Annotated in this window: 51 protein-coding genes and 1 riboswitch (2 of these 52 cut by a window edge); of the genes, 22 read left to right on the forward strand and 29 right to left on the reverse strand. The window is 41.1% G+C overall.

The features are described from left to right. Positions 1-800, forward strand: the 3' portion of a protein-coding gene (gene aroG, locus AACQ83_RS02830) for a 3-deoxy-7-phosphoheptulonate synthase AroG (protein WP_112876172.1). Its footprint begins 253 nt before the window's first position; the window shows 800 of its 1,053 coding nt (coding positions 254-1,053); the start codon falls outside the window, past its left edge; the stop codon is at positions 798-800. A gap of 96 nt (positions 801-896) precedes the next feature. On the opposite strand, the gene gpmA is transcribed toward aroG, so the two are convergent. The 4 genes from gpmA to modE form a co-directional block, all read right to left on the reverse strand. Then, positions 897-1,649: a 2,3-diphosphoglycerate-dependent phosphoglycerate mutase gene (gene gpmA, locus AACQ83_RS02835; RefSeq protein WP_112876171.1), complete on the reverse strand. Its 753-nt coding sequence runs from the start codon at positions 1,647-1,649 to the stop codon at positions 897-899. 159 nt (positions 1,650-1,808) lie between these two features. Continuing rightward, positions 1,809-2,633 carry a CPBP family intramembrane glutamic endopeptidase gene (locus tag AACQ83_RS02840; protein ID WP_192880970.1) on the reverse strand — a complete coding sequence of 275 codons (825 nt, stop codon included), beginning with the start codon at positions 2,631-2,633 and terminating at the stop codon, positions 1,809-1,811. Positions 2,634-2,915: 282 nt separating this feature from the next. Further along, on the reverse strand, positions 2,916-4,391 hold the full coding sequence (gene modF / locus AACQ83_RS02845) for a molybdate ABC transporter ATP-binding protein ModF (RefSeq protein WP_112876169.1): 1,476 nt from the start codon (positions 4,389-4,391) through the stop codon (positions 2,916-2,918). Between the two features lie 176 nt (positions 4,392-4,567). Beyond that, positions 4,568-5,359 (reverse strand): molybdenum-dependent transcriptional regulator, encoded by a 792-nt coding sequence (gene modE, locus AACQ83_RS02850; RefSeq protein WP_112876168.1) that lies wholly within the window; start codon positions 5,357-5,359, stop codon positions 4,568-4,570. Positions 5,360-5,541: 182 nt separating this feature from the next. On the opposite strand from modE, the gene AACQ83_RS02855 reads away from it, so the two are divergent. From AACQ83_RS02855 to modC, 4 genes are all read left to right on the forward strand, one after another. Further along, positions 5,542-5,676 (forward strand): AcrZ family multidrug efflux pump-associated protein, encoded by a 135-nt coding sequence (locus tag AACQ83_RS02855; protein WP_112876254.1) that lies wholly within the window; start codon positions 5,542-5,544, stop codon positions 5,674-5,676. A 248-nt stretch (positions 5,677-5,924) separates the two neighbouring features. Beyond that, positions 5,925-6,695, forward strand: coding sequence for a molybdate ABC transporter substrate-binding protein (gene modA, locus AACQ83_RS02860; protein ID WP_112876167.1), 771 nt, complete (start codon positions 5,925-5,927; stop codon positions 6,693-6,695). A 17-nt stretch (positions 6,696-6,712) separates the two neighbouring features. Next, entirely contained in the window at positions 6,713-7,405 is a 693-nt protein-coding gene (gene modB / locus AACQ83_RS02865; RefSeq protein ID WP_041380749.1) for a molybdate ABC transporter permease subunit, read from the forward strand. Beyond that, complete coding sequence (modC, locus tag AACQ83_RS02870; RefSeq protein WP_192880965.1) at positions 7,399-8,463, forward strand: molybdenum ABC transporter ATP-binding protein ModC; 1,065 nt, start codon at positions 7,399-7,401, stop codon at positions 8,461-8,463. The genes modB and modC overlap by 7 nt, the downstream gene beginning before the upstream one ends. Positions 8,464-8,533: 70 nt before the next feature. Here the strand turns inward: modC and AACQ83_RS02875 are convergent, their stop codons facing one another. Beyond that, entirely contained in the window at positions 8,534-9,352 is an 819-nt protein-coding gene (locus AACQ83_RS02875; protein ID WP_112876165.1) for a pyridoxal phosphatase, read from the reverse strand. A 145-nt stretch (positions 9,353-9,497) separates the two neighbouring features. Here AACQ83_RS02875 and pgl point away from each other — a divergent pair, with 145 nt between their 5' ends. After that, positions 9,498-10,484: a 6-phosphogluconolactonase gene (gene pgl, locus AACQ83_RS02880; RefSeq protein WP_112876164.1), complete on the forward strand. Its 987-nt coding sequence runs from the start codon at positions 9,498-9,500 to the stop codon at positions 10,482-10,484. A gap of 1,017 nt (positions 10,485-11,501) precedes the next feature. On the opposite strand, the gene AACQ83_RS02885 is transcribed toward pgl, so the two are convergent. Both AACQ83_RS02885 and bioA read right to left on the reverse strand, forming a co-directional pair. Then, positions 11,502-12,830: an IS4 family transposase gene (locus tag AACQ83_RS02885; protein WP_112876163.1), complete on the reverse strand. Its 1,329-nt coding sequence runs from the start codon at positions 12,828-12,830 to the stop codon at positions 11,502-11,504. A gap of 175 nt (positions 12,831-13,005) precedes the next feature. Then, positions 13,006-14,277, reverse strand: coding sequence for an adenosylmethionine--8-amino-7-oxononanoate transaminase (gene bioA, locus AACQ83_RS02890; RefSeq protein ID WP_112876162.1), 1,272 nt, complete (start codon positions 14,275-14,277; stop codon positions 13,006-13,008). 95 nt (positions 14,278-14,372) lie between these two features. Between bioA and bioB the strand changes: the two genes are divergently transcribed. From bioB to bioD, 4 genes are read left to right on the forward strand one after another with little or no spacing between them, the layout of a single operon-like run. Then, entirely contained in the window at positions 14,373-15,410 is a 1,038-nt protein-coding gene (bioB, locus tag AACQ83_RS02895; RefSeq protein WP_112876161.1) for a biotin synthase BioB, read from the forward strand. Further along, positions 15,410-16,561: an 8-amino-7-oxononanoate synthase gene (bioF, locus tag AACQ83_RS02900; RefSeq protein ID WP_112876253.1), complete on the forward strand. Its 1,152-nt coding sequence runs from the start codon at positions 15,410-15,412 to the stop codon at positions 16,559-16,561. Before bioB ends, bioF begins: the two co-directional genes overlap by 1 nt. Next, positions 16,545-17,312, forward strand: coding sequence for a malonyl-ACP O-methyltransferase BioC (bioC, locus tag AACQ83_RS02905; protein WP_112876160.1), 768 nt, complete (start codon positions 16,545-16,547; stop codon positions 17,310-17,312). Before bioF ends, bioC begins: the two co-directional genes overlap by 17 nt. Continuing rightward, complete coding sequence (gene bioD, locus AACQ83_RS02910) at positions 17,305-17,985, forward strand: dethiobiotin synthase (RefSeq protein ID WP_192880964.1); 681 nt, start codon at positions 17,305-17,307, stop codon at positions 17,983-17,985. Before bioC ends, bioD begins: the two co-directional genes overlap by 8 nt. A gap of 407 nt (positions 17,986-18,392) precedes the next feature. On the opposite strand, the gene AACQ83_RS02915 is transcribed toward bioD, so the two are convergent. After that, a complete protein-coding gene (locus tag AACQ83_RS02915) occupies positions 18,393-19,286 on the reverse strand; it encodes a queuosine precursor transporter (RefSeq protein WP_112876158.1) in 894 nt (297 codons plus the stop codon). Beyond that, complete coding sequence (locus AACQ83_RS02920) at positions 19,287-19,901, reverse strand: helix-turn-helix domain-containing protein (RefSeq protein WP_112876157.1); 615 nt, start codon at positions 19,899-19,901, stop codon at positions 19,287-19,289. A gap of 1,637 nt (positions 19,902-21,538) precedes the next feature. On the opposite strand from AACQ83_RS02920, the gene uvrB reads away from it, so the two are divergent. Next, positions 21,539-23,548 (forward strand): excinuclease ABC subunit UvrB, encoded by a 2,010-nt coding sequence (uvrB, locus tag AACQ83_RS02925; protein WP_112876156.1) that lies wholly within the window; start codon positions 21,539-21,541, stop codon positions 23,546-23,548. Here uvrB and yvcK read toward each other — a convergent pair. Beyond that, the gene (gene yvcK / locus AACQ83_RS02930; RefSeq protein ID WP_112876155.1) at positions 23,545-24,453 is read right to left on the reverse strand and encodes a uridine diphosphate-N-acetylglucosamine-binding protein YvcK; all 909 of its coding nucleotides are present in this window, start codon (positions 24,451-24,453) and stop codon (positions 23,545-23,547) included. The genes uvrB and yvcK overlap by 4 nt on opposite strands. A 384-nt stretch (positions 24,454-24,837) precedes the next feature. Beyond that, a riboswitch (molybdenum cofactor riboswitch) is annotated at positions 24,838-24,982 on the forward strand. Here yvcK and moaA point away from each other — a divergent pair. The 5 genes from moaA to AACQ83_RS02955 all read left to right on the forward strand — a co-directional run bounded on the left by moaA (position 24,969) and on the right by AACQ83_RS02955 (position 28,063). Continuing rightward, on the forward strand, positions 24,969-25,952 hold the full coding sequence (moaA, locus tag AACQ83_RS02935) for a GTP 3',8-cyclase MoaA (RefSeq protein ID WP_192880969.1): 984 nt from the start codon (positions 24,969-24,971) through the stop codon (positions 25,950-25,952). It overlaps the preceding riboswitch by 14 nt. A 39-nt stretch (positions 25,953-25,991) precedes the next feature. Next, entirely contained in the window at positions 25,992-26,471 is a 480-nt protein-coding gene (gene moaC, locus AACQ83_RS02940) for a cyclic pyranopterin monophosphate synthase MoaC (protein WP_112876153.1), read from the forward strand. Next, on the forward strand, positions 26,468-26,713 hold the full coding sequence (gene moaD / locus AACQ83_RS02945) for a molybdopterin synthase sulfur carrier subunit (RefSeq protein WP_112876152.1): 246 nt from the start codon (positions 26,468-26,470) through the stop codon (positions 26,711-26,713). Before moaC ends, moaD begins: the two co-directional genes overlap by 4 nt. Positions 26,714-26,716: 3 nt before the next feature. Beyond that, complete coding sequence (gene moaE / locus AACQ83_RS02950) at positions 26,717-27,169, forward strand: molybdopterin synthase catalytic subunit MoaE (RefSeq protein ID WP_112876151.1); 453 nt, start codon at positions 26,717-26,719, stop codon at positions 27,167-27,169. Positions 27,170-27,352: 183 nt separating this feature from the next. Next, positions 27,353-28,063 (forward strand): Bax inhibitor-1/YccA family protein, encoded by a 711-nt coding sequence (locus AACQ83_RS02955; RefSeq protein WP_112876150.1) that lies wholly within the window; start codon positions 27,353-27,355, stop codon positions 28,061-28,063. Positions 28,064-28,131: 68 nt separating this feature from the next. On the opposite strand, the gene AACQ83_RS02960 is transcribed toward AACQ83_RS02955, so the two are convergent. From AACQ83_RS02960 to cecR, 5 genes are read right to left on the reverse strand one after another with little or no spacing between them, the layout of a single operon-like run. Next, the gene (locus tag AACQ83_RS02960) at positions 28,132-29,238 is read right to left on the reverse strand and encodes an ABC transporter permease (protein ID WP_112876149.1); all 1,107 of its coding nucleotides are present in this window, start codon (positions 29,236-29,238) and stop codon (positions 28,132-28,134) included. Positions 29,239-29,250: 12 nt separating this feature from the next. After that, positions 29,251-30,411 carry an ABC transporter permease gene (locus AACQ83_RS02965; protein WP_112876148.1) on the reverse strand — a complete coding sequence of 387 codons (1,161 nt, stop codon included), beginning with the start codon at positions 30,409-30,411 and terminating at the stop codon, positions 29,251-29,253. Further along, positions 30,411-32,147, reverse strand: a complete 1,737-nt coding sequence (locus tag AACQ83_RS02970) for an ATP-binding cassette domain-containing protein (protein WP_112876147.1) — start codon at positions 32,145-32,147, stop codon at positions 30,411-30,413. Before AACQ83_RS02970 ends, AACQ83_RS02965 begins: the two co-directional genes overlap by 1 nt. A gap of 9 nt (positions 32,148-32,156) precedes the next feature. Further along, on the reverse strand, positions 32,157-33,149 hold the full coding sequence (gene hlyD, locus AACQ83_RS02975; protein ID WP_112876146.1) for a secretion protein HlyD: 993 nt from the start codon (positions 33,147-33,149) through the stop codon (positions 32,157-32,159). A 16-nt stretch (positions 33,150-33,165) separates the two neighbouring features. Continuing rightward, positions 33,166-33,852 (reverse strand): transcriptional regulator CecR, encoded by a 687-nt coding sequence (gene cecR, locus AACQ83_RS02980; protein WP_112876145.1) that lies wholly within the window; start codon positions 33,850-33,852, stop codon positions 33,166-33,168. 302 nt (positions 33,853-34,154) lie between these two features. Between cecR and rhlE the strand changes: the two genes are divergently transcribed. Both rhlE and dusC read left to right on the forward strand, forming a co-directional pair. Further along, positions 34,155-35,441, forward strand: coding sequence for an ATP-dependent RNA helicase RhlE (gene rhlE / locus AACQ83_RS02985; protein ID WP_112876143.1), 1,287 nt, complete (start codon positions 34,155-34,157; stop codon positions 35,439-35,441). Positions 35,442-35,444: 3 nt separating this feature from the next. After that, the gene (gene dusC, locus AACQ83_RS02990) at positions 35,445-36,377 is read left to right on the forward strand and encodes a tRNA dihydrouridine(16) synthase DusC (protein ID WP_112876142.1); all 933 of its coding nucleotides are present in this window, start codon (positions 35,445-35,447) and stop codon (positions 36,375-36,377) included. A 124-nt stretch (positions 36,378-36,501) separates the two neighbouring features. Here dusC and AACQ83_RS02995 read toward each other — a convergent pair whose 3' ends face one another. The 7 genes from AACQ83_RS02995 to AACQ83_RS03025 all read right to left on the reverse strand — a co-directional run bounded on the left by AACQ83_RS02995 (position 36,502) and on the right by AACQ83_RS03025 (position 44,859). Next, the gene (locus AACQ83_RS02995; RefSeq protein ID WP_112876141.1) at positions 36,502-37,056 is read right to left on the reverse strand and encodes a GNAT family N-acetyltransferase; all 555 of its coding nucleotides are present in this window, start codon (positions 37,054-37,056) and stop codon (positions 36,502-36,504) included. Between the two features lie 235 nt (positions 37,057-37,291). Then, positions 37,292-38,398 carry a lipase family protein gene (locus AACQ83_RS03000; protein WP_112876140.1) on the reverse strand — a complete coding sequence of 369 codons (1,107 nt, stop codon included), beginning with the start codon at positions 38,396-38,398 and terminating at the stop codon, positions 37,292-37,294. A 591-nt stretch (positions 38,399-38,989) separates the two neighbouring features. Beyond that, positions 38,990-40,069 (reverse strand): lipase family protein, encoded by a 1,080-nt coding sequence (locus AACQ83_RS03005; protein ID WP_112876139.1) that lies wholly within the window; start codon positions 40,067-40,069, stop codon positions 38,990-38,992. Between the two features lie 357 nt (positions 40,070-40,426). Next, complete coding sequence (locus tag AACQ83_RS03010) at positions 40,427-41,545, reverse strand: lipase family protein (protein WP_112876138.1); 1,119 nt, start codon at positions 41,543-41,545, stop codon at positions 40,427-40,429. Between the two features lie 496 nt (positions 41,546-42,041). Then, positions 42,042-43,148: a lipase family protein gene (locus AACQ83_RS03015; RefSeq protein WP_192880963.1), complete on the reverse strand. Its 1,107-nt coding sequence runs from the start codon at positions 43,146-43,148 to the stop codon at positions 42,042-42,044. A 629-nt stretch (positions 43,149-43,777) separates the two neighbouring features. After that, a complete protein-coding gene (sseA, locus tag AACQ83_RS03020; protein WP_112876137.1) occupies positions 43,778-44,614 on the reverse strand; it encodes a 3-mercaptopyruvate sulfurtransferase in 837 nt (278 codons plus the stop codon). A gap of 83 nt (positions 44,615-44,697) precedes the next feature. Next, entirely contained in the window at positions 44,698-44,859 is a 162-nt protein-coding gene (locus AACQ83_RS03025; RefSeq protein WP_167405280.1) for a hypothetical protein, read from the reverse strand. A 156-nt stretch (positions 44,860-45,015) separates the two neighbouring features. On the opposite strand from AACQ83_RS03025, the gene dinG reads away from it, so the two are divergent. Further along, on the forward strand, positions 45,016-47,148 hold the full coding sequence (dinG, locus tag AACQ83_RS03030) for an ATP-dependent DNA helicase DinG (protein ID WP_112876136.1): 2,133 nt from the start codon (positions 45,016-45,018) through the stop codon (positions 47,146-47,148). A 131-nt stretch (positions 47,149-47,279) separates the two neighbouring features. Here the strand turns inward: dinG and AACQ83_RS03035 are convergent, their stop codons facing one another. The 3 genes from AACQ83_RS03035 to rhtA all read right to left on the reverse strand — a co-directional run bounded on the left by AACQ83_RS03035 (position 47,280) and on the right by rhtA (position 49,495). Further along, complete coding sequence (locus AACQ83_RS03035; RefSeq protein ID WP_112876135.1) at positions 47,280-47,501, reverse strand: alkylphosphonate utilization protein; 222 nt, start codon at positions 47,499-47,501, stop codon at positions 47,280-47,282. 188 nt (positions 47,502-47,689) lie between these two features. Continuing rightward, positions 47,690-48,196: a DNA starvation/stationary phase protection protein Dps gene (dps, locus tag AACQ83_RS03040; RefSeq protein WP_112876134.1), complete on the reverse strand. Its 507-nt coding sequence runs from the start codon at positions 48,194-48,196 to the stop codon at positions 47,690-47,692. A 405-nt stretch (positions 48,197-48,601) separates the two neighbouring features. After that, positions 48,602-49,495: a threonine/homoserine exporter RhtA gene (gene rhtA / locus AACQ83_RS03045; RefSeq protein ID WP_112876133.1), complete on the reverse strand. Its 894-nt coding sequence runs from the start codon at positions 49,493-49,495 to the stop codon at positions 48,602-48,604. A gap of 430 nt (positions 49,496-49,925) precedes the next feature. Between rhtA and AACQ83_RS03050 the strand changes: the two genes are divergently transcribed. Beyond that, positions 49,926-50,489 (forward strand): LOG family protein, encoded by a 564-nt coding sequence (locus AACQ83_RS03050; RefSeq protein WP_112876132.1) that lies wholly within the window; start codon positions 49,926-49,928, stop codon positions 50,487-50,489. Between the two features lie 189 nt (positions 50,490-50,678). Here AACQ83_RS03050 and AACQ83_RS03055 read toward each other — a convergent pair whose 3' ends face one another. Continuing rightward, positions 50,679-51,089, reverse strand: coding sequence for a toxin (locus AACQ83_RS03055; RefSeq protein ID WP_112876131.1), 411 nt, complete (start codon positions 51,087-51,089; stop codon positions 50,679-50,681). A 1,219-nt stretch (positions 51,090-52,308) separates the two neighbouring features. Between AACQ83_RS03055 and AACQ83_RS03060 the strand changes: the two genes are divergently transcribed. Next, positions 52,309-53,904, forward strand: coding sequence for an ABC-F family ATPase (locus tag AACQ83_RS03060; RefSeq protein ID WP_112876130.1), 1,596 nt, complete (start codon positions 52,309-52,311; stop codon positions 53,902-53,904). Positions 53,905-54,004: 100 nt separating this feature from the next. Here the strand turns inward: AACQ83_RS03060 and moeB are convergent, their stop codons facing one another. From moeB to AACQ83_RS03075, 3 genes are all read right to left on the reverse strand, one after another. Next, the gene (moeB, locus tag AACQ83_RS03065; RefSeq protein ID WP_112876129.1) at positions 54,005-54,757 is read right to left on the reverse strand and encodes a molybdopterin-synthase adenylyltransferase MoeB; all 753 of its coding nucleotides are present in this window, start codon (positions 54,755-54,757) and stop codon (positions 54,005-54,007) included. Beyond that, on the reverse strand, positions 54,757-55,998 hold the full coding sequence (gene moeA / locus AACQ83_RS03070; protein ID WP_112876128.1) for a molybdopterin molybdotransferase MoeA: 1,242 nt from the start codon (positions 55,996-55,998) through the stop codon (positions 54,757-54,759). Before moeA ends, moeB begins: the two co-directional genes overlap by 1 nt. A gap of 227 nt (positions 55,999-56,225) precedes the next feature. Then, complete coding sequence (locus AACQ83_RS03075; RefSeq protein WP_112876127.1) at positions 56,226-56,972, reverse strand: SDR family NAD(P)-dependent oxidoreductase; 747 nt, start codon at positions 56,970-56,972, stop codon at positions 56,226-56,228. 488 nt (positions 56,973-57,460) lie between these two features. On the opposite strand from AACQ83_RS03075, the gene AACQ83_RS03080 reads away from it, so the two are divergent. Continuing rightward, on the forward strand, positions 57,461-57,671 hold the 5' portion of the coding sequence (locus AACQ83_RS03080; RefSeq protein WP_370446034.1) for a YbfB/YjiJ family MFS transporter. The gene runs 977 nt beyond the window's last position; only the first 211 of its 1,188 coding nucleotides appear in the window; it begins with the start codon at positions 57,461-57,463; its stop codon lies off the right edge, out of view.

Raw genomic sequence — 57,671 nt, forward strand, 5'->3', positions numbered from 1 at the left:
AGGATCTGGAAGTTGTCATGCGAGTTTATTTTGAGAAACCGCGTACAACCATTGGCTGGAAAGGGTTAATTAATGATCCTCATATGAATCATAGTTTTGATATTAATGATGGTTTGCGTTTAGCTCGTCAGTTGTTACGAGATATTAATGACATGGGGCTACCGGCTGCGGGTGAATATCTGGATATGATTTCTCCACAGTATTTAGCCGATTTGATGAGTTGGGGAGCGATTGGCGCGCGTACAACGGAATCTCAAGTCCATCGTGAGTTGGCTTCTGGTCTTTCTTGTCCAGTTGGTTTTAAAAATGGTACCGATGGTGCGATAAAAGTTGCTATTGATGCGATTAATGCGGCGGGTTCCCCTCACAGTTTCCTTTCTGTCACTAAATGGGGACATTCCGCGATTGTGAATACCAGCGGAAACAACGATTGTCATATTATCTTGCGTGGTGGTAAAGAGCCAAATTACAGTTCTGAACATGTCGCTGCCGTAAAGCAAGATTTGGAAAAAGCCGGTTTGTCGGCAAGAATTATGATTGATTTTAGTCATGCCAATAGTTCCAAACAATTTAAGAAGCAGATGGATGTGTGTTCAGATGTAAGTCGGCAGATTATCGCAGGGGAGAAAGCGATTATCGGAGTGATGGTAGAAAGTCATTTGGAAGAAGGAAATCAGAACCCGGATAGTGGTCTGCCATTGGTATATGGCAAAAGTATTACTGATGCTTGCATTGGTTGGGCTGACACTGAAATTTTGTTACGTCAATTGTCGTCGGCAATAAAAGCGCGTCGTGGCTGATAACATTTTTCCAATGTAAAAAAACCGGAATCGACAACTCCGGTTTTTTATGTTTGCTGGAAAATAGGGTGTCAGCAGTTTGTTATAGGCAATGAATTATTTCGCCTTACCTTGGTTTGCTACAGCCGCGGCTTTTGCTGCGATTTCATCAGCGTTACCCAGATAGTAATGTTTGATTGGTTTCATGTTTTCGTCGAATTCATAAACCAGAGGTACTGCTGTTGGGATGTTTAGCTCAAGAATAGTTTCTTCGCTCATATTATCCAGATATTTAACCAAAGCACGCAAAGAATTACCGTGCGCTGCGATAATCACTTTTTCACCTTGAGCAACACGCGGTTTGATAACTTCTTCCCAGTAAGGGATCACGCGTTCAATAGTCGTCGCCAGGCTTTCAGTCACGGGTAACTCTTCTGGCTTCAGATTTGCATAACGTGGATCATGGCCTGGGAAACGTTCATCATCTTTAGTTAAATCTGGTGGGGTGATAGCAAAACCACGACGCCATAGTTTAACCTGATCATCGCCGTATTTAGCTGCGGTTTCTGATTTGTCCAAACCTTGCAGAGCACCATAATGACGTTCATTTAGTTTCCAGCTTTTTTCAACAGGTAACCACTGTTGATCAACCTGATCCAGAATGTTCCACAGCGTATGGATAGCGCGTTTTAGCACGGAGGTGTAGGCAAAATCAAAAACAAAACCTTCTTCTTTCAACAGTTGCCCTGCTTGTTGAGCTTCGGCGCGACCTTTTTCAGATAACGCGACGTCAGTCCAGCCAGTGAAACGGTTCTCTCTGTTCCACTCGCTTTCGCCATGTCTTACCAGAACCAGTTTAGTGACAGCCATAGCTTAAACTCCTTAAAAATCAAACTCAATGATAACTGAGCGCATTATATTGCCCTATGCACTAGAACAGCAATCAATAGTCTTGTTTCAAACTTTATTTGCTTGAAAAGCTGAATTTCTTGCAGATTGCTGAATAGATACCGGGCAAGTTTGACACGTTTATAGTGCGGTCACCAACTTGATTGGGTAAGTAAAGAACAGCAAATGAACTAAGTTGAGTGCGAAATGGAACCCAACAGCGACCCACAGACGGCCACTCCACATCCATGCTAGCCCATATATTAATCCGGCAAGTGTAGCAAACATCATCAGTAATGGGCCGCCGGCGAAGTGTGCGCCACCAAAAATCAAAGCGGTGATGATCAGGGCAAAATAGGGGTTAATCCACTGACTTAACCTCTGTTGGATATAGCCACGGAATAGCGCTTCTTCTGCCAGAGAAACGAAGAAAATATTGGCCAATATAAACATCGGTAACCATTGTGGCATGTGCAGTTCAACTGCGAGTCCTCCGAGAGCCGTTGCTATGCTTAACAATACAGGAATAACAATAGCTAAGATTATCCATGCATAAGGTCGAATTTTGGTCAGTGGCTTTGTTGTAAATAGGCTAGGCATGCAACATAACAGCAGGAAAGGAATGAGTGCTTTGTCAAAGTTGAAATACATTGAGAATGGGGCACTATGAGGGCCTACCTGAACTTTATCGAGATATTTCAGATTATTAAAACCTGGGAGCAGATGTAGGAGTAATGCCACTGCAAAGGCGAGTAATAGCAGTTCAGTTGTGATTTTAATGATGTTATTTTGTTGAAAATAGATACGTAGCGCACCTAACAAAAAAATAATTGCAATAGTGGCGATTGCCGGATAAATCATAGTTTGTGTGACAAATCCGGTAATAACTGCGGCCAGTAGAGCAATCAGTGCAGTAGTGCGGTGTATAGCTAATAATGCTAGTGATGTAGCAAGTAAACCCCAAATCATATAATTTCCCTTTATTTTTAACAAATTAAAAAAGGATCTGAAAAGCAGATCAAAAATTGGTGATGGATGTTATTTAGTGAGCGAAAATAATAATGCATGATAACTAAATTGCGATGTTTTTTCACTGGTCGAAGCTCTCATGCTGGTAATAATCGTTCCTTAATTCAGATTATTTGGTCAAGGATTAATCACCTTATTAAGGTACTAATAGAAATGGCTGTGATGGAGATTGGCTAGACTCATAAGTAAGATCCCCGCATAACGGGGAACTATTAGAAATCAATCAGAAACTTTCTCCGTTTTGTAGCGGTATAGATCACCATCAGGAATAAATATCAGTCGGTGAGTAATGCATTGCGGCGCATCTTCCTGATGATGAGAAACAAACAGTAGTTGAGTATCGCCATCAGTGATCATGACATCAATAAAACGTAATACTAACTGGCGGTTGAGTGGATCAAGCCCCTGGAGAGGTTCATCAAGGATTAATAAAGCCGGATGTTTAACCAGTGCGCGAGCTATCAGAACAAGTTGTTGTTGTCCCCATGAAAGGCTGTGAAACGGGCCGTTGGCAATCTGAACAGATAATCCCAATAAAGCCAGCCATTCATCAGCAAGTTGCTGCTGGCGATCTGATACTGTCTGATAAAGACCAATTGAATCGAAGAAACCGGACAGAATCACATTACGAACGCTGATGCTGACACGATATTCCAGATGAATGCTGTTGCTAATATAGCCAATATGGCGTTTGATATCCCAAATGGTTTCGCCGCTACCGCGTTGACGGCCAAACAGGATCAGCTCATTACTGTAGCCTTGAGGGTGATCTCCAGTAATCAGACTCAGAAGCGTTGATTTTCCGGCACCATTTGGGCCAATAATTTGCCAATGTTCACCTGGATTCACTTGCCAATCTAGCCCATGCAAAATTGGCTGATCATTATATTGAATGATACCGTTACGTAGGATAATCAGAGGCTGATCGGACGGTAGCTGATTATCGACAGGAAATTCATCTGTTTCAGGTAAATGAATACCGTCCAATTTTTCACTGTGCGCCAGTTGAGCCACCAATGAATCTGCCATCACTTTTTCTTTGGTGCCAACAGAGGTTAGCTGGCAATCCGCTAGTACGCCAATCTGATCAACAAAATCTGGGATTTCACTGAACCGGTTAAGGATAAGTGCCAAAACGATTCCTTTTGATGACAATTTTTCCAGTAATTCAGCGAGTTGACCACGGGAAAATAGATCAAGACCATTAAAAGGTTCATCCAGAATCAGCAAATCAGGTGAAGCCATCAGTGCCTGGCAAAGTAATGTCTTGTGGGTTTCACCAGTAGAAAGATATTTAAAACGACGGGAAAGTAGATCCATAATACCGAACTGTTTTGCCAGTTCCAGGCAAAGTTCATTATCTTTATGATAAAGCTGGATAATTTCTGCCGCAGTGCGGCCGGTATCATCTTCATCATCACTGAGCATATCAGTATTATTGCGTTGCCATTCTTCTTCCGTCAGTTTTTGTAATTGTTCTAGAGAGACGCGGGCGCACCTGCGAAATGAGCAATTTCGTTCGCCGGAAAGTAGGACTAATTCATTTGAAAGCGCACGGGCCAATGATGATTTTCCGCTACCATTAGCGCCAATAAAAGCCCAATTTTCGCCAGAGGCTATTTTTAGTGATGATAACTGCAAGGTACGAGTATCACTTAAACGGAAACAGCCTTGCGTTATTTGCAATTCAGACATCTTTTATTCCTTTTTAAGCAACGCAAATATCTTTCCACAAATAAGCGGAATGCCGAGGAATGTCAATATTAACTTTTAATTAACATTTAATATCGGACACTAGGGGATGTGTAAGGTACATAACACCATAATATTCCTGGATATTTCGAATTATTCAGTGATAATAGAGTCAATTCTTAACACAGAGTTGCAATAATTACTTGGTCAGCATTAAAAAGTGCAGTGATTTTATCTCCAGAATGTAGTTTCAGGTTATTTGCTTCTTGATTGGGCAGAGTAGAACAGAGGATTTCACCGCCATCAAGAACAATAATAATTTCTGTGTTCTCTTCGCTCGTTTCAATTTTACTGATAAGCCCTGTCAGGGTATTGTCGAAATGACCGATAGAGAACGGCTCTTTAGTGAGTTTTACCCAAGGTGCTTTAATGAGCGCCAATACCTCTTTACCTTTTACCAAGCCAAGACGGTTAGCGCTTTGTTCTGTTAATGCCGCATTCAGTGATGTTTGACCATCTGTCAGCAAGATGCGGATATGTTGCTGCACCTGATTATGGTCACGGTCAGTAATTGTGCCAAAGAATTGGTTACGGGCGCTGGTTTGCAGAGAAAAACGGGAAATGGCCGCTAACAGACTGTCGAGGGGAAGTTGGTCATCTTTTAGCACATCAAAGGCTTTTTGCTGAATTTGTGTCAGTAGATCGTAAAGTTGCAATAGACGTTCGCCATAATGGGTAAGATTTGTCCCGCCGCCTCCTTTACCACCGGTAGCACGGTCTACCAGTATTTCGTCTGCTAGCTGATTCATTTCGTTAATTGCGTCCCAAGCGCTTTTATAACTGATGCCGGCCAGTTTTGCTCCCTGACTGATAGAACCCGTTGTTTTAATCTGTTTTAGTAATAATATTCGCCGTGGATCTGCGAATAACCGTTGTTGTAATTTCAGTGTCAGTAGAATTTCGGCTTGCATGATAGTTTTTTTTAGTAAATATAATCGTAAATTTTGATAGGCTAACCCGAAAAACGCACGTTTAGCCGGTTACTGTTGTCTGTCTTTGTCTAGAATGGTACTAATTATAGCGGTATTACCCGCTATGGTTAAAAATGTGTTATGTTGCTGGCTCATTTAATGAGCCATTGTGTGAGGCTACCATGTTTGAGTTGATTAAAAGTATGGCTTTCGCCCTGGTCATGGTACCGGTAGTGACGGCCGGAATTTTAGGTTTAATTTATGGTCTTGGGGAACTGTTTAATATCGTTTCCCGTATTGGTCGTTCTGAAAAGTAAAACTAATATTTCTTTTACACCAGATGCTATTCTGATTACCCGGTGATTAACCGGGTAATTTGTCTTAATTAATCATAATCAATTCCATTTTATTCATTTGGTTTTCCTATTACAGTATTTTACTTCGAATTAAATTAGATAGTAAAAGTTGCTCACAGTTTGCCGATTAATATTGGAACACTCTTCCAATTGACGTTATATCTTGTTATACACGATGAACTAATAGGTAAGAAGCAGGTGGAAAACAAATGAAAAAGAGTTTTGGCAAACTGCTAGTCGGCGTTGTCGTTTCTTTTGCTTTAACGTGGCAAGCGTGGGCTACGGAAAAAGTCACGTTATTCGCTGCCGCCTCGTTGACTAATGCACTTGATGATATTGCGGCGCTGTATAAGCGAGAGAAAAAAGGTGAAGTGGTGGCTTCTTATGCCGCCTCTTCCATTTTGGCTCGCCAGATTGAGCAAGGTGCGCCGGCAGATATTTTTATTTCCGCTGATCAACAGTGGATGGATTATGTTGCCGGGAAGAAACTGATTATTGATGAAACTCGGTTGACTATGTTGGGCAATCAACTCGTTCTGATTGCACCGAAAGCGAGTAAACTCAATAAAGTTGATATTAATAAAGAAACCAAATGGAAATCCTTATTAGAGGATGGTCGTCTTGCTGTTGGTGATCCAGATCATGTTCCAGTGGGTATTTACGCTAAAGAGTCTCTGCAATATTTAGCAGCATGGGAGAAGGTTAATCCTCTGCTGGCGCGTACCAGCAATGTGCGCAGTGGTTTGGCGCTGGTGGAACGTGCTGAAGCCCCATTGGGCATTGTTTATGGTTCGGATGCCGTTGCCAGTGATAAAGTCAAAGTGGTGGGAATTTTCCCGGCAAAGAGCCACAAACCGATTGAATACCCAATGGCGATTATCAAAGATCATAGTAATCCCACCGTTCTCGATTTTTATGAATATTTGAAAACCCCTAAAGCCGTTGAAATTTTTAAACGTTATGGTTTTCACCCACTTTAGGAATAAATTTTTTGGCGATGTTGAGTGAATACGAATGGCAAGCCATCATCCTGAGCCTGAAAGTGTCCGGTATGGCAGTGTTACTTAGTCTGCCATTTGGGATCTTGATGGCATGGATTCTTGCTCGTTTCCAGTTTCCCGGTAAATCATTACTTGACAGCATTATCCATCTGCCGCTGGTGTTACCACCCGTGGTAGTGGGTTATTTGCTGCTGATCAGTATGGGACGTCGTGGATTTATCGGTGAATGGTTATATGACTGGTTTGGCATCAGCTTTGCGTTCAGTTGGCGTGGTGCTGCGCTGGCTTCTGCTATTGTTGCTTTTCCGTTGATGGTCAGGGCGATACGTCTGGCGCTGGAAGGTGTTGATCGGCGGTTGGAGCAGGCTGCTCGTACTTTGGGCGCGAATCCTTTTAAGGTATTTTTTACTATCACATTGCCGCTCTCTTTGCCTGGGGTTATTGTGGGTACTGTGTTGGCATTTGCCCGTTCATTGGGTGAATTTGGCGCAACTATCACTTTTGTATCCAATATTCCAGGCGAAACGCGGACGATCCCTCTGGCAATGTATACCTTGATTGAAACACCTGGAGCAGAAACGGCTGCGGCTCGTTTGTGCATCATTGCCATTATTCTAGCGTTGATGTCACTGATGGTTTCTGAATGGCTAACCCGTTGGGGAAGGAGACGTTTGGGAGCAACATGTTAGAGCTAGATTTTGAGCAACAACTTGGTGATCTTCATTTACAGGTCAATACACAGCTACCTACTGAGGGGATCACGGCTGTTTTTGGTCTTTCAGGCGCTGGGAAAACTTCACTGATAAATGTTATTGCCGGCTTGATACGCCCGCAGAAAGGGCGGATTGCCCTTAATGATCATGTGTTGGTAGATATTGGAAAAGGTATCTGCTTGCCATCAGAGCAGCGTCGTATAGGCTATGTTTTTCAGGATGCCCGGCTTTTTCCTCACTATCGAGTAAAAGGTAATCTCCAATACGGGATGTCTCCGGAGATGAAGCCAGAATTTGATAGCATTGTTAGTTTGCTAGGAATTGGGCACTTACTATCACGTTTTCCTCTTACCTTGTCCGGCGGTGAAAAGCAGCGGGTTGCTATTGGTCGTGCTTTATTGACGGCACCGGGTCTGTTGTTAATGGATGAACCGTTGGCATCGCTGGATCTCCCCCGTAAAAGAGAACTACTGCCTTATCTTGAAAAGCTTTCTGAAGAGGTCAACATCCCGATTTTATATGTCAGCCATAATCTGGATGAGATTCTTCGTCTGGCAGAAAATGTACTCGTCATGGATAACGGAAAAGTCAGGGCAACGGGAAAATTGGAAGAGGTTTGGTCCAGTAGTGCATTACGTCTTTGGTTACAAAAAGAGACGCTTAGCAGTATTCTGAATGTTTCAATGGTTGAACACCATAATCGTTATGAAATGACAGCGGTGGCATTAGCTGACCAGGCTTTATGGTTGCCGAAAATTGATGTTCAACCGGGAACCTATTTGCGTATCAGAATAGATGCTTCAGATGTTTCATTGGTACTGGAACCTCCTCGCGGCAGTAGTATCCGTAATATTTTAGCGGTGAAAGTGGTTGAGTTCTTTGATGATGATGGACACGTTGATGTCAAATTGGTGTTGAGTGGCCACTATTTATGGGCAAGGGTCACTCCATGGGCAAGGGATGAACTTAATTTGCGGTCTGGGCAGTGGCTTTATGCTCAGATAAAAAGTGTTTCTCTTAATCGGCAACTGTAGTCTCTGCTATAAATAACAACGGGGAGCTTATCGGAGGGTTCCCCGGACAGTCATTTTGTCAGACAAGCAATTAAAGGACATACTTGCGAATAACTTCGGCAATACCTGACTGAGTATTATCCAGTGTTACCAGATCGGCTTGTTCTTTAATCGCATCCACACTGTTACCCATAGCGACACCGAGTCCAGCGGCTTTCAGCATGCTCAGATCATTAAAGTTATCACCAAAAGCAATGACATCTTTCATCTTCATTCCCTGTGATTCAACCCACTGTTTCAAGCGCATACCTTTGCTGTTACCTTTCTTGGTAATATCCACTTGATCGAACCATGACCATTCACACGAAAGACCTGTGTCATTTGCGATTTGTGCAGTCACTTTCCTCAGTTTTGCCAAATCAGGAGAACAGGTTGCAAATTTCCAGATAGACTGTACTTCGTCAATAGCATGTTGAAAGCTATTAACATGTCGCATAGTTGGGCGTTGAGATTCAGGTAGGGTTTCAGACCATTTTATGGTACGGACAACTGTGTCATACGGTTCTTCATATAACATGGCATCATCTACATACATCAGACGGTGAATATCTGTGTTTTTTAAGTGGGTGAGAACTTTTGTAGCTTCCTGAGTTGACAGTGGGTCTGAGGCTAAAACTTTCTTTTCATGGTAATCATACAGATAAGTACCATTACAGCAGATGGCAGGAGTGTCGAGTTGCAAAGCCTGATAAAAAGGGTGGATAGCAACATGATGACGGCCAGTGGCAATTAGCACCTTAATACCAGCTTTACGTGCTTCATTTAGTACAATGAGTGATTCTGGCAGGATATTTTTTTGAGGATCAAGTAGTGTACCATCCAGATCCAGTACAATGATGCGATATGACATAAATTAGCCTCATAACTATATATAATGTAAGGATATTACATTAGAACTGAATAAAGCTACACCAATTGTGCGGTGAGTTTAACCGATAAAACCAATCGAGTCGTTACAGCACAATAAAATGGTAATGGATAATTAAGGAGTGAAGATGAAACAAGTGGTTTATACGGCGAGTCCAAACAGTTGTCAGATTCATGTTTGGAGCTTGAATAATGAAGGTGAGTTATCACTCATTCAGACAGTTGATGTACCGGGGGAAGTACAACCCATGGTGGTTAGCCCGGATCGTAAACATCTTTATGTTGGCATCCGACCACAATTCAGTATTGTCACTTACCAGATTGGCTCTAGTGGGGAACTGGTACAACAGGGGATTTCATCAATACCGGGTAGCCCGACTCATATCTCTACTGATAAACAGGGCCGTTTTCTATTCTCTGCCTCCTATAGTTATAACAATTTGAGTGTTAGCCTAATTGATGATCAAGGTATTGTGGGCGAACCTGTTCAGGTTATTGCAGGCTTGCAAGCACCGCATTCGGTTAATATTGACTGGGATAATAAACAACTATTGGTTCCTTGTCTGAAAGAAGATCGCATCCGTATTTTTGAGATGGCAGAAGAGGGCTATCTAACAGAAAAACGCGCTGAGGAAATCACTACGGCAATGGGTGCGGGTCCTCGTCATATGGCATTTCATCCAAATCAGCAGGTGATTTATTGTATTAATGAACTGGATTCTACGGTGGATGTTTATCGCAAGTGGGAAAAATACCGGCTTATTCAGACGATTGATTCATTGCCGGCGGATTTAGCGGGTGTTCGTTGGTCTGCTGATATTCATATTACACCGGATGGTCGTCACCTTTATACCAGTGAACGGACTTCAAGTTTGATCAGCCATTTTGTTATTTCACAAGATGGTTCTAATTTGACGCTGGCTGGGCACTATAAAACTGAAACTCAGCCGCGAGGTTTTGCTATCGATCATAGCGGAAAATACCTAATTGCATCAGGTCAAAAGTCTGACCATATTTCAGTTTCTTCTATAGATAAATATACCGGTGAATTAACTGAATTAGCGCGTTATTCGGTTGGCAAAGGTCCGATGTGGGTTACTGTGCTGGCCCTGTGAATCTGGTAGACATTTATGTAAATAACCAGTAATTGTTAGAGCAAATTTGCGTTAATGCAACCGGACAGGTGCAAAAATGGTTTTCTGTGCTTGCCCGGTTACACTAAACTTACTCGCAAAATTTTCTGGTTATGTGAGTTTTAAAGTTTTTTGTAAAAATTTTCTATAAGCTTTTGAGTATTAAAATTGCTATTTTTGTCGGGTTATATACACAGAAATAAACTGGCACACAATTTTTTACTATAATTTGTTGCGACCATTTATGATTAACCACGCTGACGAAATTAAGCACGTTCAACATTCTTCGCGTTAGGATACTGATTTGGGCTTGCTTCTGGGCTAAATCGTACTAGTGTCCCAGTGTTGTAGTTTTGAATGCCATATTTCATGTCTTTAGAGCTAGCAAAAAATATATACCCGTTATCTTTCAAGTTGCCTCTTTGTTGGCTGCACTCGCTCACCCCGGTCACATAGTTTGCTATGCTCCCGGGGATTCACTCCCTTGCCGTCGCGATGTATCTTGAAATCCATAGGGTATAGCTTTATCCTTTTGGCTTTTTATCAAAGAATATCGGGTGTCGACGATCTTTATTATTTCTCCTATATGAGTAACATCTAGTTTATTTTCATCACCCCATCCTGTTCTTATTGGTAAAGATGATAACTCCGCTGATAATTGTTTATTTTTCCAAAGAGAATGAGCACTGCATAACTCACTCATTTTGATGTTATTTTCAATAATGGATAACAGTTTTAAATTAGATGGATTGATCCACCTGATAACCTTCAAGCACTTATCATAACTTTCAATAACCTTATTAATTATATGTTCTATTTGGTATGCATCTTTAGAGCGCCACAAAGGTTCATGATGTGACAACCGATTTCGGATTTTGTTGATTTCTTTTAATTCATTACCAATTCTATTAATAGAAAGAGGGCGATGGGTCTCGCTATGAAGGTCGGAGTGTGAAGAAATTTTTCGAAAAAGGCTCCCGGTTGGGTAATGTCAGTCAGTTAAGCAACTGACTGGCTGTTTTTCTGGGCTTTTCTGTATTTGTAAGGTCTTTCCTTTACTACCCTCGGGAAGGCTCTTTTTCTCCTTACCGGGAGCTTCACTAACTGCGCCATACTCTCCAGATCTCGCATCAGTTCAGGGATTCGACCCGACGAGGCACCCTGTAACGTCATCAGCATCCTCATCACTAGCCCGCACGATTCTGAGAAGCTCAGTTGATTCGGCCAGTAACCTTTCAGGCTTCCTGCCATCTTTATCATCTGATATCTCACCAGATTGTAGGCCAGCAGCACGCCCCATAACTCCTGCTCTACCAGTTCCGGTTTTTTACTCCTCAGCGTCAGCCTGTTCAGCTGCATTGTCTGTTTGATTTCTCGATAACCCAGCTCAATTTCCCAACGGTGGCTGTAAAGGTCTGCCATTTCCCCTCCCGGGTAGCGCATGCCGTCTGTCATTGAGGTCAGGACATGACAGAGTTTTCCTTTCCGGGTAAACGTCAGCAACCGGGCCGTCATGTCTTCTCCCAGGCCCGGCCATTTTTTCCGCGACTGAGGGCTGGTTTTCAGCCTGACCAGGGAATCACCTTTACCCAGCCGCCGTATCTCCTCGTACTGAGCCCCTTTTTTCAACGGTATCATCCAGTGACGATGCTCTCCCGCTTGATGCCAGGCATTCAGCAACCCCAGCGAGTAGTAACCTTTATCAAACAGGGTCAGGGTGTAGTCACCGGTCTGGTCTATCAGCTGCTCCGCCAGCGTATATTCACTTTCTTTCATCGTACCGAAGGCGGCTGCGGTTAACAGATGGCTGGTCAGCTCCATCTGGCAGACCATTTTTACCTGGGGATAAAGTCCCGGTTGCCCGCAGTAGGTTTGACGCGGGAAGGCGGCATCATTCTCCGGGGTATCCTGCGTTCGCCAGACCACCCCATCCACGGCCAGTAATGTCAGACCGCACCAGTGGGGATGAGTCACAGAGTCATGCCACATTTTTGCTGTTTGCGTAAATACACGACGGACAGCATCGCTTCCCAGGCGCTGACGAGCCTGAATAACGGCGCTGGGGGCAACGAAGGGGCGGTTGCCAGGCAGCATAATATCCAGACGGTTGACGATTTGATGAAGGGGCTCTTTGCGTTCCAGCGCCATGCCGACAATACACCAGACCATCATTTCCAGGGGGAGACGACGTTTGCGCAGGGTGACAGTGCCGGATTCGGCGAGGCAGCGGACGATAAGGTCAGGGTTGAGAAAATCTCCGAGAGAGGTTAGTGGGTTGCGGGTGGTGTCATAACAGGAAACGAGGTCAAGAGCTTGAGCAATACGCATAAAAAAATCCGGAAATAAGGAACATTTCCGGATTCTTACACAACCACTGGATCGTTCAACTGATCCTTAACTGATCGGCATTACTCCCGGTTGGGGGCCTTTTTTGATCGAGTTGAAATTCAGCTTTACTAACTGTTCGCAATAAATTCAGAAAAATTTTTTCAATAACAAAAAATCACAAATTAATTGCACCAGAGACAGCCTTTGTCAGACGTGAAAGTTGCTCTGGTTGAATAATATAAGGCGGCATCAAATAAATCAGCTTGCCAAATGGTCTTATCCAGACACCTTGAGAAACAAAATAGTGTTGTAGCACCGCCATATTCACGGATTGCTTCATCTCCACGACGCCAATTGCACCTAATACCCGAACATCAGCTACTTTTTCATGATGTTTTAGTGGCATCAATTCAGTCTTTAACTGGTTTTCAATTGATTTAATACGTTGTTGCCAAGGGCTTTGTAATAACAAGTTCAAACTGGCTTCTGCTACGGCGCAAGCTAATGGATTGCCCATAAACGTTGGGCCGTGCATAAAACAGCCTGCTTCACCATTGCTAATCGTTTCGGCTATCTTACGGGTTGCCAGTGTTGCTGATAGTGTCATATAACCACCTGTCAGCGCTTTTCCTACACATAAAATATCTGGCTCAATTTCAGCATGTTCACAAGCAAACAATTTTCCTGTGCGGCCAAAACCGGTGGCAATTTCATCTGCAATTAATAGAATCCGGTGCTGATCACAAAGCATTCTGACCTGACGCAGATATTCAGGATGATAAATTCGCATTCCTCCAGCACCCTGTACGATAGGTTCAAGGATCACCGCGGCAATATCACGGGAATGCTGCTCCAGCAAAGTGCGAAATGGCATGATATCCCGCTCGTTCCATTGAGAATCAAACCCGCACTGAGGCGATTCAGCGAACAGATGGGGTGGCAGATAGCCTTTGTAGAGATTATGCATTGAATTGTCGGGATCACAGACGGACATAGCGCCGAATGTGTCGCCATGGTAACCGTGGCGTAATGTCAAAATACGCTGGCGTTTCTCACCTTTTGCCTGCCAGTATTGCAATGCCATTTTCAGAGCCACTTCCACTGCGACAGAGCCTGAATCAGCCAGAAAAACACATTCCAATGATGGCGGGGAGATTGCCACTAATTGCCTGCAAAGTGCGATTGCGGGTGGATGGGTAATTCCACCAAACATGATATGGGACATCTGATCAATCTGAATTTTAGCGGCTTGGTTCAGTACCGGATGGTTATATCCATGAATGGCGGCCCACCAAGAAGACATACCATCCACTAGCTTACGGCCATCAGCCAACTCGATTTCCATCCCAGAAGCGCCAACAACAGGGTAAACCGGAAGAGGGTTGGTCATGGAGGTATAGGGATGCCAAATATGGTGTAGATCAAATTCAATATCAGAAGAAGTCATAAGGCTATACTGTCAACCAATTTTATTAAAATTGGTTGACAGTATAGCGGCATTATTTAAACTGACTAGACTTTTTTTACACTGGAGATGTTATTGTGATTGAGCGTAAGCAATGGACAATTAAGCAGGCGCAAGAGCTGTTTGATAAACCTTTTTTCGAATTATTATTTCAAGCACAGCAGGTTCATCGTATTTACTTTGACCCACAGCAAGTACAGGTCAGTACACTACTTTCCATCAAAACCGGGGCTTGTCCGGAAGATTGCAAATATTGCCCGCAAAGCTCCCGTTACAAAACAGGTCTTGAAAAAGAGCGGTTGATGGAAGTGGAACAGGTGATTGATTCTGCTCGTAAGGCTAAAAATGCGGGTTCAACACGTTTTTGTATGGGTGCCGCGTGGAAAAATCCCCATGAGAGGGATATGCCTTATCTGGAGAAAATGGTTAAGGAAGTCAAAGCATTGGGAATGGAAACCTGCATGACACTGGGCATGCTCAATGGGTTACAAGCGCAGCGGCTGGCGGATGCAGGATTAGATTACTACAACCACAACCTTGATACCTCCCCGGAATTTTATGGCAACATCATTACGACTCGGACCTATCAGGACAGGTTGGATACCCTTGATAAAGTACGAGAGGCCGGAATAAAAGTGTGCTCTGGTGGTATTGTTGGTCTGGGTGAGGCGATACGTGATCGGGCCGCGTTATTGGTACAACTGGCAAATCTGCCAAAACCGCCAGAGAGTGTACCCATCAACATGTTGGTTAAGGTCAAAGGCACGCCATTGGCTGAGAACGAAGATGTAGACCCTTTCGATTTTATCCGCACGATTGCTGTTGCCAGGATCATGATGCCGTCTTCTCATGTTCGGTTATCCGCAGGTCGTGAACAGATGAATGAGCAGACACAGGCAATGTGTTTTATGGCTGGCGCTAATTCTATTTTTTATGGCTGTAAGTTGCTCACTACACCTAACCCTGCGGAAGATAAAGATTTACAACTATTTCGCAAGTTGGGCATTAATCCTCAGCAGACTCAGACAGCATTTGGTGATAATCAGCAACAGCAGCATTTGGCAGAAGCCATTATCAATGCGGATAACGAACAATTTTATAATGCGGCATTATGATGGACTGGTCATCTTATCTTTCCCGGCAATTGTCTGAGCGTCGGGACACTTCGCTATGGCGTCAGCGGCAGGTCAATCAGAAATCAGATGGGCGTTTCCTGTATGCCACTGATGGCAAATATCTTAATTTTTCCAGTAATGATTACCTTGGGTTAAGTGCAAATCCCGCAATCATTTCCGCATGGCAGCGGGGAGCTGAACAATATGGTGTTGGTAGTGGAGGTTCCGGTCATATTACGGGTTATACAAAGGCTCATCAGCTATTGGAACAACAATTGGCTGACTGGCTGGGTTATCCAAAAGCATTACTGTTTATTTCGGGGTATTCTGCTAATCAGGGGGTCATTGCCGCGTTAATGACGGAACAGGATCGGATTATTGCCGATCGCCTGAGTCATGCTTCATTAATGGAAGCGGCTATGCATTCCCCCGCTCAGCTACGGCGTTTTCTGCATAATCAACCTGAATCACTTGCAAATTTACTGGCAACGCCTTGTGTTGGAAAAACGCTGGTGGTAACCGAAGGTGTGTTCAGTATGGATGGTGACTGCGCACCGCTAGCCGATATTCATCAGCAAACCAGAATTTCTGGCAACTGGTTAATGGTGGATGATGCTCACGGTATTGGTGTCTGTGGTGAGCAGGGAAGGGGAAGCTGTTGGCAACAGGGAATCAAACCGGAAATTTTGATTGTCACTTTTGGCAAAGCATTTGGGTTGAGTGGCGCGGCGGTGCTTTGTGATGAGCAGACGGCAGAATATCTAATTCAGTATGCCCGTCATCTGATCTACAGCACTTCTATGCCTCCTGCACAGGCTCAGGCGCTTTCTGAAGCTGTTCGGCAGATACAATCTGGTGATGAATTGCGCCAACGATTACAGCAGAATATCAATTACTTCCGCCGGCAAGCTCAGAAACTGCCATTCAATCTGACAGATTCAATTACCGCAATTCAGCCATTGATTGTGAGTGATAATGAGCTGAGTGTGTCCTTGTCTCAGTATCTGCAACAAAAAGGGATTTGGGTTAAAGCCATCCGCCCACCAACAGTACCACCGGGCAGCGCCAGATTACGTATTACTTTGACGGCCAGTCATATGCCACAGGATATTGATATGTTGATGGAGGCGTTGCATGGGTTCCGTAGCTGAATTTGCCAATAAACAGGCGATTGCTGGAGCGTTTGGACGAGCGGCCGCCAATTATGATGTGGTAGCGAAATTACAGCAGCAAACCGGTGAATTCCTCATGCAACAAGCCGCTGGACATCCTGGTCAGTTAATATTGGATGCTGGTTGCGGTACGGGTTTTTTTAGTCACCGCTGGCGACAACAGGGGAAACAGGTTATTGGGTTGGATTTAGCATCAGGCATGTTAGTTCATGCCCGTAAGCAATTGGCGGCTGACTATTATTTACAAGCGGATATTGAACATTTAGGGCTTGCTGACAACAGTGTTGATATCTGTTTCAGTAATCTGGTTGTTCAGTGGTGTGATAATTTATCCAGCGCTTTAAGAGAACTTTATCGGGTAACCTGCCCTGGTGGATTAATTCTATTTTCCACCTTGGCCAAAGGTTCATTGCATGAATTGAAGCAAGCTTGGAGTGCGGTTGATAACTACCAGCATATTAATCAGTTCCTACCGCAACAGACAATTAAAGATGCCTGTCAAGGGTTCCGGCATTGTCTTATTAGTCAGGTTTATCGCCAGCAATATTCTCATATATTGCCGCTATTGGGTTCTCTGAAAGGGATTGGCGCGACTCACCTTCATTATGGGCGACAGCAAGGACTGATGACGCGTGGACGACTGACTGCTCTGGAACAGGCTTATCCACGAGAAAATGAACAGTTACCTCTTAGCTATCAGGTTGTTTTTGGAGTGATTCATCGTGACTAAGTGCTGGTTTTTGACAGGTACAGATACCGAAGTGGGTAAAACAGTTGTAAGTTGTGCTTTGTTACAAGCGGCAACTAAAGCAGGATATAAAACAGCAGGTTATAAACCCGTTGCTTCTGGTAGTGAAATAACACCGGCAGGTATTCGTAATTCCGATGCACTGGCATTGCTGGCAAATAGTTCTGTATCTTTGCAATATGAAGAAGTGAATCCGTTAGTATTTGTTGAAGCAACATCACCCCATATTGCCAGTGATGACTTGAATCAATCTATTGATTTTACTGTTATGTCTACGGGGTTACATCAGTTAGAAAAGAAAGCAGACTGGGTTTTAGTTGAGGGCGCTGGTGGTTGGTATACCCCTTTATCAGAATCGGTGACTTTTGCTGACTGGGTGGTTAAAGAGCAACTGCCGGTTATTTTGGCGGTGGGGGTGAAGTTGGGCTGTATTAATCATGCGCTACTTACCGTGGAAGCTATTATAGGTTCAGGGTTACATTTTGCAGGCTGGATAGCTAATGAGGTTGAACCCGCAGGCAAACGTCAGCAAGAATATTTGGCGACATTAGAGCGTATGTTACCGGCTCCTTTATTAGGTATGATTCCTCATTTAACGCAAGAATATTTTAATCATTTAGGGGAATATATAGATTTAAAATTACTGAATAATTAATTTGAAAATTTAATCTGGTGGAATGTTATTTCAATGTCATGATGAATGATTACACTACTCATATCTATACCCGTCATCTTTCAAGTTGCCTCTTTGTTGGCTGCACTCACTCACCCCGGTCACATAGTTATCTATGCTCCCGGGGATTCGCTCCCTTGCCGTCGCGATGCATCTTGAAATCCATAGGGTATATACCCGTTATCTTTCAAGTTGTCGCTTTGTTGGCTGCACTCACTCCGGTCACATAGTTCGCTATGTTCCCGGGGATTCACTCCCTTGCCGTCGCGATGCATCTTGAAATCCATAGGGTATAGGTTATTTTAGGATAATATGCCGGAATGACACTCCGGCATAAAAATGATATTTTTCAACGAGTTTACTCTATTTTGAAAAAACGTTATCTCTATTTATACTTCAGCGAGTTTTTTATTCACTGGCGCATCTGCTGGCCGATTTATATAATTCCTGAATATCTTCCTTACCAGATAAATAGGGCCTACACCCAAGATAGAATAAGCCACTTTAATGAGGAACTGGGCGATAATCATTTCTTTTATGATGTCTATGCCGAGAACACCATAGAAAGCGATTGAACAGAATATGATACTGTCGAATGCTGAAGCGATAACAGTACTGGTTATTACTCGCAGGAAAAGATACTTTGAGTTTGTGAGAGATTTTATTTTGCAGAGGAGATACGAGTTTATATTCTCAGAGATAAAATAAGCAAGAGATGATGCCAGTAATACAGATACGATACTATTCACTATTCCATTATAAGTCGCACCAAACTCCCATCCAGGAACACCTGGCATCAGTGCGGTTCCCCAAAGCCCTAGAACAAATAATAAGTTCGCTGTAAAAGAGATAATAATCGTTCTTCTTGCCAGACGTAATCCATAGAATTCGTTTAGAATATCGACCAGTAAGAAGGTTATAGGGTAAATAAAAACCCCAGGAGGCGTGACAATATTAAGGATCGGGATATGAATGGGCTTCACACCACATATGGTAGAGAAAATATAGATAACACTGAGTGCGATGCTAATGAGTAAATAGGCTTGCCATGAACGCTCATGACGATCCCCAAGTTCATAAGCTGTTACGATATTACTGTGGCTGTATAGTTTCCGGTATATCGTACTGAGTTCATGTCTGCTCAGATCTTCTGAAATATCACTGTCAGCGAGCTCTTTTAACCCCATAGTAATGGTCTTACCTGTCGCTAGCACCATGACATTTGCCGATAATTTACCATACCTTGAAAATCCCAGTAACTTAAACTTTTGATTTACCGTCATTTATAGTCTTTCTCCTACAATGTAGCCTAAAAAATAAGCATTTTTGTAGGGTTTCCTATCGAGGCTGTCATCATTTTTTTCTTGCCGGATAAAGAACCCAATTTCCTTAGAGTAATACAATAATGGCGTATTGGTGACTAATGCGGGGGGACGTTTTATAATGATCACCTCACCGGGTATGAATGTATCTTCTATTGCCGATTCGACTTTAAGAGCCAACATGTTTGATTCATCACCAAAGAAATAGGTAAGCGGATACTCGGTAACAAGCTGACCTATTTTTTTCTCAGAAACGGCTAGAAATTCAGATTGTGGAACGATAGGGATAGCCGAAGGATTTTTATTGCCTTCGGTTGAGAGTGTTTCATTGAGGCGTTCTAATTGCTCAAGGTCATAATATTCTATTTCTTCACAAGAAACGCCGAAAAAATCGGAGATCCGAAGAACCGTAGATTGTTGAACGTTATTGACTTGTCCTTCCAGAATTTTATAAATGGTGGTACGGGTTAATCCTGTTCGGTTGGAAAAAGAGCTCTTGGTTTCTCCACGGGTACGTATCAAATATTCTATATTTTTAATGATATTTGTTTTTCGCTGTGCATTAGACGTTTTCATGAGAATCCTTTATGTAAAGATAACAGCATTACTATATATTACTTGATGATATTGTCCAGTGTGAAAAAACCACTCATTGTGATAATTTATTGATTTTACTTTTAATATCTGATTTTTCTAGTTATCTATATTAGCACATCCTATATCAGAAAATGCTCATGGATTTACCTTTATATTCTAAAAATGAAAGTTAAATCATATAATTAAGTGAAATTCATTATAAAGTTTACACAAAACTGAACTTTATGTTTATTTTTGTGTTGACTTTATGGATTTTATTATAATAATGTTAAGTTGTGTTGATGTGTTTTTGGATCATTAGATAGCATCAAACGAAACATTATTCTTATTATAAATCTCTCGGGGAAGAGCTACTTTATCCTTTGAGTTTGAAAGTGGGTTATTTTTTTAGCACTAGGGAATTTCAAGAAAATAGAGGAAATTAAATAAACATTAGGACTGAAATTAGTAAATTAATAAAATGATAACGCAGTTAAAACACCAGGAAATGGCAGTATAAAGATGCTTTGGAACAGCAATCGATTGAAATTGTGAATGATAGATACAAAGTAAGTTTTTCGATCGAAAATAGCCAGCAGAATATTGGACGTTTTACGAGGGCTGTGTCGATTTGATATTTGTGTATCTATCATTTTTTTTGAGCAGTTACGATGGAGCTCGTTTTGTAAAATAGAGGATATGCTGATGTGAATTGGTTAATTTATCAATGACATATCTTAATATTCTAATTAAAAATTGGGTTTTGCTCATGCCAATTGAGTCAGTTGTTGTTTTTTGGTAAATGTTTATCGGCACTGTTTATATCGGCATAGTCAAAAATGCTATTGAACCTGCTATTGCTGAAAGCGTAGGAAACAGAGAATTTAGGTAAAACACGCCTCTCCTCTTGATTAACAGATTTCATATAGGAAACTGTTCACCGGTTATCTCTTATTGAATAAAAATCCCAATCTAACCCGTATTATTTGCTGTTGTTTGATGCAAAAAAGGCAGTTTTTTTCGCTCAGTCTACAGAAAAAATAGACAATTATCTACCTTTAATGCTGGTAATATTGAAAGAATATAATTTATTGATGTTTAATTTCCGTGAGAAAATTCTTACTTTTTCAGCAAATTTATTCATTTTTTTGAAAGGAAGAATTGAGATAAAGGTTAAAAAAATAGTAAAAATTTTTATCGGTAGAGGATACCTATTTTGTGGCATGATGTTGCAACCTCGTACAGTTAATAGGGTTTGTAGAGTTATCCACTATTCCTGTGGATAACCTTGTGTATTAGACTTAGAAAAGTTACGCGACGCAAGAAAATACGCGGCTTTCGTCAAGGTTGATGTTATTCTCGTCTTTGTTTTAATTTTATTAAATATCAATAAGATAACTAAAATCAAGCCCTGTCTGACCTGTGATGATGTCCCATGTTGTCACCTTTCAGCCAATCATATAAAAAATGGAAAAATCAAGATAATTTTGGGGATAAAATGGTATTTATTTTGATATCAACGGATGTTTAATTGATAGGGAAGTGACCTACTTGAGTCCGTTTTTATAAAATCAACTTGAAGCTGGTTTTATATCCAGTATTATAGGCTAACTTAATGTTAGGAAAGTGAGATACCGATGAGTAAGGTGTTCAAATTACATTCTGACTTCCAACCGGGGGGTGATCAACCAGAGGCCATCCGTCAATTACAAGAAGGCTTAGAAGACGGGCTTGCCCACCAGACTTTGTTAGGGGTAACTGGGTCGGGTAAGACATTTACTGTCGCTAATGTGATAGCCAATTTAAACCGACCAACGATGGTACTTGCTCCGAACAAGACACTAGCGGCTCAACTTTACAGCGAAATGAAGGACTTTTTCCCAGAAAATGCCGTAGAGTACTTTGTTTCCTATTACGATTATTACCAGCCGGAAGCTTATGTACCGAGTTCCGATACTTTTATCGAAAAAGATGCTTCCGTGAACGAACACATTGAACAAATGCGCCTGTCTGCCACAAAAGCTTTGCTGGAGCGGCGAGATGTGATTGTCGTTGCGTCTGTATCGGCTATTTATGGTTTAGGTGATCCTGATAGTTACCTGAAAATGATGCTCCACCTGACCAACGGTATGATGATTGATCAACGCTCCATTCTGAGACGTTTAGCTGAATTGCAATATACCCGTAATGATCAGGCATTCCAGCGAGGGACATTTAGGGTTCGTGGTGAAGTGATTGATATCTTTCCGGCTGAATCTGATGAGCATGCCCTGCGCGTTGAACTATTTGATGATGAAGTAGAACGGTTATCACTGTTTGATCCGCTAACGGGACAGATTCAATATCATGTTCCACGATATACCGTTTATCCGAAAACCCACTATGTTACTCCGCGTGAGCGTATTATTCAGGCAATGGAAGCGATTAAAATTGAGCTTGAGCAGCGGCGTAAGGTATTGCTGGCAAATGGTAAACTGCTGGAAGAACAGCGTATTACGCAGCGTACCCAATTTGATTTGGAAATGATGAATGAATTGGGTTATTGCTCCGGCATTGAAAACTATTCCCGTTATCTCTCTGGCCGTGCCGAAGGGGAGCCGCCGCCGACACTGTTTGATTATCTCCCGGCTGATGGTTTGCTGGTAGTGGATGAATCGCACGTTACCATCCCGCAAATTGGTGGGATGTATCGAGGGGATCGTTCCCGCAAAGAGACGCTGGTGGAATATGGTTTCCGTATGCCTTCTGCGCTGGATAATCGTCCACTTCGGTTTGAAGAATTTGAAGCACTGGCTCCACAGACCATTTATATTTCGGCTACGCCAGGCAAATATGAATTGGAAAAATCCAGTGGCGATGTGGTGGAACAGGTGGTGCGTCCTACGGGTTTGCTTGATCCGGAAGTGGAGGTGCGTCCTGTAGCGACACAGGTTGATGACTTACTGTCTGAAATCCGTATTCGAGCGGTGAAAAATGAACGGGTATTGGTCACCACATTGACTAAGCGAATGGCGGAGGATTTAACCGAGTATTTGGAAGAGCACGGTGAACGGGTTCGCTATTTGCACTCGGATATCGATACTGTCGAACGTGTGGAAATTATTCGGGATCTTCGTTTAGGTGAGTTTGATGTATTAGTGGGAATTAACTTGCTGAGGGAAGGGCTGGATATGCCAGAAGTTTCTCTGGTGGCCATTCTTGATGCGGATAAAGAAGGTTTCCTGCGGTCTGAACGTTCATTAATTCAGACGATTGGGCGTGCTGCCCGTAACCTGCATGGTAAAGCGATCCTTTATGGCGATAAGATCACTGATTCAATGGCAAAAGCTATTGGTGAAACGGAACGCCGGCGTGCTAAACAGCAGATATTTAATGAAAAACACGGTATTGTTCCAAAAGGTCTCAATAAGAAAATTAGTGATATTCTGCAAATTGGGCAGCCAGCGGGTGGTAAAAGAAAGGGCAGAGGTAAAGCGGTTGCCACAGCGGAAACATTCAGCAACCTGTCTGCCAAAGAGCTGGAAAGCAAAATCCGCGAGCTGGAAGCGAAGATGTACCAGCATGCGCAGGATCTTGAATTCGAACAGGCGGCGAGTGTTCGGGATCAGATTCAGGCATTGCGAGAGCAATTTATTGCCAATTCTTAACCAAGGTTTTGCAGGGTATTCTCTAACGCCTGATGTAGTAATTCACGGTCGTGGCGATAGGGAACATCCTGTGCTTCGAGTATTTGCTGAGTAATAATCCGGTCGTTAAGCTCGCTGATATTTGTGCACGGGCCAACGATTACCGCATCAATTATCCGGCTGCCAATTTTGTTTTCCATTATTTCCAGCTTATCTTTCAGTGTCAGTTCGGCGGCCGCGGCACTGAGTTCTTTGCCTAGGTTACCGATATAAATCATATTGGCGTTGCTACGACGCAGTGCTTGGGTTAAATCTTCAAGCAGAAGCAATGGCATCAGACTGGTGAAGAAGCTGCCTGGGCCGATAATAATCAGATCTGCTTGAGTGATAGCATCCAATGCCTCTTTTGTTGCGGTCGCAGGCGGATAAAGCATCAACTCCTGAGGAATACAATTCAATTGATCAACATTAACTTCGCCATAAATGGTGTTGCCTTGATCATCTATCGCCATTAGGTCAACGGGCTGCTCAGACATTGGAATAAGATGAGCATTAACTTTCAACAAACTGCGGATTAAATTAATTGCCTCAAGGGGTCTGACACTTAAATGATCTAACGCTTTAAGCATCAGATTCCCCAGATTATGCCCTGCCAGTTCGCCATTGCCGCTGAAACGGTATTCGAACATTGCTGACGCGACACTGGGTTCGGTAATAAGCTGATTTAAACAATTGCGGGTATCACCCCAGGCAATACCGCCTTCTGAACGCCGGATCCTGCCGGTTGAGCCGCCATTATCTGTCGTGGTCACAATGCCTGTCAGGCGAGAGCCTAGTGATGAAAGAGAGGACATAACGCGCCCAAGGCCATGACCTCCGCCTAAGGCAACTACCCGATCTAAATCGGCTAATGTGCGGTTTCGCATAGAATTCCTATTACTGACTGAGCATATATTCGCTGAATAATTTTAGCGTAATTTATTATAAAACACGATTAACCGAACAAACGTTATGATTGGGTGCAATGTTTTAACTGATCACAAATAGAAATTGTCTGTTATTTATTCTGAACAATGTGGTAATTCATTGTATATTCAATTATATAACGAAAGTGGGTATTCGCATTTTTCTTTGTTAAGCGCTAAAATCCATATCAGAGAAGGTCGTTTTACATTAAATCATATACCCAATGGATTTCAAGATGCATTGCGACGGCAAGGGAATGAATCCCCGGGAGCATAGATAACTATGTGACCGGGGTGAGTGAGTGCAGCCAACAAAGAGGCAGCTTGAAAGATGACGGGTATAGATGTTGGAATTAACTCCTAGCCTCTGCATCTAAGTCACTTTTTACACAGCGATATGATGTTTTGGCCGTGACTACTGAGTCACCAGGATGCGAGGCAGAAATGCTCGCGTCTCCCATGTTTGGAAAGGTGTTATTGTGGAACAACTCATAGACGCTTTTGCTCGTAAATTTTACTATTTGCGGCTATCTATTACCGATGTATGTAATTTTCGGTGTACTTATTGTTTGCCGGATGGTTATAAATCCCGTGGACATCACTCCTTTTTGACATTATCCGAAATTCGTCTTGTTGGCCGGGCGTTTGCCGATCTGGGTACAGAGAAAATCCGTTTGACGGGGGGCGAACCGACCATGCGCCGTGATTTCACCGATATTATTTCCGTCATACGTGAAAATAAGTTGATTAAAACCCTCGCAGTAACCACTAACGGTTATCGAATGGAACGAGATATTGCTAAGTGGAAAGAGGCGGGTTTAACCGCAGTGAATGTCAGTATGGATTCGCTTGATCCCCGTCAATTTCATGCGATTACCGGGCAGGACAAATTTTTTCAGGTGATGCGTGGTATTGATGCAGCATTTGCGGCGGGTTTTAGTAAAGTGAAAGTCAACGTAGTGCTAATGAAAAATGTTAACGATATCAGCCTGCCGGCTTTCCTGCACTGGATAAAAGATCGTCCGATTCAATTAAGATTCATCGAGTTGATGGAAACCGGTGACGGTGGTGAAATGTTTCGTCAATACCATATTTCGGGGGAAGTTATCCGGGAACGCCTGTTGCTCGATGGTTGGCATTTGCTTCAACGTTTACGCAGTGATGGCCCTGCACAGGTTTTTAGCCATCCTGATTATCAGGGAGAAATTGGTCTAATTATGCCTTATGAGAAAGATTTTTGTCGGAGTTGTAATCGGTTACGTATTTCTTCAATAGGTCATCTTCATTTATGCCTGTTTGGTGAACAGGGGATACCACTGCGTGACTTATTGGCGAGTGAAAAACAACTTGATGATCTGAAATTGCGTATTCAGGATGGATTGCGGCATAAACGGGAAACCCATTTTCTTCATCAAGGTGACAGTGGTATCACCCCAAATCTTTCCGTCATCGGCGGTTAATTTACCGTCTGGATCTTGTTGTTTTTTCAGGAGCTAAGAATGTCTCAATTAACCCACATCAATTCTATCGGTGAAGCGTATATGGTTGATGTTTCTGCTAAAGCTGAAACATCACGCGAGGCAAGGGCAGAAGCGTTTGTTGGAATGAAGCCGGAAACACTGGCAATGATTATTGAAGATCGCCATCACAAAGGTGATGTATTTGCTACCGCGAGGATTGCGGGTATCCAAGCAGCCAAGCGCACATGGGAATTAATTCCGCTGTGTCATCCATTACTGCTAACTAAAGTAGAAGTCCAGTTGGAAGCTCAGACAAAATATAACCGGGTCAGAATTGAATCCTGTTGTCGTCTGACTGGGAAAACCGGTGTTGAAATGGAGGCACTGACAGCGGCGTCAGTCGCGGCTTTGACAATTTACGATATGTGTAAAGCGGTACAGAAAGATATGGTCATTGGGCCAGTTCGTTTGTTGGAGAAGATAGGTGGGAAATTAGGCCATTTTAAGGTGGATAAATGATTAAAGTACTGTTTTTTGCTCAGGTACGTGAGCTGGTAGGTACTGATTCACTGGATCTCGATAATCGTTACACAACCGTTGACGGTTTGAGAACGGCGCTAATATCAAAGGGAGAACGTTGGGCCTTGGCGTTGGAAGATGGAAAATTGTTGTCAGCGGTAAACCAATCTCTTGTTCATGGCGGGTACCCATTACAGGATGGTGATGAAGTGGCCTTTTTCCCGCCAGTGACTGGGGGATAATAAATGGAAAACACCCGCATTTTCGTTGGGCCGGAAAATTTCAATGTAGGGGAAGAATATCAATGGCTTGCTCAATGTGATGAAGATGGTGCTATCGTCACTTTCACCGGCAAAGTCCGTAATCATAATCTGGGTGACCGAGTGAGTGTCCTGAGACTGGAACACTATCCCGGAATGACGGAAAAAGCGTTACAAAATATTGTCACCGAAGCACGGGATCGCTGGCCATTGCAGCGTATCAGTGTTATCCACCGGATTGGGTCGCTTTACCCTGGTGATGAAATTGTGTTTGTTGGCGTGACAAGTGCCCATCGTCATATGGCTTTTGCAGCGGCTGAATTTATTATGGATTATTTAAAAACGCAGGCGCCTTTATGGAAAAAAGAGTTTTTGCCTGATGGTGATCGTTGGGTTGAATCCCGTGAGAGTGATCAGGAAGCCGCGAAACGTTGGTGATGAAAGTGTTGGCTAAATTCTGCGAAACGCTTCGAAAACTGATCAGATAGATGAACTGCTATACAAGTAATTATTGAATGGTTAATTGTTTTGATTATATTCTGTGATAATGTATAAAACTTGAGTGGGTTGTTGATATTAAACAGCCTGAATTTCTAAACACTGTCATAGAAGGTAAGCGCCATGGATCGTTATCCACGCTCAAATGGTTCTATAATCCAGCAAGCTGGAACCGGCTTGCAAACTTATATGGCCCAAGTTTATGGTTGGATGACTTGTGGCCTGTTGTTAACGGCGTTTGTGGCTTGGTATGTGTCACAAAATCAGAATGTTGTTGAATATATTTTCTCAAACTCGGTGATTTTCTATGGATTAGTTATTGCTCAATTGGGATTGGTTTTCGTCCTCTCTGGCATGATTAACCGCATGGGAGCTTCGTTAGCTACTGGGTTGTTTATGCTCTATTCAGCGCTGACTGGGCTAACGCTTTCCGGTATTTTTAAAATATATACTGGTGGTTCCATTGCCACTACTTTTGTCGTGACCGCAGGGATGTTTGGTGCGTTGAGTTTTTACGGCTATACCACCAAACGTAGCCTGAGTGGCCTTGGTAGCTTCTTGTTTATGGGGTTGATCGGCATCATTTTGGCTTCTCTGATTAACTTCTGGTTAAAGAGTACAGCGTTGATGTGGGCGGTAACCTACATTGGTGTCGTTATCTTTGCTGGCTTAACCGCTTACGACACTCAGAAGCTGAAAGAGATGGGTGAAGATCTTGATGTGAATGACAAAGAGAATTTGCGTAAATTCTCAATTGTTGGTGCATTAACGCTGTATCTGGACTTCATCAACATGTTCTTGATGCTACTACGTATTTTTGGCGATCGTCGCTAAATTCACTGATTGGTTTCTGAGAAAAGCCCTGCATCGTTAAGTATAGCTAAAATGCAGGGTCATTCTTATTAAGCAATTTTCCGTCTAAATAACCAATAGGCAAGATTACCGGTTGTGGCAGTAATTACCAAAAGAGGCCACAAACTTCTCCAGATAACCGTGAAATCGGCATCTTTGAGATAAATTTGCTTAGTGATGTCGTTAAAGTGCCAGATAGGATTAATCCAGGTGATGTCTTGTAACCATCCGAACATATTTTCAACCGGAGAAATATAACCGGAGATTAAGATAGCGGGCATGATAAAGACAAATACGCCAATAAACGCCTGTTGCTGAGTGTAGCAAAGGGAAGAGATTAGCAGGCCAAATCCCACCAACGATAAACTGTAGATCAGCATAGCGCAGTAAAACAGCGCTAGTGAACCAGAAAAGGGAATTTGATAGCAGAATATGCCAATAGCAAGCACTAAAGTTGCCTGAAAGGTAGCGACAATCACCGCAGGAACTGCTTTGCCAATGAAAATCTGCCAGGTGGTCATGGGTGAAACTAGTAATTGATCCAGTGTTCCTTGTTCCCTTTCGCGCGCAATTGACAGTGCTGTGACCGTCAATATTCCAACCGTAGTAATCAGTGCCACCAAAGAGGGCACGACGAACCATTTATAATCCAAGTTAGGGTTATACCAGTTGCGGATCACCAACTCGCTATTATTGGCTTTCGGCAGGTTACCCATCAGTTCCTGTTGATAGTTAAGGACAATTTCTTGGATATAGCCCGCAGCAATTTGAGCGCTGTTAGAATTGCGTCCATCCAGCAATACTTGGAGGGAAACCGGGTCATGACTGGCAATTTTAGCACTGAAATCTTGTGGGAAACGTACCAGTAATAAGGCCTTTTGGTGATCGATTACCGGTTGTATTTCTTGTGAATGGTTCAGCAATAGCACATCAGGAAATGCTTTTGATTTTGCCAGCCGTTGGGTGAGCTCAATAGAGGCTTTGCCTTTGTCTTCATCAAAAATAGCAATAGTTGCATTAGTCACATCAAGGGTTGCTGATAAAGGAAATAAGATCATCTGGAAGATAACCGGCATAACTAAGATAGCCCGTGTTTGCGGATCTCTGAGTAGAGATTGCAATTCTTTAATAATCAGGGTGTAAAGACGATAAAACATGCTAATTCCTTCTTAATCCAGACGCCGCTGGGTTTTCCATGCTGTCAGGCCAATAAACACAATAGCGGAGGCGATCAGTAATAATAGATTTATCACCAGTACCGTACTGATATTTCCAGCCAGAAAGAGAGTATGCAAACTACTGACAAAATAACGAGCCGGGATGAAATAGGTCACTACCTGAATAAAGGCAGGCATGCTATTTATTTCAAAGATGAAGCCGGAAAGCATAATCGCAGGCAGAAAAGCGACATTCAGCGCTATCATTGCGGCATTAAATTGGTTGCGTGTCACCGTAGAAATCAAAAGCCCGATACCAAGGGCCGTAGCCAGGTAGAGGCTAGTGATTGCGGACAATATCCATAATGAGCCTCTGTAGGGTACATCCAGCACAAATACTGTCATCAGCATACAGAGCATCATGGAGAATGATCCAAGCACTTGATAAGGCAAGAGTTTAGAAAGCAGTAATTCGGTGCGGGTAATTTGAGTAGAAAGCAGAGCTTCCATCGTACCGCGTTCCCATTCACGGGCAACCACCAATGATGTCAGAATGGCGCCAACCACGGTGATGATAATGGTTATTGCGCCGGGAATGATGAAATGCTGGCTAATTGTTGCCGGATTGAACCAATAACGAACCTGCATATCAATTAACGGATTAACAGCGTTCCCCTGATCTTGTCCTCTTTGTTGTAGCCAAATCTGCCACACTCCTTTAGCATAACTTTGTACAAAACTTGCTGTATTGGGTTCACTGCCGTCAGTAATGACTTGAATTTGGGCTTTACCGTCAGGACGGGCAAGTTGCGCATCGAAATTAACAGGAATGACAACCAGTCCACGTATTTCTCCTGATTGCATCATATTAATTAATTGCTGACGATTATCGCTGATTTTGGGTTCAATATAGGGAGAACCGGCAAAAGCCTGTATCAATTCACGAGCATCTTCACTTTGTTGTTCTACCAGAATACCAACACGGACTGTACTGGCGTCGAGATTAATACCGTAACCAAAGATAAACAGCAGAATCAATGGAATGGCAATAGAAATTAATCCGCTGGTGGGATCACGTAAGATCTGTTTTGTTTCTTTTACACAAAGTGCTTTCAATCGCCACCAAGAGAAGCAGACAGCTTGCTGTGGAGTATGTTGCTTTGGGCTACTCATTATTGTAGCTCCTCATCATAATTAACGACCAGATCAATAAATGCCTGTTCCATTGATGGGTCAGGTTTTTCATCAGTAGCAACCAATTGTTTCAAATCATCAGGCGTTCCGGCGGCAATCAATTTACCTCGGAATACCAACCCTATTCGGTCACAATATTCTGCTTCATCCATAAAGTGGGTGGTCACCATAACGGTAACGCCTTTATCTACCATGCCATTAATATGTAGCCAGAATTCCCGTCGTATCTGTGGATCAACTCCCGAAGTTGGCTCGTCCAGGAACAAAATATCTGGCTCATGCATCAGTGCGCAGGAAAGGGCAAGACGCTGTTTATATCCCAGAGGCAATTGGTCGGTGGTTTGATGTAAAACAGATTTGAGATTGAAAGCGTTGATCATGCCATCAATTTTTTCTTTTTGCTTGCGCCCTTGCAGGCCGTAAATGCCGGAAAAGAATTTCAGGTTCTGTTCAACTGTCAGGTTGCCATACAGAGAAAATTTCTGCGCCATATAACCCAAATGTTGGCGGGCTTTCCCGGAGCTGGTTTTCAGATCCATTCCCAATACCAGCGCCTTACCGCCAGTCGGCACCGTGAGCCCGCACATCATTTTAAACGTGGTGGATTTACCGGCACCGTTCGGGCCAAGCAGACCAAAGATTTCTCCACGTTTTACCTGAAAATCAACATGGTCAGTGGCAGCAAAATCGCCAAATTTTTTGGTTAAATCCTGCGCTTCAATGACTGTTTCTGTCGGGTTAGCAGCAATCCGTGGCATGATCTTTGCTAGTTCAGAATGGCGGGTGGAACCGCCACCGAGTAAATCGATAAAAGCATCTTCAAAGCGGGGAGCGGTTTTAACGATTTCAGCATCAGGTTGCTTAAGCTGGCTAAGTAATTCTTGCGGTGAGGCATCAGCTTTGAGAATAAGACGAACATATTTCCCCTGAATCACGCCGTCTGTTACTTGTGGCAAGGTAAGAGCGTGTTGCAGCATTTTTCTACGAGAATCTTGTTTGGCACCAAGCAGAAAAGAACGCCCGGACATCTTTTGGGTCAGTTTTTGTGGTTGTCCGCTGTAGAGCAGTTTTCCTTGATTAAGTAACAGGACATCACGACACCGCTCAGCTTCATCCAGATAAGAAGTACTCCAGAGGATTAGCATCCCATCATCTGCCAGTTCGTGAACCATCCGCCAGAGTTCGCGGCGGGCTATCGGGTCAACTCCAACGCCGGGTTCGTCCAGCAGCAGAACTTTGGGTTTGCCAAGCAGAGTACAGGCAAGCCCCAATTTTTGCTTCATGCCGCCTGAAAGTTTGCCCGCCAGTCGCCCGGTAAAACGGGTCAGATCAGTAAACGTAAGTAGTTGTTCATAGGTTTTTTTACGCTCGTCACCCAGCACGCCACGCAGATCTGCATACAGATTCAGGTTTTCTAATACGGTTAAATCTTCATACAGGCCAAATTTCTGTGGCATATAGCCCAGTTCAAAGCGCACTTGTACGCCATCTTTTATCGGATCAAGCCCCATTATTTCAATAGAACCGTTATCGGGTTTCAGTAAACCCGCTAGCATGCGTATCAGTGTAGTTTTTCCTGCTCCATCCGGGCCTACAAGCCCAGTAACTGAGCCACCGTAGATCTCTGCGGTCAGGCTGGATACCGCAGGATTATTCAGGCTGGGAAAAGTTTTTTCGACTTTTTCTAACCTTATCGTATATGCAGAGCTGCTCATGACAGCTCCTTATTTATCTGAATCGGAAAAATGCAGAGTAACTGGCATACCTTGACGCAGGGCATCATCCGGGTCGGTGACAATAATGCGCAACCGATAGACTAGAGTAGTACGTAGATCAGGGGTCTCTACATTCTTTGGTGTAAATTCGGCGGTGGGTGAAACAAAGCCAATTTTGCCGTGATAAGGTTTATCTTTACGGCTGTCGGTATAGAGTAAAATTTCACGTCCGGGCGTTGCCTGTCCGAGATGGCTTTCACCGATATAGGCTCTTACCCAAACTGGGTCAGTCAGAGAAAGTGTAAACACCGTATTGCCGGCTGACAACATAGTGCCTGGTTCAATGGCGCGGGTCAGAATAGTACCGGATGAGGGGGAAGTCAGTTGAGTATCTTGCAAGTCCAATTCAGCCTGAGCAACAGCCGCTTCGGCTTGAGCAAGCTGGCCTTTAGCTTCTGCAATTTCTTCTTTACGATAACCGGTTTCGAACTGGTTCAGTTTATCTTTAGCTGCTTGTAAAGCTGCTAATGCTTGATTGTGATTTGTTTTAGCATCATCTAATTCGTTGGCCGAAATAACTTTACTTTGCCACAAACCTTGTTGGCGTTTGAAGAAACTATTAGCGAAATGCCAGGCAGCCTCGCGTTGTGCAACTTCCGAACGGACTTGGGCAATTTCTTCTGTGCGATAACCCTCTTCCATCATGGCTAAACGTGCTTTAGTGCTATCACGAGTGGCTTTCGCTTTATTGAGGGCGTTAATAAATGGCCCATTATCCAGTTGGCCGATGACTTGATTGGCTGCAATGGTATCGCCTTCATCAACTTGTAGACTAGCGAGTTTACCACCAACCCGGAAACTAAGATTAACAGTACGTATATCTACATTGCCATAGAGGGTCAGAGTTTTATCACTTTTACCTTGATAATAGTAACTTCCTAAAATAGCACTAAGAATAATCGCGGTCACCAATATTGCCAGAGTGAGTTTTTTGTTGTACATGATATTCCCTGTTATTTTATTTATTCGGATTATGTTTTTTCAGTCCATTCAGTAATAAATCGATATGCTGGATAAGGATCTGATCAATCAATTTATATTCTTCGGGTCCGATATTATTCCAGCCTGTCTGACGTAATAAAGTTTCCCTCGCCATGCGGAAAGTGAGAACTTCTCCCATTAAAGCATGAGTGTGTAGCATGGTAGAAAGCTGATGTTCATCGGCGCCGATATAGCTGGCAATCAGTTTATTTAATCTGCTGTGAAGGGGCACGAGTGCTTGCTCATGGATTAGGGTATAAGCATCCGTTGGCGCAAGTTGTTCTCTGGCCATTATCCGGCTGATATTAATACTCTCTTTTTCAATCATCAGGCGGTTAATTCCAAGGAATCCTTCATGAATCATCCTCAATATATTTTCTGGTGAGTACGGTGCTGATGATGAAAAAAAATCATCAATTTTTTTAAAAAGATGAGTGAACTCAGTCTTAATTGTGTCAGTAATATGCTGGGCAACTGCCTGATAAAGCCCCTCTTTAGAGCCAAAATAATAAGCTATGGCGGCAATGTTTTGTTGAGCATGTAATGCAATTTCCCTAGTCGTTGCACCGGTCAGTCCTGATTTACCGAAAATTTCAAGGGCTGCTTCGAGTAGCTGTTGTTTGGCTTGTTCGCCTCTGGTGGTTTGGGTGTTGTTGACTGACATGGACATGAATCCTGTTGCAAATAATCAAAAGACTTAAACAAAATATCAATCATTAGTTAACTCTATACTTATAGTAAATCAATGTAAATTGCATAAAAATGTTATGGATCATGAAAATTACTGGGTAAATAGCTGTCGTTTTAGTTGCATCATCAGAAAGTATATCTGGTATAATAGTTAAAACATGGAGCATTGCAGTTTGTGTTTTTTCCTTTGTGGTATTTACCACGTCTGATTTTCTTCCCATAAAACTGCCCCTGAATAGCGTTCAGGAATGGTGAAGTTTGGAGCTTTTCTTATTTATGAATTTTAAATCACTTGGCTTAAGTGCTGATATTTTGCGTGCCGTTGAAGAACAAGGTTATTCAGCGCCGACGCCAATCCAACAACAGGCAATTCCTGTTGTATTAGCAGGTAAAGATTTATTAGCGAGTGCTCAAACAGGCACGGGTAAAACTGCCGGTTTTACCTTACCCATGCTGCAACGGTTAAATGATTCTCCTATTCAGATGAAAGGGCGCCGGCCAGTCAGAGCATTAATCCTGACTCCAACTCGTGAATTAGCTGCTCAAGTGGGTGAAAATGTACGCGACTACAGCAAATACCTCAGACTGCGCTCTCTGGTTGTTTTTGGCGGTGTCAGTATTAACCCTCAGATGATGAAATTGCGGGGTGGTGTGGATATTTTAGTCGCAACGCCAGGGCGGTTACTGGATCTTGAACATCAAAATGCGGTTGATTTATCACGGGTAGAAATTCTGGTATTGGATGAAGCTGACCGGATGCTGGATATGGGGTTTATTCATGATATTCGCCGGGTGCTGAATAAATTACCACCGAAACGGCAAAATTTACTGTTTTCTGCGACTTTCTCTGACGATATCAAAAAATTAGCCAATAAGTTATTGCGTGATCCTGTTAGTGTTGAAGTTGCACGTCGTAACTCTGCTTCTGAACAGATTGAACAGTTTGTTCACTTTGTCGATAAAAAACGTAAAGGTGAGCTGCTCTCTTTCTTGATCGGTAGCCGTAACTGGCAGCAAGTGCTGGTATTTACCCGAACCAAACATGGCGCAAACCGTTTGGCGGAACAGTTAAATAAAGATGGTGTAACGGCTTCTGCTATTCATGGTAATAAAAGTCAAGGGGCGAGAACCCGTGCACTGGCTGATTTTAAAGATGGCCGGATCAGAGTGCTGGTAGCGACAGATATTGCTGCCCGTGGTTTGGACATTGATCAACTGCCTTATGTGGTGAATTTTGAATTGCCTAATGTCGCTGAAGATTATGTCCACCGTATTGGTCGTACTGGTCGAGCAGATGCAACAGGGCAGGCACTTTCTCTGGTCTGTGTTGATGAGCATAAACTGTTGAAAGATATTGAACGTTTGTTAAAACGGGAGATTCCCCGTATGGCAGTTCCCGGCTATGAGCCAGATCCAACCATCAAGGCTGAACCTATTCAGAATGGCCGTCAGGCACGTGGCGATAATGGGCAGAAAAATAGCCATCGTCGTTCTGGGGTACCTTCACGTCAGCGTAGCCGCAATCATGATGTATCCCATAAATGGCCTAACGCTAGAGGTTAATGAATGCGGGTTTTACTGGCTCCGATGGAGGGTGTGCTGGATTCTTTGGTCAGGGAACTTCTGAGTGAAATCAATGAGTATGATCTGTGCATTACAGAATTCTTACGAGTTGTTGATAGCTTATTGCCAGTAAAATCTTTTTATAGGCTTTGTCCTGAATTACATAACCAAAGCCGGACACCATCCGGCACGTTGGTAAGGGTTCAGCTCTTGGGCCAATATCCGCAGTGGCTGGCAGAGAATGCGGTACGAGCGATTGAATTAGGATCTTACGGTGTTGATTTGAATTGCGGTTGCCCGTCAAAAACAGTCAATGGTAGCGGTGGCGGAGCAACGCTGCTGAAAGATCCTGAACTGATTTATCAGGGAGCGAAAGCGATACGTGAAGCGGTACCTGCTCATTTGCCTGTGACGGTTAAGGTTCGCTTGGGTTGGGATAGCGGTGATCGGCAATTCGAAATTGCTGATGCGGTACAACAGGCGGGCGCGACGGGAATTACGGTTCATGGGCGAACCAAAGAGGATGGTTACCAAGCGGAGCGTATTAACTGGCAAGCAATTGGTGAAATTCGTCAACGTCTTTCTATTCCGGTTATCGCCAATGGTGAGATTTGGGATTGGCAAAGTGCGCAGGATTGTCTGAATGTGACAGGTTGTGATGCGGTCATGATTGGGCGGGGTGCGCTTCATGTTCCTAATTTGAGCCGAGTGGTGAAATATAACGAACCAAAAATGTGTTGGCAGGACGTTGTTCAACTATTGCAAAAATATATCCGGTTGGAAAAACAGGGTGATACCGGGCAATATCATGTTGCTCGGATTAAACAGTGGCTTGGTTATTTACGCAAAGAATATGAAGAGGCGACAACGCTGTTTGAAGAGATAAGAAAGTTAAAGACATCTGCTGATATAGCACATGTGATCTCTTTGGTGTAACAGGTGATTAAGAGCAATTTAAAACCTCCCATCAGGGCTATTATTTTATTTTGCTCTTCTTTGTTATGAAGAATGAACTTGGGCAGTGCTTAGACAAAAGCATGCCCATGAACATGTAAGACCGTTACTCTTTTTGAGAATTATTTTTATTCCACTCGTCGCGAGTTATTTCCCATATTTCCGAGGGCATTCTTCCGCTAACAAAATCTTTACTCTCTAGTCTTATTAATCGCATACCACTTTTAATTGATATTTTCCTTGAAGCGATATTGTTACTGGATTTAGGCGCTCTGAGTAGGTTGCGATTTAGGGTATTAAACCAAAAATCGGTAACTATTTGGACCGCTTCGGTCATAAATCCGTTTCTATGCCATTGTGGATCTAGCCAGAAACCTCTATTATTATTTTCTTGATCATATAGTGATATCATTCCTATTATTATTGATGGCTGATCCTTCTTTCTTATAGTCCAAAACCATGCATTTCCTTTTGCCATTGATGGTAGGGCAATATTATTTATATATTTCATGGCACCATCATCTGGGTAGGGCCACGGGGTGTTTGCTGTAAGATAGCGAACAATTTCCCACTGAGGAAAGATATTTTGAATTTGTATATAATCCTTACTTTCTAAAGGATGTAATATCAATCTTCTGGTTTCTAGTTTTTTGGGTTCCATTTTGGTTTCCTTTGGTAATGCTTTATTTTAAAAAAAGTCAGATGATAATGAATTTTACTACCACTACGTGATATCTTTGTCAAAAGAATTTTAATTGATGTGATAATGGTTATTATGAATGATTTTGGTGGAGGGATGATTCATTAGTAATGTTGAAGATTATGAAGTCATAAAATGGAACCTTTAATCAAGGTTCCATTTGGTTTAAATTAAAGCAAGAGACAATACGATGAAATTAACAGGTATTATCTTCATCTTGAATAATAGATGAGAAAAGCTCTCTAATATTGCGAGATTGACCATCGTTAATTACAACAATATCATAATCAGTTGGTGGATTAGCACGATCATTAACTACAATAAAACTCATGCCGTACTCTTTGGGATAAGCATCAATATGTTGAAGTACGAGTTTTTCAATTAAACCTGTAGAAGGTTTTAAATCAGGTGCAGTAAAAGGTAAATCTGGCGTAATTTGAGTGTAATTTTTATCCTTCACGACTGAAATAAAACCGTTAACGATTAAAGTTGATATTGGATAGAGAGCCTTAATTTGCTCTAATCCTTTTACACTCCAGGCTAGGGTAACGATATCTTTACGATTGTGGATTCGGAGAAACTTACTTTCATAGCTAGATAGTAATGTTCCATTAAAAATAGATTCACTATAGGATACAAAAACGTCGTTACCGGCAGTTGGGGCAGCAAAGGAGGAAACATGAATACGAATATTGTTATTTCCTTTATCAATATAACGTCTCTTTAAATACAGACCAAGCGTAGAGGCCATCACACCGCCTAAACTGTGCCCTGTAAGAATAATATTATGTATTCCTTCTTCCAGAGCAATTTTATCAATTACCTCAATCAATGATTTTCCATAACCAGCAGGGTTATTGCTCTTTATTTGGTTGACAATATAGTCTAAAGTTATATGGGTTCCTTTTGAAATTTTAGCATCTTTGGGGGCTTTTGGATCCCAAATTGACCAGTTTTCAGTTGTGCCTACATTGAAATTCTCATCAAACCAGTTAACAGTGGACCATGAACCACGAATAACGATTCGATAATCATTTGGATTTTTGAGATCTTTTACAATGAATAAAACGTGATCATCTTTTTTATCTGTAACGCTTGTTTTCTTATTAACACTACCGACACGAAAAACAGCAGGTCCCCAAATGATAGAGAATCTATTTGCTGTCGCTTTACTACTTGCTAATGATTTTTGAATATTTTCTGAAACGAGAGCCGGTTCTGGTTGATAGGTTATTATACTCCCCGAGTTAATAATAAAGCCTAACGCGAGATTTATTTTTTGATCTTCAAGAGAAATTGTCATTTTTGTTTCCAATTTTTAATATAATGAATGCTGATCTGATGTGTTAGCTTAAACATCAATGATCAATACCTTGGGTTTTTATTTAAACAACAGAATCAAAGTTAATAATAATCTTTAAATCTGTTAAATGAGAGTATATAATTTTTTGAAGTTATTTTATTTAACAAAATAAATTATCTATTATGAACTTTAAAATAAGCGATAAAAATTACACCATGCTTTTGTAAGGTTATATTAGCTATTGAGAGTGATAATTGTGATATCTATTATCTATGGAAAATAATTTATATTGGTATCTACAAAAATGAGTGATAGTGAATGGCTGTAATTAGTGATAGATAAGAAAAATAATTTATTTACGCTATTTAATTATATACCCAATGGATTTCAAGATGCATCGCGACGGCAAGGGAGCGAATCCCCGGGAGCATAGCGAACTATGCGACCGGGGTGAGAGAGTGCAGCCAACAAAGAGGCAACTTGAAAGATGACGGGTATAATTTATTGCAATGAATGGAACCCTTAATATAAGATTCCATTACTGATGAATCAAAAAATATATTACAATATGGTAAGGTTAGTAATATTGTTCTAATCTTTAATTAGAGAACTGAAACAGTCATGAATATGTTTAGATAAGTTATTGTCAACCACAACAATATCGCAATCAGTCGGTATCGTTGAATTGCCATGAACTTCTTTGTAAGTCATTTGATAATGTTTTGGATATGCCTTGATATGTTGAAATCCTATACTATCAAGTAAGTTTTGATGTTTATTTAACTTCTCTGAAAAAGAGCACTCTGGGGAGAGTTGGGTATAGTTTATATGGTGGGTTTTGTGGATATAAATCTCAACTCCAATTGTTAGTATTGGATAGAGTTTCTCAATTTTCCTCAAATCATTTTTAGCCCATGCTAATGGAACGATATCATTGATATTATGAATTCTCAGAAAATTACTTTCATAAACGTTAGGGCTTAATGTTCCTTTAAAAACAGAGTCAGAATAGGAGGCGAAAATATCATTGCCGGCAGTTGGGCCTGCGAAGGAGCAAGTGTGAATACGTATATTGTTGTTGTTGATGTAGTGCCTTTTAAGATATAAGCCAATAGTAGAGGCTAGTAAACCACCCAAACTATGCCCCGTGACGGTAATATTCAGTATCTTATCTTTCCTTTCTTCTGTGGTAATTTCATCAAGTTTATCGATGAGTGATACGTTGTTCTCATTAAGAGGTTTACCTTGAATAAGGGATTTTAATGCTAAGTCTGTTCCATGGGAGATCTTAGCATCTTTAAATTCTTGAGGAATATTTGTGTCCCACTTCGACCAGTCTACAGTTTTAGATACATGAAGATCTTCATCAATTTCGTTAATCTTAGACCAGGTTCCCCGAATGATAAGGCGATAGTCACTTGGATTATCGATATTTTTCACAATCATGACAACGTGATCATATTTTTTGTCATGGTGTTTTTCATTAATACGGAACACAGCCGGTCCCCAAATAATAGAGAATTTATCTGCTGTTGCCTTACTGTTTTTAAGTGATTGTTTAATATCACATTCAATGGTTTTTATTTTGTCTGATTTGTCAGATATTTCTCCAGAATTAATAATAAGGCTTAACGCGAGATTTAATTTTTGCTCTTCAAGAGATATAGTCATTTTTTACCCCTCCCATTTTTTCATATGGTAAATGTTGATCTGATGCTTTGGCTCAAACATCAAGGTTTAATTTTTTGAGTCTTCCGTTTAAATAAAAATATAGTTAAGTTTAAAGTTAATAATGAATTTTGAATTTGTCAAATATGTGCAAAGGGTTTTTAATGTTATTTTATTTGACAACACGTAAATTATTTATTATGAAATTAAAGGTAAGTGATAAAAATGACATGTTAAATAATTCTATAAAAATATCATTACATCTTTGAAAGGTTATTTATAACGCTGCTTATGGAAAGTCATTTATTGCAATGAATGGAACCTTTAATAAAGGCTCCACTTATATTATACATAATAAGATTATGTAATATTGATTTTATCTTTGGTTAGAAATTTGAAGAGATCGACAATACTTTCGGATAGGCTATCATTAACTACAACAATATCGTAATCAGTCGGTATATTTGAATTATCATCAATGGTGATAAAACTCATATCATACTCTTTGGCATAGGCATGAGTATGTTGATTGCCAATATTAACCAGTAAATCATCAAACGACACTATTGGTGATATTGGAATCTGTGAATGAATAGGGAAATCTGGGGAAATTTGAGTGTAATTCTTATTAAAGACAGAGAGGATGAGAGCATTAATTGTTACAGTTAACACTGGATAGATAGCTTTAACTTCCTCCAAATCTTTTATATGCCAGGCTAGGGGAACCACATCCATGCTATTATGAATTCTTAGAAAATTACTTTTATAACCGGCTACTGATATGTCATTGAAAATAGATTCAGAGTAGGATGCGAAAACATCGTTACCAGCAGTTGGTCCTGCAAAAGCACAAACATTAATCCGAATATTATTATTTCCTTTATCAAGATATCGTCTCTTTAGATATAAACCAATGGTAGAAGATAGTACGCCTCCCAAACTGTGTCCTGTAATAGTAATGTTTTGTATTCCTTCTTTTAGGGCTATTTTATCAATCGCATCAGTGAGAGATTCTCCATAACCCGGAGAATTATTGCTTTTCATTTGGTTAATAATATAGCCTAATGCCATGTCGGTTCCATAGGCTATCTTGGCATTTTCAGGTGATCTTGAATCCCATCGTGCCCAGTCTTGAGTTTCACAGACAATAATATCTTCATTAAGCCAGTTAATATCGGACCATGATCCCCGAATAACAACGTGATAGTCATTTGGATCATAGCGATTTTGCACAATGAATAAAACATGATCGTCTTTTTTATCTATAACGCTTTTTTTCCTACCAACGTCATCAACACGAAACACTGCGGGTCCCCAAATGATAGTGAATTTATTTGCTGTAGCTTTACTGCTTTCTAACGATCTTTGGATATTTTCTGAAACAATGCCCGGTTCTGGTTTACTGGTTTTGATTCCTCCAGAGTTTATAATGAAGCTGAGCGCGAGATTTATTTTTTGATCTTCACGAGAAATAGTCATTTTTACTCCCTATTTTTTCATGTAATAAGTGTTAATGCGAGGTATCGGTCTAAATATCAAGATTTAATTCTTTTGCTCTTCCATTTAGACAAAAACAGAATTTAACTTAAAGTTAATAATAACTTTCAAATCTGTCAAATAATTACATCGGTTTTTTGATATTATTTTATTTGACAGAAATATAAATTATTTATTTAGAAATTAAAAGTAAACTATCAGAATTATATATTTAATAATCATGTGTAAATATTATTGTTATCTTTTTGGATTATTTTTTTCTCAAGAATGATAATATATAAATAGCGTTGAGATTATCTCTATGAATAATTTCATTGAAAATGATTGTAAGTCATTGATATTCACATGATATATTGGGGAAAGTGATTCTTTATTATATTTTAATAATTATCGTTTAATGGAACCTTTGTAATAAGGCTCCATTAAATTTAGATGAAATATAGATAAAGTGTAATTAATTTATGCGACATTAATATTATCATTCAGGCAGAGGTATCTGTAAAAAATAATCTACAATATCTTGAGATAGGTTACTATTAATAACCACAAGATCATCAATAGGTGGTTGAGTACCGTCATTAACTTCCACTAAATTCATGCCATATTGATTAGCGTAGGCTTTAATATGTTGAAAAACAACTTGCTTATTGAGATCTAATTTTAAAATAGGTGCCGTAAAAGATAAATCTGGCGTGAGTTTGGTGTAATTCTTATCTTTTACAAGCAGAACAATCTTTTTAAATCTGTTAATTAATTTCTCATCTAATTTAATTAATGGCTCATAGATAGTTGGAATTTTTTCTAATCCATCCAGGTTCCAGATGAGGGAAATGACATCTTTTTGATTATGAACCCTTAAGAAATGGCTTCTATAGCTGGTTGCTGAAGAGTGGTTAAAAACAGATTTAATGTAAGAGGCAAAAACGTCATTACCGGTATTTGGATTGGCGAAGGAGCAAACATGAATACGAATATTATTGTTACCTTTATTAAGGTATAAGCGTTTTAAATATAATCCAAGTGTAGAGGCGAGAATACCACCTAAACTGTGCCCGGTGATGGTAATATTATGTATGCCTTTTTCCGAAGCAATTTTATTAATTGCTTCAATGAGTGATTCTCCATGACCAGGAATATTGTTACTTTTTACTTGATTAACAATATAGTTTAATGCTATGTGGGTTCCATAAGAAATCTTAGCGTCTTTAAACTCTTCAGGAATGTTTGGATCCCAAAGTGACCAATTTACAGTTTCGTGTACAGCGAAGTTTTCAACCTGCCAGTTGACATCAGACCATGATCCACGGATAACGATGCGATAATCATGGGGAATTTTGCGATTTTTTACAATGAATAAAACGTGATCGTCTTTATTATCTTTAGTGTTTTTTCCATTATCAACACGAAAAACAGCGGGGCCCCAAATAATAGAAAATCTGTTGGCTGTCACTCTGCTCTTTTCCAGTGATGTTTGAATATCTTCTGCAACCATAGTTGGCTCTGGTTTTTCAGTTATTATACTCCCCGCACCACTGATAAAGCTGAGTGCGAGATTTATTCTTTGATCTTTAAGAGAAATAGTCATTTTTACTCTCCATTTTTATAATATAAATTTTGATATTATGCTCTGGTAAAAGTATCAATATCCAACTTTTTTATAACCCATTGCATAGGGATATTTTATTTTTACACCTTTGTGGTAAAACGTGGAACAGGGTAATATTCCAGATAAAAATCAATGGGTTTTAAACCCATCTTGGTGCTGATCTCCTTATGTATTTCCTCTAAAGACAATCCCTATTGGAATAATATCTTAATCTTATTTTTAAATAAAAAACAGAGTTGAATTTTAAGTTGATAATAATAATATTTGAATTTGAAAATATATTTATTTCATTGTTTTATGTAACTATGATTGATAAAAATAATATTGATTGAAGAATGAAAAATTAAATTGACAAATGGAATTGTGAAATATAACGATATGGAAATTATTTGATTGGATGCTATTTAATTACTGAAAAACATATCTATACCCAATGGATTTCAAGATGCATCGCGACGGCAAGGGAGAGAATCCCCGGGAGCATAGCAAACTATGTGACCGGGGTGAGCGAGTGCAGCCAACAAAGAGGCAACTTGAAAGATAATGGGTATATTTGTTTATATTAAATAATTAGAGGGCATAGAGTAAATATGCCCTATGGCATTTAATTATTTTTCAAGTGGCAAAGCATCATCTGCTCCCCATTCAGCCCATGAGCCGTCATATAAATAAACATCTTGCTTGCCGATGATATCTAAACCCAGTACCAAAACGGCCGCGGTCATACCTGATCCACAACTGGCAATAACTGGTTTGTTTAAATCGACATCTTGCTTACGGAAAATATCTGTAATTTCATTTGCGGATTTAAAATGACCACTTTCTACTAACATGGTCCACGGAACGTTTTTACTACCGGGAATATGGCCCATTCTTAATCCGGGACGCGGTTCTGGTGCTTTAGCTTGAAAACGGTCTGTTGCTCTGGCATCGACAATTTGGGTCTGTTGATCATTGAGAGAATCCAGAATTTGTTCCAGAGATTTCACTTTGTCGGCATTGAAATTGGCACTAAAGATTTGAGGATTGCGTTTCACTTCACCTGATTCTGTTGGCAATCCTGCCTGTTGCCAACCTTGTAAGCCGCCATCAAGAATACGGACGTTATGGCTACCGAATATCTTAAATGTCCACCATGCACGAGGAGCAGAAAACATATTGCCTTGGTCGTAAATCACGACTAAATGATTTTTACTGATCCCCATTGCGCCAACAGCCTGACTAAAAGTTTGCGGGTCGGGCAGCATGTGAGGTAATCCACTTTGATGATTGGCAATTTTGTCTAAATCAAAAAATTGGGCGCCGGGAATATGGGTATCCAGCCAAAGTTTATGACAATCAATCTGTTGAGGTGGTGGTGGGGCGGTTGCATCAAGGATGACGAGATTCTTATCATCAAGATGATCTTTTAGCCATTGTGGAGTGACAAAGTATGCGTTATTCATGGGGTCCCTCACTTGATACGAAGATGAATTAGATACAAGGATAAAATAGCCCTATTGGGATAGGCATTACGTGTTACAGCCCGTTATTGTTGTTGTGCCGGCGCTGTGGTGGTTTCTGGTTGTTGGCTGGTTGGTGATTCTATCGGTGTGGTTGAACGGGTATACATATTAAGGCCCGCCAAGAATACGCCGCCAATTGAACCAAATGCAAAGATAGCGATGAAAATGATAAGGAGCTTTTTCATTATTGTTCTCAGGTGTTGTAGAAAATAGGCAGTATATAGCGTTCTGAATAGCTGACAAGGTGCTCACCAATTTAATGATTATTGCCTCGACATGAAGCTGATTTCATTTCTGCTCTGTGGGACAATAGCGCTCCGATTTCATAGCAGTAGAATCCAATGGCACTTTCCAATTCAATAAAAAATCAGATAAGTCAGTGGTATAAGATATTACCTCAACATATTAATGGTTTTATTTCTCGTACTCCGCAGCGGCAGATGATTGCCGAAGTTGCAAAAACGCTTGCGGATCAGGAAGGTCGTCATTTGGTTATTGAGGCACCAACGGGAATCGGTAAAACCCTTTCTTACCTGCTACCTGGGATTGCTATCAGCAGAGCGGAAAGTAAGCCATTGGTCGTGAGTACGGCGAATGTCGCTTTACAAGATCAGATTTACAGTAAAGACCTTCCTCTGTTGCGTAAAATTATTCCCGATCTGAAATTTACCGGTGCTTTTGGTCGTGGTCGTTATGTTTGCCCACGCAATCTTGACGCTATCTGTGCAACCGAGAGTGAGCAGATCGATCTTATGTTTTTGGTTGAGGACAAAACAGAGCTTGCCAGTAGTGAAGAGAGGGAATTGTGTCGTCGGTTGCGTAGTGATTACACAACTTTTGCCTGGGATGGGTTGCGTGATCACCATAAATTGGCTTTGTCCGATGCTTTGTGGGGGAAAGTGAGTACGGATAAAGCAAATTGTTTGGGACGTAACTGTCAGTATTATCATCGTTGCCCATTTTTTATTGCTCGCCGTGAGATAGAAAATGTCGATGTGGTGGTCGCTAACCATGCGTTAGTGATGGCGGCATTGGAGAGTGAATCGGTACTCCCTGATGCTAAAAATTTGTTATTGGTACTCGACGAAGGACACCATATACCGGATGTTGCCAGGGATTCTCTGGAAGTGGAGGGGGAAATCACTCTGTTTCAACTTAATGGTCAATTAGATACTTTTGTTCGTCATGTTGAGCAATATCTGGTGCAGTTCCATCCGGCAAAGCCACCACGCTTAGCTAATGCCAGTCGCCTTAATGAACACAGTGAAAAACTACGAGAATGCTTTAGAGAGCTTGCAATTATCACTCAGGCGTTTTTACCTGATAAGAATGAAATAGATGAGTATCTGTTTGAGATGGGTAAATTACCGGATAACTTGCTACTTTGCTGCCAGCAGCTATTTAAATTGACTGACGGTTTACGGGGTTTGGCAGAAGCGATACTGAATGATTTGACTGAGCGGACGGCTAAACAGGATATTGTCAGATTGCATCGGTCTATTTTGCATACTAGTCGTACGCTTGGATATTTTGAAAATATGACTAAGCTGTGGCGTTTAGCAGCGTTGGAAGAGTCATCCAGTGCGCCGGTATCAAAATGGCTTAGACGCCGTGATGAGAAAAATCAGTCACACCTCTATTTCCATTGTGCCGGTATCAGAGTCAGCGAACAGCTTAATCAACTGCTTTGGCGTAGCATTCCTCATGTGGTTGTGACATCGGCAACGCTTCGTTCTCTGAATAGTTTTTCCCGTATTCAGGAGTTGACTGGGTTGACTGAAAAAGCAGGTGACCGTTTTGTCGCATTGTCATCACCTTTTGATCATGTACGGCAGGGCAAACTGGTTATTCCCAAAATGTCATGGGAGCCGACACTGCACAATGAAACCGCTCATTTGCAAGAGATGGCGTGTTATTTCAGAGCTCAACTGCTGAGGCAGCAACATAAAGGCATGTTGGTTTTGTTCAGCAGTCAGAGGGCGATGGATATCTTTCTCTCTTATGTAACAGATTTACGTCTGATGTTACTTGTGCAAGGGGATCAGCCACGTTATCGGTTAGTGGAAACACATTGTCAGCGTATCAATGAAGGGCAGTGTAGTGTTTTGATTGGATTGCAATCTTTTGCCGAAGGTTTGGATTTAAAGGGGGATTATCTGTCCCAAGTTCACATTCAAAAAATCTCATTTCCGCCAGTGAATAATCCAGTCATTATTACTGAAAGCGAATGGTTGAAATCACTTAAACGTTATCCTTTTGAAGTGCAGAGTTTACCAAGTGCTTCTTTTAGCCTGATTCAGCAAGTAGGAAGACTTATCCGTAGCCATGAATGTTATGGTGATGTGGTGATTTATGACAGGCGCTTACTGAGCAAAAGGTATGGCCCAAGATTGTTGCAGGCGCTGCCCATTTTCCCTATTGAACAGCCGGAGGTTATTTCAGAGACGGAAATTGAGAACATAAAAAAGAGATAACTAGCAAGGAATAGTAAATCTACCCAAAATCGAGGTTTATTTTTACTCTTAGCAAAAAATGTCGGCCTTTTACGCCACCCTCTTTATAGGGGGCGGCTAATTTGGTAAATAAAATCGATAGAAAAGGCGATTTATCCTACTTTTTTCAGAAAACAGGTTTTTAATACTAACCCTCTGATTTTATCTGCGTTACATTCGATTTCATCGTCACGATGGGTAAGACGGATATTTTTAATCAAAGTGCCGCGTTTTAACGTTGCTGATGTGCCTTTTACTTTTAGATCTTTGATGACCTGTACAGAATCGCCATCATTAAGTAGGGTGCCATTACTGTCTTTTACTTCGGTGTCCATTTTATTATTTCCTCAAGTTATTTCTGAAAATAAGTGTGGATTATAGACAATTTGTGCTGATTATTAAAGGATATGGCGAAATTTGTCCGTGCCGGGTATTGGGTGATGAAAGGATAATGCAAACAAGCCCCATTGTTAACAGGGGCCTGTAGGTTTCAGAGTTCTTAATTTGGCGGCTCTTTATATTTTTACTGCTCAACACTTGCTTCAATAAACCATAAGAATTTGCCGAGATCACGAGAGGCGGTAGTTAACATATCTGCGGTGTTTTCATCCTCAATTTCATCCAGTGCTTTGCGGATATCGTTAGCGACAACAGCATAACGGTCGGCCAGCGCTTTTAGATGATCCTGCACGTCATGGATATTTGTTGGGTAGCTTTTCAGTGCTGTGTGTCTATTAACTTCCTGTACGGTGCCGAGAGCTATTCCACCAAGTTGTACGACTCTTTCTGCAAAGATATCCGAATGTTCAATAATCGTGGCACGAAAGATATCCAGCATTTCATGGATGGAAATAAAATTTTTGCCACGCATGTTCCAATGTGCTTGTTTGGTAAGCAGCGAAAGATCAATAAATTGGATCACCATATGGTTCAGAATTTCAATTGTTTCCTGCTTAATGTCATCATCGACATCATTACGAGTATAAAGTAGTGTGGATGTCTCTATTTTGACTAATTTGGCAGTCTCCATAATAATTTTCCCTTGATGTTAATAATGAGTCTTTCATTGATGAGATAAATGTAACTCGATATTAGTCTTAAGTCATATATACCCGTTATCTTTCAAGTTGCCTCTTTGTTGGCTGCACTCGCTCACCCCGGTCACATAGTTTGCTATGCTCCCGGAGATTCACTCCCTTGCCGTCGCGATGCATCTTGAAATCCATTGGGTATAGCTTATTCCTATTAAATCAATAGTTAATTTTTATAAGAAAATATTTACCATGAAATTCTTCAATTAATATTGAAAAGTATAATAATTTATCAGGTAAATCTGTGTGAGTAATTTTTTCATGAATCAGTTTTTTATTTATAAAAAAACCGGAGAATGACTTTATTCCTCCGGCTTCTATTTTATTTCGATTAAATAAAATAATTAATCGACTTCGGTGATTTTAGGTTTTCCTTTTATTGTTGACGTAGAACCGATGGAGGCAAAAATAATACAGAACAGTGCCAGCCATTGCGTTATAGTTAAATGCTCATTCAGAAACGCAATACCAGATAGTGCACCCAATGCGGGTTCAAGGCTCATTAGAGTACCAAATGTTTGTGCAGGTAAACGGGTTAGAGCAATCATTTCCAGTGTATATGGGAATGCGGTAGATAGAATTGCAATTGCCAGTGCCAGAGGGAGAATAGACATATCAAATAATAGCTCTGGCCCTGTTTGTATTAAACCGATAGGGAAAAATATCATAGCAGCGATAAATGAACCAATAGATACAGTTGCTGCTCCATGACCTGCCCCGGCGCGTTGGCCGAAAATAATATACAGCGCCCAACAAACCCCGGCGCTGAGTGCATAAATAACCCCTATAGGATCTAAACTATCAACATTATTATTGCCAATAGGTAGTAGGAAAAATAAGCCAGCGATAACCAACGCCACCCAAAGAAAATCTATTGGTCGACGTGATGAGAACATGGCTACAGCCAGTGGGCCGGTAAATTCAAGGGCCACGGCAATACCTAAAGGAATAGTTGTCAGTGCCATATAGAATGTATAATTCATCGCGCCAAGAGCAATACCATATGTAAGCAGTGGCATGATGGATTTTCGGCTAAAACGCAAGCGCCAGGGTTTAAAAATAATAAACAGAATGATAGTTCCAAGACCTAGGCGCAGTGCGGTAACACCTGGTGCACCGATGACCGGAAACAGCGTTTTGGCAAGAGAAGCACCACCCTGAATTGATGTCATGGCAAGCAGTAACAGTATTACAGGTATTAATGGAAAGGTGCTCTTTTGGAGCTTGGAAGGAGACATCCGGGCAAAACCTCAAATTAAAATCAAGTGATCTGACCGATAATCTTCGCAGTGAAATGCAGATAACTCAATAGGTTTAGAGAATATAATTTTAGCGAAATATTTTTCATTTATTAGACCATATTATATGGTTATAGTGAAATTAAATTTCATTATTGGTATATAATTCTGGTATAAATTTACATTGTATTTTAATATGTTGATAATTTAGGGATGACAAGTGATGAAGGTATTTACTACAATCTGGTTAATGTTTGATTTTATATCATAATAATTAAGTATAAGTTATGATTAATGCTAATGTATTGAATGTGAAAAAACTATTTTTATTTTGTTTTTTTATATCAGTTTTATAAGTGAGTTGTATGATTGTGATACTAACGTATAATCTTGGTTTTCATGTGAAGATAAAGTAACAGGAGCTGAGATAATGAAAAGTATTGCGGTTTATTGTGGTTCAAGCTTGGGTATATCTGAAATCTATAAAGAGAATGTCATTATCTTCGCAAAGGAATTGGTTAAACGTAATCTTACACTTATTTATGGTGGCGCCAGTGTGGGTATTATGGGAACTGTTGCGAATACGGTTTTGGCAGAGGGCGGGAAAGTGATTGGTGTTATTCCAACATTATTGGAAGCACGGGAAATATCACATAAAAATCTGACTGAATTATACGTTGTTGAAACGATGCATCAGCGTAAAAACAAAATGATTGAATTAGCTGATGGTTTTGTTGCTTTACCTGGTGGCTTTGGTACGTTGGAAGAGTTTAGTGAGGTATTTACCTGGAATCAGATTGGGTTACATACGAAACCTTGCGGTATTCTTAATATTAATAACTTTTATGATCCACTAATTGCCATGATCAATAAAATGGTTGATGAACAATTCTTACATGAAAAATATCGTCATATGGCAATAATTGAACAGGATCCGGCCATCTTACTTGATCGTTTCAATACTTATCGGGCGCCGTCTATAAAAACATATTAAAAGCAGCTCTATAATTAAAATAGTATTATTATGATGAGAGAGTTATACAGGAATGGTAATAATAAGTAAGAATTCATAATTGATTAAGATGGGAAAGAAATTATCTCTTTAAATAAACCATTCCTGTTGTATAGATATTAATTAAAATATCTTCTCACAGGAATGGTTGTTAATAATGCTGATTAAGTATTAGCTTACAATCATATATTCTACTACTGGATTATTACCGCCATCTGCTGTATAGGATAAATGTAAATCATCACCTAAATAATCAGTTGAGATTGAGTAGCTGCTGCTGCCAATCAGAGGATTGCTCCATGTAATATAAACGCTATAGATTTCGCCTTTGCTATCTACAAATACATAGGTACAGCGCCCTGCAACACCACCTAACAGGCTGTTTGAATCACTTCTCCAAATCGCTTTTCCAGGCGTGTTATCATTGCTTCTATTAATGACTTGAGGAGGAAGAGTGGTCCACTCACCTTGATCCAGACGAATAGAATCCTGAATAAGTTTAAGTTTATATACTGATTTGTTAGTTACTTTTGCAATAACGCTGATTGGTGCTTTTAAGGAGATTGCTTCGATCTCTGACATAGTATTACCTCTTGTGATTGATTTTAAAAATATAATTAATAAATTCCAAGATTTTAATTCAACCTGTTATGGTTATATAAAATAACTTGGGGCGTAACCAACTTTCTTAGCTATATTTGATAGCTTATTTTTACTTCTTATTAGAATTCCATTTCTTTATGTTTCCTGAAGATCAATTTTTATATCTGAGTATTTTTATTTATCGTTATCACCATTTTATTACCATTTTTGATAATTTTAATCTTTTAAAAGATTAAAATTAAAAGCAAACTATCTATTCATTGGTGTAGATAAAAAGATTTATTTTGTCTCGATGTTTTTTAAGATACCTTTTCTCTCAGATAAAAGTCAATTTTTTTGCTCTTTGTGTTTTATTATAAAATAACAACCGGTTAATTATATTTTCGTACTTAAAAACGCAGATATAAATGATAAAATATGTCTATGTTTTTAATAAATAATATATAAAACAACTATAATGACAAACAAAAATAGATTGCTAGGTCTATGATGAATGAATAATAATTTTATTGTTTTTTGAACATTAATTCATCATTATATTGATGAGATGTTAATATGTTGTAATATTGAATGAGTATAACTTAGCAACAGATTGTATTTATTTTGAATAGCTATAAACGCATTAATTTGATAAGTCTTTCTTATTGCTAAGAAGTTTATTGATTTATTGATTAACAAATATTTGGATAATGGGATGAAATTATATTCACTATAGGGACTATTACATCCTTGATGAAAATATCATAAAAAAATTAAATTGTTATAAATGTAATGTCATTGGTTATTAATATGTTTATTTTCGGTGTGTCATTATTGATTTTTCTTAATTTTCTTCTTCGTGTTTGATTTGAGAGCACATTCCGCATCAAATTAAATCACAGTATCGTTTTGTCATTCAGAGTACCAATAGAAAGCTTGTTGCTATTTTATTAAAAGTAAAAAATCAAAGCAGTCTATTTTTAGATATTAGTCGCCAGATCTTGCAAGCAAGCTTTTAAGCTGGCGGAATGCCCTGGGACTCCAGGGCTTCTCACGAGTCTGAAGTCTGTTTTAGCGAATGAATTTTCGGTACGATATAAATTAATTAGCTCGAATAACGCTCAAAACTCTCCGCGATCTCTTAACACTATTGTGGCATAATGCGCCGCTACCGATTTTTCCGATTTTCCTTTTGTTTCTAAATGTAAGAGCGAATGCAGTGTTAAGTACAAACAACATCACCATGCAATTTGGCAGTAAGCCCCTGTTTGAAAACATTTCTGTCAAGTTTGGCAACGGTAACCGTTATGGTCTGATTGGCGCTAATGGTTCCGGTAAATCTACTTTTATGAAAATTCTGGGAGGTGATCTGACACCCTCTGCCGGCAATGTCAGCACCGATCCCAATGAGCGTATTGGTAAACTGCGTCAGGATCAGTTTGCTTTTGAAGAGTTCACGGTGTTGGATACCGTGATTATGGGGCACACGGAACTGTGGCAGGTAAAGCAGGAGCGTGACCGCATCTATGCAATGGCAGAAATGAGTGAAGAGGATGGCTATCGCGTTGCGGATCTGGAAGTCGCTTATGGCGAGATGGATGGTTATAGTGCCGAAGCGCGAGCCGGAGAGTTGTTGCTAGGCGTGGGTATTCCAGTAGAACAGCATTACGGTTTGATGAGCGAAGTGGCGCCCGGCTGGAAATTGCGTGTATTGCTGGCTCAAGCGCTGTTTTCTAATCCTGATGTTCTGTTATTGGATGAACCAACGAACAACCTGGATATCGATACGATTCGTTGGTTAGAGCAAATACTGAATGAACGAAATAGCACCATGATCATTATTTCCCATGATCGTCACTTCCTGAATACAGTTTGTACTCATATGGCTGATCTCGATTACGGTGAGTTGCGTCTGTTCCCCGGTAATTATGATGAATATATGGTTGCCGCCACTCAGGCCCGTGAACGTCTGCTAGCTGATAATGCGAAGAAAAAAGCACAGATTGCGGAGTTACAATCTTTTGTCAGCCGTTTTAGCGCTAATGCTTCTAAATCAAAACAGGCGACTTCCCGTGCTCGTCAGATTGATAAAATCCAGTTGGAAGAAGTTAAAGCATCCAGCCGTCAGAATCCTTATATTCGTTTTGAGCAGGATAAGAAATTATTCCGTAATGCCCTGGAAATAGAAGGTTTAACTAAAGGTTATGACAATGGCCCTCTGTTTAAAAATCTTAATCTCTTGCTGGAAGTTGGTGAGAAACTCGCTGTTATTGGTGCTAACGGTATTGGTAAAACAACTTTCTTGAAAACGCTCGTTAGTGAAACAGAGCCAAATAGCGGCACAGTTAAATGGTCTGAAAATAGCAGCATTGGTTACTATGCTCAGGATCATGCCCATGATTTTGACTGCGATCTGACGGTTTTTGACTGGATGAGTCAATGGAAGAGAGAAGGGGATGATGAACAAGCTGTTCGTAGCGTGTTAGGCCGTTTGTTGTTCAGCCAAGATGACATTAAGAAAAAAGTCAAAGTATTATCGGGTGGCGAAAAAGGGCGGATGCTATTTGGTAAGTTGATGATGCAACAGCCAAATATTCTGATAATGGATGAACCAACAAACCACTTGGATATGGAATCCATTGAATCCCTGAACCTTGCGCTTGAATTGTATAAAGGTACTTTGATATTTGTTTCTCATGATCGGGAATTTGTGAGTTCCTTGGCAAGCCGAGTTATGGAAATTAAATCTGATAAAGTCATTGATTTCAAAGGTACTTATGATGAGTATCTGAGAAGTCAGGGAATTATTGAGTAATAATTTTATGAGATAAATCGCCCCGGTGGAGATAACCGGGGCGTGTTATTTCTGTTGTGTGTTATTTATAGCAGTGTGTTATTTCTATCGGTGGATAGAATTAACTGCTGCACACTTCGCAATTGGGATCTTTAAGTAACTTAATATCACGAAATTGCATCGTCATTGCATCAAACAATAAAACCTTTCCGCTGTTGACTTTGCCATATCCAGTAAGGAGTTTGATGGTTTCCATTGCTTGTAGTGTACCGATGGTACCGACTAATGGCGCCATAACTCCCGTTTCTACACATGTTAGATTGTTTTCGCCAAACAGTCTGCTCAGGCAACGGTAGCAGGGAGCATCTGATTGATAAGTAAATGTAGTGAGTTGTCCTTCCATGCGAATAGCTGCGCCGGAAACCAGAGGCGTTTTCTTTGCCAGACACGAGAGGTTCAGTTGTTCGCGGATTGCCACATTATCAGTACAATCCAAGACAACATCATTCTGGCTGATGAGCTTATCTAGCGCTTGATCTTCTAGTAATCCATTAACGGTTTTAATCGTGACATGTGGGTTTATTGCCCGGAGCGTCAACTGGGCTGAATGCACCTTAGCCATGCCGATACGTTCGTCCCGATGCAGGATCTGCCGTTGTAGGTTCGAGAGAGAAACGGTATCAAAATCCAGTAGTGTTATTGTTCCCACACCTGCTGCGGTCAAATACTGGGATGCTGCGCAACCTAAACCACCGGCACCGACTATCAGGATCGCCGAAGATTTCAATTTTTCCTGACCGTCAAAATCAAACCCGCGTAGAACAATCTGACGGTTATAGCGTAGGGTTTCTGTGTCTGTGAGTTCAATGGTCATTATTCATTTTTCAGTAAGTGATTGAACAATTCGATTTCAACATTTTCACCAATTTCTACCCGCCCACGTTCACGTTCCAGAACAATGAAGCAGTTCCCCTGAGTGAATGAACTAAATATATGAGAACCTTGATGCCCTGTCGTACAGACTTCTAATTGACCTTGTTCATTCACCGAAGCAATACCTCGTTGGAAATCCATTCTTCCCGGTGTCTTTTTCAATGGTGTGGTGACCTTGGCGCACATACGCATAGGGGGTTGCCATGCCGTAAAACCGGATAGATGCGCGATTAAAGGTTGAACTAATTGATAGAAAGTGAGAACGGCTGAAACTGGATTACCGGGCAAACCACAGAACCAGGCGTTTTTTAGTTTGCCAAAAGCGAAAGGTTTACCCGGTTTAATTGCCAGTTTCCAGAAACAGATTTCGCCTAATTCATCCAGTATCTGTTTGGTGTAGTCTGCTTCACCCACAGAAACACCACCACTGCTGATAACTAAATCAGCTTGTTGATCTGCTTCACCAAAAACATGGCGTAAGGCTTGGGGATTGTCTGCAATAACCCCTAAATCAATAACGTCGCAATCCAGTTTCTCCAGCATTAGTCGAACGGCAAGACGGTTGGTATCATAAATTTGGCCTTCCTTAAGTGGGTGACCGATAGCTTGTAGCTCATCACCGGTCGAAAAAATGGCGACTTTTAATTTGCGAACTACTTCAACGTCGGTGATGCCTAAAGAGGCAATCAGGGGTAACTGAGCGGTGGATAATTTGCTGCCTGCCGGTAGTACTACCGCACCTTCAGTAATATCTTCGCCGGCCAGCCGGATATTCTGGCCTTGCTTGGCTGGCTGAGTGAAGACGATGCCATCATCAGTAATCTCTGCGTGTTCTTGCATAATGACCGTATCAGCGCCTGTGGGAATAGGCGCGCCAGTCATAATGCGGATACAAGTTGCAACCGGCCATTCTCCTTGAAAAGGTGCGCCTGCAAGTGCTTTTCCTGCCAGAGGCAGTGGTTTACAGCTATTTAAATCCGTATAGCGCACGGCATAACCATCCATTGCTGAGTTAGCAAAGGGAGGCACATTGATAGGAGAAATAATATTTGTTGCAGTGATGCGTCCTGATGTTTGCGGGAGGTTGACGGTTTCTGTATCAGTCAGTGGTGTAACTTGTGTCAGAAATTTTTCCAACGCCTGCTGCAAAGAGATCAATCCAGAGGTGTGACAGTGATCCATAATGATGCTCCCAGATAAGGTTTTTCATTAATGGCATTATGACAGAGATCATCCTATGTGTGAGTGATATTTGGCTTTGATGAGTATCCTATGTTTCATAAATGCGGCGATATTGGTATCGGTGGTCCAAAGCGCCGCAACATGTGATAAATATGCAGAACATGACGATTAACCTGGCATCAGGGAGTTTGCTGTTGTCATAGCCAGGTTAGAAAGCAAGTAAGCGCTTATAAGGTTTGACCACTGTCAACGGTTATGATTTGTCCTGTCATCGATTCTGCTTTTAACAGCATCAAGGTTATTTCTGCAACATCTTCTGGCGTTGAAATTCTTTCTAAGGGCAAATAAGTGCAAAGCGTATGCATTTTCTCTTCTCTCCCTTTCCACCATCTTGTTTCAACGGCGCCTGGCGCTACGCAGTTAACCCTGACCGATGGAGCCAGTACCCGAGCTAAGGATCTTGTCAGTCCGTGAACCGCTGATTTGGAAGCGGCATAGGGGATACAAGAACCTAGGCCTGTTTCGCCGGCGATACTACCGACATTCACGATAGCACTCCCCGTTCTTGCTTTAAGATAAGGTGCAGCATACCGGCAACAATGAAATGTGCCTTTCACATTAACATCAATAATGGTATCCCAAATATCGCTAGATATGGCATCAAGATCTTCAAATTGAAGTTGTCTGGTTGTCGCCGCGTTATTTACCAGATAGTCGATCCCGCTAAACTTTTCCACGACGGTGTTTATCATTGCCTGCACAGCTGATTCGTCGGCAACATCCGCTTTTATCGCGATAGCTTGCCCCCCATCCTTGATAATGGCTTCTGTTGTTTCCAGCGCTTCAAGTTCACTTTGTGAATAGATCACTGCGACCGCAGCACCTTGTTTCGCCAGCATAATACTGATAGCCCGTCCTATACCGGTTCCACCACCGGTTACAATGGCTGTCTTACCTTGAAATGCTTTATACATAACAATGCTCCTTAATTAATATTTGTACATGACATGATGAATCATATCTCTTATAGACAGGTTTGTTAGTACCATTTTGGTATTATTGTGTGGAAGCCTGACTAATTCAGCTAATGTTGTGTTGTAAAACTCGATTTAACCTTAATATACCCTATGGATTTCAAGGTGCATCGCGGCGGCAAGGGAGCGAATCCCCGGGAGCATAGATAACTATGTGACCGGGGTGAGTGCAGCCAACAAAGAGGCAATTTGAAAGATGACGGGTATAGACGTAACTTGGAAGAGGTAAAGTAAATAAGTGGAGCAGAGTACGAAAATTCATATACGCTGACATTCCAGATACTGTAATTAATTGCTTACTGATTTTTTATTTATGGGCAGAAATAATTTACGTTTTTCTGGGAATTTTGTTAATTAAAAGTGTGTATTGTATTTGATTTCTGTTTTGGATTGTGAGAAATAAATTAAAAAAATAATATCTTATGGCTATGAACAATTCAATGTCTCCTCAACAAAGTCACCACTACCTAGCTTTTCATATCGCAATGAGTGGATTTTTGGCGCTGGTCGTCGCTATGGGAATTGGGCGTACTGCTTTCACTCCTCAAGTACCTTTAATGATCGCAGAATTCCAGTTTAGTCTGACTGGGGCCGGTATTGTTGCGGCTTTTAACTATTTGGGATATCTGGCCGGCTCCT

The sequence above is a fragment of the Photorhabdus sp. S10-54 genome (assembly GCF_963878145.1).
Taxonomy (GTDB): Bacteria; Pseudomonadota; Gammaproteobacteria; order Enterobacterales; family Enterobacteriaceae; genus Photorhabdus; species Photorhabdus kayaii.

Bases quoted from the DNA above. Each gene is read 5' to 3' on its own strand.
- gpmA (WP_112876171.1), bottom strand. From the start codon at position 1,649: ATGGCTGTCACTAAACTGGTTCTGGTAAGACATGGCGAAAGCGAGTGG.
- modF (WP_112876169.1), bottom strand. From the start codon at position 4,391: ATGTCTGAATTGCAAATAACGCAAGGCTGTTTCCGTTTAAGTGATACT.
- modE (WP_112876168.1), bottom strand. From the start codon at position 5,359: ATGCAAGCCGAAATTCTACTGACACTGAAATTACAACAACGGTTATTC.
- AACQ83_RS02855 (WP_112876254.1), top strand. From the start codon at position 5,542: ATGTTTGAGTTGATTAAAAGTATGGCTTTCGCCCTGGTCATGGTACCG.
- modA (WP_112876167.1), top strand. From the start codon at position 5,925: ATGAAAAAGAGTTTTGGCAAACTGCTAGTCGGCGTTGTCGTTTCTTTT.
- modB (WP_041380749.1), top strand. From the start codon at position 6,713: ATGTTGAGTGAATACGAATGGCAAGCCATCATCCTGAGCCTGAAAGTG.
- modC (WP_192880965.1), top strand. From the start codon at position 7,399: ATGTTAGAGCTAGATTTTGAGCAACAACTTGGTGATCTTCATTTACAG.
- AACQ83_RS02875 (WP_112876165.1), bottom strand. From the start codon at position 9,352: ATGTCATATCGCATCATTGTACTGGATCTGGATGGTACACTACTTGAT.
- pgl (WP_112876164.1), top strand. From the start codon at position 9,498: ATGAAACAAGTGGTTTATACGGCGAGTCCAAACAGTTGTCAGATTCAT.
- AACQ83_RS02885 (WP_112876163.1), bottom strand. From the start codon at position 12,830: ATGCGTATTGCTCAAGCTCTTGACCTCGTTTCCTGTTATGACACCACC.
- bioA (WP_112876162.1), bottom strand. From the start codon at position 14,277: ATGACTTCTTCTGATATTGAATTTGATCTACACCATATTTGGCATCCC.
- bioF (WP_112876253.1), top strand. From the start codon at position 15,410: ATGGACTGGTCATCTTATCTTTCCCGGCAATTGTCTGAGCGTCGGGAC.
- bioC (WP_112876160.1), top strand. From the start codon at position 16,545: ATGGGTTCCGTAGCTGAATTTGCCAATAAACAGGCGATTGCTGGAGCG.
- AACQ83_RS02915 (WP_112876158.1), bottom strand. From the start codon at position 19,286: ATGACGGTAAATCAAAAGTTTAAGTTACTGGGATTTTCAAGGTATGGT.
- AACQ83_RS02920 (WP_112876157.1), bottom strand. From the start codon at position 19,901: ATGAAAACGTCTAATGCACAGCGAAAAACAAATATCATTAAAAATATA.
- uvrB (WP_112876156.1), top strand. From the start codon at position 21,539: ATGAGTAAGGTGTTCAAATTACATTCTGACTTCCAACCGGGGGGTGAT.
- yvcK (WP_112876155.1), bottom strand. From the start codon at position 24,453: ATGCGAAACCGCACATTAGCCGATTTAGATCGGGTAGTTGCCTTAGGC.
- moaC (WP_112876153.1), top strand. From the start codon at position 25,992: ATGTCTCAATTAACCCACATCAATTCTATCGGTGAAGCGTATATGGTT.
- moaD (WP_112876152.1), top strand. From the start codon at position 26,468: ATGATTAAAGTACTGTTTTTTGCTCAGGTACGTGAGCTGGTAGGTACT.
- moaE (WP_112876151.1), top strand. From the start codon at position 26,717: ATGGAAAACACCCGCATTTTCGTTGGGCCGGAAAATTTCAATGTAGGG.
- AACQ83_RS02955 (WP_112876150.1), top strand. From the start codon at position 27,353: ATGGATCGTTATCCACGCTCAAATGGTTCTATAATCCAGCAAGCTGGA.
- AACQ83_RS02960 (WP_112876149.1), bottom strand. From the start codon at position 29,238: ATGTTTTATCGTCTTTACACCCTGATTATTAAAGAATTGCAATCTCTA.
- AACQ83_RS02965 (WP_112876148.1), bottom strand. From the start codon at position 30,411: ATGAGTAGCCCAAAGCAACATACTCCACAGCAAGCTGTCTGCTTCTCT.
- AACQ83_RS02970 (WP_112876147.1), bottom strand. From the start codon at position 32,147: ATGAGCAGCTCTGCATATACGATAAGGTTAGAAAAAGTCGAAAAAACT.
- hlyD (WP_112876146.1), bottom strand. From the start codon at position 33,149: ATGTACAACAAAAAACTCACTCTGGCAATATTGGTGACCGCGATTATT.
- cecR (WP_112876145.1), bottom strand. From the start codon at position 33,852: ATGTCAGTCAACAACACCCAAACCACCAGAGGCGAACAAGCCAAACAA.
- rhlE (WP_112876143.1), top strand. From the start codon at position 34,155: ATGAATTTTAAATCACTTGGCTTAAGTGCTGATATTTTGCGTGCCGTT.
- dusC (WP_112876142.1), top strand. From the start codon at position 35,445: ATGCGGGTTTTACTGGCTCCGATGGAGGGTGTGCTGGATTCTTTGGTC.
- AACQ83_RS02995 (WP_112876141.1), bottom strand. From the start codon at position 37,056: ATGGAACCCAAAAAACTAGAAACCAGAAGATTGATATTACATCCTTTA.
- AACQ83_RS03000 (WP_112876140.1), bottom strand. From the start codon at position 38,398: ATGACAATTTCTCTTGAAGATCAAAAAATAAATCTCGCGTTAGGCTTT.
- AACQ83_RS03005 (WP_112876139.1), bottom strand. From the start codon at position 40,069: ATGACTATATCTCTTGAAGAGCAAAAATTAAATCTCGCGTTAAGCCTT.
- AACQ83_RS03010 (WP_112876138.1), bottom strand. From the start codon at position 41,545: ATGACTATTTCTCGTGAAGATCAAAAAATAAATCTCGCGCTCAGCTTC.
- AACQ83_RS03015 (WP_192880963.1), bottom strand. From the start codon at position 43,148: ATGACTATTTCTCTTAAAGATCAAAGAATAAATCTCGCACTCAGCTTT.
- sseA (WP_112876137.1), bottom strand. From the start codon at position 44,614: ATGAATAACGCATACTTTGTCACTCCACAATGGCTAAAAGATCATCTT.
- AACQ83_RS03025 (WP_167405280.1), bottom strand. From the start codon at position 44,859: ATGAAAAAGCTCCTTATCATTTTCATCGCTATCTTTGCATTTGGTTCA.
- dinG (WP_112876136.1), top strand. From the start codon at position 45,016: ATGGCACTTTCCAATTCAATAAAAAATCAGATAAGTCAGTGGTATAAG.
- AACQ83_RS03035 (WP_112876135.1), bottom strand. From the start codon at position 47,501: ATGGACACCGAAGTAAAAGACAGTAATGGCACCCTACTTAATGATGGC.
- dps (WP_112876134.1), bottom strand. From the start codon at position 48,196: ATGGAGACTGCCAAATTAGTCAAAATAGAGACATCCACACTACTTTAT.
- rhtA (WP_112876133.1), bottom strand. From the start codon at position 49,495: ATGTCTCCTTCCAAGCTCCAAAAGAGCACCTTTCCATTAATACCTGTA.
- AACQ83_RS03050 (WP_112876132.1), top strand. From the start codon at position 49,926: ATGAAAAGTATTGCGGTTTATTGTGGTTCAAGCTTGGGTATATCTGAA.
- AACQ83_RS03055 (WP_112876131.1), bottom strand. From the start codon at position 51,089: ATGTCAGAGATCGAAGCAATCTCCTTAAAAGCACCAATCAGCGTTATT.
- moeB (WP_112876129.1), bottom strand. From the start codon at position 54,757: ATGACCATTGAACTCACAGACACAGAAACCCTACGCTATAACCGTCAG.
- moeA (WP_112876128.1), bottom strand. From the start codon at position 55,998: ATGGATCACTGTCACACCTCTGGATTGATCTCTTTGCAGCAGGCGTTG.
- AACQ83_RS03075 (WP_112876127.1), bottom strand. From the start codon at position 56,972: ATGTATAAAGCATTTCAAGGTAAGACAGCCATTGTAACCGGTGGTGGA.